The sequence below is a fragment of the Bradyrhizobium sp. AUGA SZCCT0283 genome, assembly GCF_018130385.1.
Classification (GTDB): domain Bacteria; phylum Pseudomonadota; class Alphaproteobacteria; order Rhizobiales; family Xanthobacteraceae; genus Bradyrhizobium.
On record NZ_JAFCLU010000005.1, the window covers coordinates 1 to 55,097 of the forward strand.

Below are 55,097 nucleotides of genomic sequence, written 5' to 3' on the forward strand. Positions count from 1 at the left end.
CCAGCCAGCATGGTGAATCAGAAGCCCGCTGATTTGGGAATCCCAAATCGATTCAACCTAACCCCATCCCGCTTTAGAACGGTCGAACCATCAACGATTCATGAGGGGCCTCGAGATGAAGAGCCAGAAGCAGAGGTGATCGATGCCGCGATGTCGGCAAGAGACCTGAGCAAGATCAGCGGATCATCTTTCGAAGGAATAAAGCCACGCCGCGTCCAAAAATTCGCGGCCTTGACGTCGACGGCATTGGCGATGAGTGCGCGCCCGCCAATCAGGCTGGCCGCAGTTACACAACGTTGCAGTGCGTGCTTAAGCAGTCCGGTGCCAATTCCTTTTCCGCCATAGTTCTGATCTGCCGCAAGCTGGCCCAACAACAGGCAAGGAACGGGATTAGGCGGCTGACCGGTGCGGATCGATCGCGGCCGCGTTCCAGGAAGAACAACCGTAGGTGCGAGGCCGTAATAGCCAAGGACCCGATTGGCTTGATGAACGACCATGACGGCCGTGAAACCCTTCTCCTGATTGGAGAGCGCGCGTGTTTTCAGCCATCGATCCAGAGACGGCTTGCCACAGGAGAACCCAGAGACGTCGTGAGCCGCTGTAAGTGGCTCTGGCTCGGAAATTGCCACCTGTCACTTTTCGGCTTTTGCGTCCCTGGATTCCCATGGAGCGGTGCGTCGAAAGAGTTCGACCATTTCAGGTACCGGGCGCCCGGGTTGCGAAAGCACTTCAATAAAGGCCTTGAAGCCGGCCGGACTCATGCGGATGGGCGCCGTTTCCATCAGAACATCTTCCGCCGCGCGTACCGCAGCCTCGCGCACGAAATCGGTGCGCGAACGGCCGCGCAAGCTGGCCGCACGATCGATAATGGCGATGTCAGTTTCGGGCAGCCGCATCGATAGCGGATGCTCTTTTCGTTTTATGACGCGCGGCATTCGGGATCTCCTGCGGCAGAAATCGACCGATATTTCGGTGTAGTGCATTTTGCAATACGAACCTTTCAAGTTGCCAAACAGATATGTTCATGATCTGTTCTAGTCTACCATGGACAAGTTTGCAAGCCGTAGTAGTGCCCGATTATTCCTCGCGGCCGTTCCCGATGCAGGCACAGCAGAGCGAATTCACCAATTGGCTGGCGTGCTCAAACGCGCGCATCATTTTGACGGCAAGCTCATCGCACCAGAGCGGCTGCACATTTCGTTGTTCGCTCTCAGCGGGCTGCCTGAGGGCCAGCTTTGCGCCGCGTGGGAGGCGGCCATGGATGTGCGAACCGAGCCGTTCGAGGTCTCGTTCGATCGCACGGCAAGCTTTCGGGGGCGGCCGGGCAATCGCCCGTTCGTCCTTGTCGGAGAGAAAGGATTGCGCCTGCTGCAGTCCTTTCGGCAAATGCTCGGCGCGGCAATGACGCGAAGAGGGTTGAGGCAGCTGGCCAACACGAATTTCACGCCACATGTCACGTTGTTGTATGACGCGCGTAGCGTAGACGAGTATCCAATCGAACCGATTGGCTGGACGGTTACGGCGTTCGTACTCGTCCGCAGCTTGAATGGCCACGAACACCTCGTACGGTGGCCTCTGTGGGTATGACGGGTAATTGGCGGAGTTTTCCGGCGGACATTCCGCGACCTATTATTTCGTCATAGTGAGCCGCTGCATCATCTCTTCGATCGAATTGAACAGATGCGTTGGTCCCGCCGCCTGCAGCGCGCTCGGAAGTGCGTAACCCCAGGCGACCGCGCCCGAATCCATGCCGGCGACTTTCGCAGCTTCGATATCGCGGATCTCGTCGCCGATGCAGATCGTCTCCGCGGGCTTCGTTCCGAGCTGTCGCGCGACGCGTCGAAACTTCCAGTGCTTGCCGAACAACGCAGCGCCGCAGTCGAAGCGGGTGATCAGGCTGGTGGCGGGTCCGAGCACTTGCCGGACGGATGCTTCGCTGTCGGAACTGACGATGGCGGTCTTGATGCCGAGGTGTTGCAGGGCGGTCAGCATTGCAGGGATGCCAGAGAACAGCGATATCTCGCTCGCGGCGGCGAGTTTGCGCTTTCGCATGTCGCTGACGATGGTCGGCAGTTGCCACATGGATACGTTGAGCCGCGCCATGATTTCGCGCGCGGGCATTCCGCGCAGCCCTTCCATCTCGTCGTCGCGGACGGGCGCAAGATCGAACCGCGTGATCATGTCCTGGAAGGAGGCACGAAACCAGGGAAGCGAGTCGGCCAGTGTGCCGTCGAAGTCGAAGATGGCGAGGCGATAGCGGGTCACGGGAAATCAGCCTTCAGCGGGTCACGTGTCATCGCCGCCGAAATAGGCCGGCTTGCCCGTGGTCCAGGTTTCGCCCCACAGCTGACCACCGCCGTCGACTGTCAGCGTCTCACCGGTCACGAATTTCGCCGATGGTCCGGCGAGGAAGACGCTGGCCTCGGCGACGTCCCAGGGCGAGCCTGTGCGCATCATCGGGTTCGAGCGCGGGTAGGCCGCGCGTGCCTCGGGCGTATAGACGTTCCAGCCTTCGGTTTCGATCGCGCCGGGCGCCACGCAGTTCACCCGAATGTTAAGCGGCGCCCATTCGACCGCGACGGCGCGCGAGAGCCCGATCACGCCGCTTCGCGCGGCGATGGTGTGGGCAATGCCGTACAGGCCGTGTGTCGTCACGACCACGATGTTGACGATGCTGCCGGGATGCTTGCGGTCGCGCCAGTGCTGCGCGGCAGCCTGCATCATGTACCAGGTGCCGTTCAGGTTGGTGTTGATGACGGCGTTCCAGCCCTTCACCGAAAAATCGATCGCAGCCTGCGGGAACTGTCCGCCGGCGCTGTTGATGAGACTGTCGACGCGGCCATGCGCGGCCCAGATCGTGTCGAACAGGGCGTTGACCGCATCGGGCTCCTTGATGTCGGCTGTATGCGCGGAGGCCTTGAGACCGCGGCCCGCCAATTGGGCCACCAGCGCGTCGAGCTTGCCTCCATCGCGCCCGACCACGGCGACATATGCGCCCAGCCGCGCGAACAGCCAGGTGATCGCCCGCCCGATCCCGCCGGCGCCGCCCGTTACGACGACGACCTGATCCTTACATGCATCGGCCGCGAACATGGTCGGGTGAGCCGCAAGCTCCTCATCAGTGAGGCCGAGCTTCGCCGGAGACGGTTGATCGGTCATGAACGGCGCGGGCCCTTGTTATATGCGGCATCAGCCGTACATTAGCCGCGCAACAATAACCATGCAAAACGAGTTTCGATGCCCGATCTCTCCACCTTCCCGATCACCAAACGCTGGCCCGCCAAACATCCCGACCGCCTTCAGCTTTATTCGCTACCGACGCCGAACGGCGTCAAGGTCTCGATCATGCTGGAAGAGATCGCCTTGCCCTACGAGGTGCATCTCGTCGACTTCAACAAGGACGATCAGAAGACACCGGAATTCCTGTCGCTGAATCCGAACGGCAAGATCCCGGCTATTCTCGATCCGGACGGGCCCGGCGGCAAGCCGCTGCCGCTGTTCGAGTCCGGGGCGATCCTGCAGTACCTCGCCGAGAAGACCGGCAAGCTTCTGTCAGCCGACCCGGCGCGGCGATACCAGACCATCCAGTGGCTGCATTTCCAGATGGGCGGGATCGGACCGATGTTCGGGCAGGTCGGCTTCTTCCACAAATTCGCCGGCAAGGAGTATGCCGACAAGCGGCCGCTCGAGCGCTATGTCGCCGAGTCGAAGCGCCTGCTGGATGTGGTGGAGACGCGGCTTGCCGGACGGCAATGGATCATGGACGAGGAATACACCATCGCCGACATTGCCATGCTCGGTTGGGTGCGCAACCTGATCGGCTTCTACGGTGCGCGCGATCTCGTCGCATTCGATACGCTGAAGCAGGTGCCGGCATGGCTGGAACGCGGGCTCGCCCGGCCGGCGGTGCAGCGCGGGCTCGATATACCGAAGCGGCCCTAGGCGGCGTGCTTGAGCAGCTCGTAAATAAGAGGATTGTCGGCGCAGGCGCCGAAGCCGCATTCGAGCAGCGTCGTCACCACGTTGGCCGCCGTGAGCGCGATCACCAGCCACACCGCGGTTTGCGCGAAGGCGCCGCCGGCGGCCGGCAGCACGTCGCGGTCCTCCTCGAACTGGCGGTCGAACAGCAGGATCGCAGCAAGCAGGACGATGGCGGCAATGAAGCCGAACAGCGCCCACGTGTAATAGTGATAGCCGAGCAGCGCCGAACCATAGCCGGCGTCGCCGGGCATGATATGCAGCAGCACCTGCCGGGTCGACGCGACCGCGCCTGCGACCGCCGCCAGCAGCGACACCGCATAGTGGCTGGGGCGCGGTCCGAAGCGGATATTGAGGATCGGCCCGACGGCCAGCGCCGCGAACAGGATGCGCTGCAGCAGGCAGAGCGGGCAGGGCAGTTCTTGAAGGATGAACTGCGCCGCATAGGCCGCCGCCAGCACCAGCGCCACCGCGTAGAGGCTGAGTGCGTTCAGCGTGATGGCGCGCATCTGGGTCATGCGTCCCTCAGAACGACAGTTTCAGCGTGTCGGTCGCATGGTGCAAATAGGTGGCGACGCACCCGATCAGGACGGCCCCAAATAGCCCCAGCGCCAGTGGACGTTGACCGCGCCAGGCGATCAGCATCACGATGGCCGTGCCCAGAAACAATATGGTGAATTCCATCGGCTGGTTCCGGCGGAGAAGGATGCGCCAGTCTATGATAGATTCGCCGATCTGCTTAACTCTAATCCGGTCCGACGGGACCAATAACGCCATTCCGGAATGCAACGAAATGCCCATCACCATCTACGGCATCAAGAACTGCGACACCATGAAGAAGGCGCGCGCCTGGCTCGACGATCACGGCGTGGCTTACGACTTTCACGACTACAAGCTTGCCGGCATCGCCAAGGACAAGCTCAAGCAATGGTCCGACGAGCTCGGCTGGGAAACGCTGCTCAACCGCGCGGGCACGACATTCAAGAAGCTGCCGGACAGCGACAAGGAAGGCCTCAATGAACGCAAGGCGCTGGCGCTGATGCTGGCGCAGCCCTCGATGATCAAGCGCCCGGTGCTCGATCTCGGCGGCAAGTTGCTGGTCGGATTCAAGCCGGACGTCTACGGCAAGGAAGTGCCGCCCAAATCGCGCGGCCGCAAGGCCTAATCGAGGTCGATAACTTCGCCGGCGGAATGCGGGCCTGCTTGAGCCGGCACGAAAGTGCGATCGATGATCGCCCTGACCTGAATCACGGGCTCGGCTTTCGGCCTCAGGCCCATGAGGTTGCTGATCTTGAAGCCGCCTTCAATGCTGATGCTCTTGAAGGAGCCGACGATCTGCTGGACCGCCTCGCCGCCGCCGAACGGCATCAGCAGCCGTTCATAGGACACCTCCTTGCCGTCGGCGTCCTGCACCGTCGAGATCGAATAGGCTGGCCGCCTGTGCCGAAGGCAGGCGCGATACAGGTCGACAACGTTGGCATATCGCTCGGGCCCGACTTTCTCGTCGAGAAAGCGGGGCCGTTCGGCGGGATCGATGCGTTCGTTGCCGTAGGTGGTAGCCAGCCTGGCGCCTTGATGCGTAATCAGGAAACGTGCGCCGTCGCCCTCGCCGACAGCGTCATATCCCATCATGTCGACCATCTCGTCGTCGATGCGATCGAGGTGAAAATCCCGGAGGAGAGGCATGGGCTCGTGCTTGCCGGCCGCGCGCAGCCATTCGTTCAGGAGATAGCGCTGCCTGATCGACTTGACTACCGAGGGATCGGCACCCGCGAATTCCATTACGGTTTAACCGAATTCCAGGACATCGCCGGACGGAATGCGGCCCGGCGCGCGATGGAAGAGGTCGCGGTCGATGATGGTGCGCAGCTTCGGCACCGGCAGCTTGTCGTTTCCGCGCATCAGGTTCTTGATCTCGAAGCCGCCGTCCTCGCTGATGGTCTTCAGCGAAGCGATGATGTGGGTCACGCTGCCGTCATCGGAGAACGGCAGCAACAGCCGCTCATAGGCGACGATTCGCCCGTAGATGTCATCGATATTGGCGATGGTATAGGCGGGAAGGCGGCGCGCGATGCATTCATAATAGACCGGCATCACGATCGGAGCGAGCCTTGCGCCCAGATACTCGTCGAGATAGCGGCCCTTGCCGGTATTCCCATAAGCGGTCGACATCCGCGTCCCGTCGCTCTGGATGGTCAGGCGCGGCGGCTGCGTGCCGGTATCGACAGTGTAGAACACCAGGTCAGGAAGTTCGTCCTCGAGCCGCGCCGGCTGGTATTCCGGCATGCGCGGGATCGACTGCTCGCGGGCGTATAGCCGCAGCCAGGTGTTCAGCAGGTCGCGCTGTTTGATGGATTTGACGACCGACGGTCCGGCGCTTTGAAATTCCAAGGCGGCAATTCCTGACTATCTAAATCGCGTGATGATGCGCCGGAGGCAGAAATATTGTGTGAAAGCGCTTGATTGCAGCAGAACACCGTTAACGATGGCTTGCCGGCGCGGAGATCGCGCTGGAGCGCGGACGGGCGGGCCAGCCGGGCCGCGCAGTCGGCGCCATTCGACTTATGGCGCAATCCGGAACCGGCACGCGTTTTCCCCGTGGCAGCTTTCCACCTTGCCTAACCCATGCCGTTGACGGCATATTCCGGCCCGGAGGCGGCGGGCTCGGACGGTTTTCCAGGACGTCAGAGCCTGCCCGAGCAGGGAAAAATTGGCCGCGCGCGAGCGGACAGGCTGATGGGGGAAATTTGTTTGGCTGATGAGTTCATTCTCGAAACCCACGGATTAACCAAGGAATTTGCGGGTTTCTTCGCCGTTCGTGATGTCGCCCTCAAGGTGCGCCGCGGCAGCATTCATGCGCTGATCGGGCCAAACGGCGCCGGCAAGACGACATGCTTCAACCTGCTGACCAAGTTCTTGAGGCCGTCGGCGGGCCAGATCCTGTACAAGGGACAGGATATCACCGCGATGGCGCCGGCCGATGTGGCGCGTCTCGGGCTGGTGCGTTCCTTCCAGATTTCGGCGGTATTTCCGCATCTGACGGCGCTGGAGAATGTCCGCGTCGCCCTGCAACGCCAGCACGGTTCTTCGTTCGATTTCTGGCGTTCCAAGAGCGTGCTCGACCGCTTCAATGGCCGGGCGCATGAGCTTCTCAACGATGTGGGCCTGAGCGAGTTTGCCAACACGCCGGCGGTCGAGATGCCCTACGGCCGCAAGCGCGCGCTCGAAATTGCGACGACGCTGGCGCTCGACCCCGAGATGATGCTGCTCGACGAGCCGATGGCCGGCATGGGTCATGAAGACATCGACAAGATCGCTGCGCTGATCAAGCGCATTTCGGCGAAGTACACCATTCTGATGGTCGAGCATAATCTCTCCGTGGTCGCCAACCTGTCCGACATCATCACGGTGCTGACGCGCGGGCAGGTGCTGGCCGAAGGCAATTATGCTGAGCTGTCCAAGGACGAGCGCGTCAAGGAAGCCTATCTGGGGGCCGGTCATGCCTGAGTTGAAAATGGCCGAAGCTGCCGCCAAGCCAGCGGGCGCGGACATTCTTTCCGTTTCCGACCTGCAGGCCTGGTACGGCGAATCTCACATCCTTCACGGCATCAACTTCAATGTGAAGGCCGGCGAGGTGGTTACGCTGCTCGGCCGCAACGGCGCCGGCAAGACCACGACGCTGAAATCGGTGATGGGAATCATCGGCAAGCGCACCGGCTCGATCCGCTTCAACAATGAAGACATCATCCGCGCCTCGTCCGACAGGATCGCGCGGATGGGCGTAGCTTTCTGCCCGGAGGAACGGGGTATTTTCGCAAGCCTCGACGTGCGTGAAAACCTGCTGCTGCCGCCGATCGTGCGCCCCGGCGGGCTGTCGCTCGATCAGATCTTCGAATTGTTTCCGAACCTGAAGGAGCGCCTCAACAGCCAGGGCACCAAGCTTTCGGGCGGCGAGCAGCAGATGCTCGCGATCGCCAGAATCCTGCGCACCGGCGCGCGCTTCCTGATGCTGGACGAGCCGACCGAGGGTCTCGCGCCCGTCATCATCCAGCAGATCGGCCACACCATCGCGCGGCTGAAGTCGGAAGGCTTCACCATCCTGCTGGTCGAGCAGAATTTCCGCTTCGCCTCCACGGTGGCCGACCGTTACTACATCGTCGAGCACGGCAAGGTTATCGACGGTTTTGCGAATTCGGAGCTGTCGGCCAACATGGACAAGCTTCACACCTATCTCGGCGTTTGATCGTTACTGCGACTGCACTCAGGATTAATGGAGACAATATGAAACATCGCATTTCAGCTCTTCTTCTCGGTACCGCCCTGGCGCTTGCCGCAGGCGGCGCTCTGGCACAGGACAAGAACGTCAAGATCGGCGTTCTCACCGACAATTCCGGACTTTACTCCGACCTCGGCGGCGCCGGCTCGACGCTGGCGGCGCAGATGGCGATCGAGGATTCCGGCCTTGCGGCCAAGGGTTGGAAGATCGACCTGGTCTCCGCCGACCACCAGAACAAGCCCGACATCGGCACTACCGTTGCGCGTCAATGGATCGACGTCGAGAAGGTCGATATCTTCGTGGATGTTCTGAACTCCGGCGTTGCGCTTGCGGTGAACAATCTGGTGAAGGAAAAGAACGCCATCATGATCAATACCGGCGCGGCGACGTCGGACCTCACCAATGCCCAGTGCTCGCCGAACACGATTCATTGGGTTTACGACACCTACATGCTGGCGAACAGCACGGGGCAGGCGCTGGTGAAGGCCGGCGGCGACACCTGGTACTTCCTGACAGCGGACTACGCGTTCGGCCACGCGCTGGAACGCGACACCGCCGCAGTCGTGGTCAAATCAGGCGGCAAGGTCATCGGCACCGTCAGGCATCCCCTGAATTCGTCGGACTTCTCCTCGTTCCTGCTGCAGGCGCAGGCGTCCAAGGCCAAGATCATCGGCATGGCGAACGCCGGCGGCGACACCACCAACACCATCAAGCAGGCCGCGGAGTTCGGCATCGTCTCGGGCGGCCAGAAACTCGCTGGACTGCTGCTGTTCATCAACGACGTTCACTCCCTCGGGCTGAAGGTGGCTCAGGGCCTGAATTTCACGGAAACGTTCTACTGGGACTTGAATGACGGAACCCGCGCCTTCTCCAAGCGCTTCTCCGAGCGGATGAAGAACAAGGCGATGCCCTCCATGGTGCAGGCCGGCGTGTATTCGGGCCTGATCCACTATTTCAAGACGATCGATGCGATGGGCGGCAATCCGCATGACGGCGTCAAGGTGGTGGCGAAAATGAAGGAGGCGCCGACCGACGACCCGCTGTTCGGCAAGGGCACGATCCGCGCCGACGGCCGCAAGCTTCATCCGGCCTATCTGTTTGAGGTCAAGAAGCCTTCGGAATCCAAGGGGCCGTGGGACTATTACAAGCTGGTCGGAACGACCCCGGCGGACCAGGCCTTCCGGCCGCTTTCGGAAAGCGCCTGTCCGCTGGTAAAGAAGTAAGAACGATAGCCCGCCGGCATCCGTGCCGGCGGGCGTCCTCTCGCGTCACAACGCGATTTGCGTCATAAACGAGATTGAGTGCGAAACCGATGCAAGCTCTTTATGCCCAGCTTTTGGTGGGATTGATCAACGGATCGTTCTACGCGCTGCTCAGTCTCGGGCTCGCCGTGATCTTCGGCATGCTCAACATCATCAACTTCGCCCATGGCGCGCTCTACATGATGGGCGCGTTCTGCGCGTATTTTCTGTTGAACGTCGCCGGCATCGGCTATTGGCCGGCGCTGATCATCGCGCCCATCGTCGTCGGCATCTTCGGCATGATCCTGGAGCGGACCATGCTGCAATGGCTCGCCGGCCTCGACCATCTCTACGGATTGCTGCTGACCTTCGGCATCGCGCTGATCGTGCAGGGCGTGTTCCAGAATTATTTCGGCTCTTCCGGGTTGCCTTACGCGATCCCCGACGAACTGAAGGGCGGCATGAATCTCGGCTTCATGTTCCTGCCGATCTACCGCGGCTGGGTAGTCGTCTTCTCTCTCGTGGTGTGCATTGCCACCTGGTACCTGATCGAAAAGACGCGGCTCGGCGCCAATCTGCGCGCCGCGACCGAAAATCCGACCCTGGTGCGGGCGTTCGGCATCAACGTGCCCAGGATGATCACGCTGACCTACGGGCTCGGCGTCGGTCTGGCGGCGCTGGCCGGCGTGTTGTCGGCCCCGATCAACCAGGTGCGGCCGCTGATGGGCGCCGATCTGATCATCGTCGTGTTCGCGGTGGTGGTGATCGGCGGCATGGGTTCGATCATGGGATCGATCATCACCGGCTTTGCGCTCGGCGTGATCGAGGGACTGACAAAGTATTTTTATCCCGAGGCCTCCAACACCGTGGTTTTCGTCCTGATGGTGCTGGTGTTGCTGGTGAAGCCAACGGGACTGACGGGACGGGCGGCCTGACATGAGCGCATTGACCGACGATACACTCCCGACATCGCCGCGGGCCATCCGAGACGAAATGATCGTGTTCGCGGCGATGGCGGTGCTGCTGGGCATGGTACCCGCGACCGGCATCTACCCGTTCTTCGTCATGCAGGCGCTGTGCTTTGCGCTGCTCGCCTGCGCGTTCAATCTCCTGATCGGCTATGGCGGCCTGCTGTCGTTCGGCCACGCGATGTTCCTGGGGACCGCGGGTTACATCTCGGCACATGCGCTGAAGGTCTGGGGTGTGACACCCGAGCTTGGAATTCTGGCCGGCGTCGTCGGCGCCGCCGCGCTCTCCGTCGTTACCGGTTTCATTTCCATTCGGCGGCAGGGCATCTATTTTTCGATGATCACGCTGGCGCTGTCGCAGCTGCTGTATTTCATCTATCTGCAGACGCCGTTTACCCATGGCGAAGACGGCATCCAGGGCATCCCGCAAGGCCATCTGTTCGGTGTCTTCAACCTCACCAATCCGACTGTACTTTATTACGTCGTGCTGGCCGGCTTCCTCGGCGGATTCTTGCTGATCTACCGCACCATCAACTCGCCGTTTGGCGAGGTGCTGAAAGCGATCCGGGAGAACGAACCGCGCGCGATCTCGCTGGGCTACAAGACCGACCAGTACAAGCTTCTCGCTTTCATCCTCTCCGGGACCATCGCGGGCTTTGCCGGCTCGCTGAAGGTGTTCGTGGCCCAGAACGCCTCGCTCACCGACGTGCACTGGACGATGTCGGGTGAAATCGTGCTGATGACGCTGGTGGGCGGCCTCGGAACGGTGTTCGGCCCGGTGGTCGGCGCCTTCGTCATCATCGCCATGCAGCAATATCTGGCCGGGTTCGGGCAGTGGGTGACGGTGATCCAGGGCGTCATCTTCGTCGCCTGTGTGCTGACCTTCCGCCGCGGCGTGATCGGCGAGATCGCGCATTATTTCCGGAGAACGCTGTAAAACTGCCGGTTTTGGCGCATTTTCCGGTGCCACAAAGCGGTGGATGACGCGGTTCCCGGGGCCTGCCGTGGCGCGCTTTGCCTTCGAATGCTCTATGACAGTTTCGTGACGGGCCGCCCGGGCGGCCGTTCCTGAACGATGGATAGTACCTATGCTGCGCTGGTTTCGTGCCTTTTTGCCCAAGGAGGAGCGGTTTTTTGACCTGTTTGCCCGGCACGCCCAGACGGTCGTGCAGGGGGCGCTGGCGCTGCAGGACATGCTGCGCGGCGGCGACGAGACCCCGGTGTTCTGCCAGCGCGTCAACCAGTTCGAAAATGACGCCGACGGTATCACCCGCGAGGTACTGACCGCGGTCCGCCGCACCTTCATCACCCCGTTCGACCGCGGCGACATCAAGAACCTGATCACGTCGATGGACGACGCGATCGATCAGATGCAGCAGACCGCCAAGGCGGTGGTGCTGTTCGAGGTCCGCACTTTCGAGCCGCCGATGCGCGAGATCGGGACGCTGCTGGTCGAGTGCGCCAATCTGGTCGGCCGCGCGCTGCCGCTGATGCAGTCGATCGGGAGCAATGTCGCGATGCTGACCGCCATTACCGAGGAGATCGGAAAGCTGGAGGGCCGCATCGACGATCTCCACGATATCGGATTGAAGGAACTGTTTCTCAAGCATCGCAGCGGCAACACGATGGATTTCGTGGTGGGGGCCGAGATCTACAAGCATCTTGAGAAAGTGTCCGATCGTTTCGATGACGTCGCCAATGAGATCAACTCGATCGTGATCGAACAGGTATAGGGCAGGGCCATCACGTGGATGCCACCCTCGGTCTTCCGATTCTGGTCTTCTTGATCGCGGTCGCGCTGCTGTTCGACTTCCTCAACGGGCTGCACGATGCGGCCAATTCGATCGCAACGATCGTGTCGACGCGGGTGCTGCGCCCGCAATATGCGGTGATCTGGGCCGCTTTCTTCAATTTCATCGCCTTCCTGGTGTTCGGGCTCCATGTCGCCAATACGATCGGCACCGGCATCATCGAACCGAGCGTCGTCGATGCCACCGTGATCTTCGCAGCACTGGTGGGCGCCATCGTCTGGAATCTGATCACCTGGGCGCTCGGGATTCCCTCGTCCAGTTCGCACGCGCTGATCGGCGGGCTGGTTGGCGCCGGCATGGCAAAGGCCGGAATTTCGGCGGCGGTCTGGACCGGCCTCTCCAAGACGCTGCTGGCGATCGTGCTGTCGCCGCTGGTCGGGTTCCTGTTGGCGCTGGTACTGGTCGCGATCGTGTCCTGGCTGTCGGTGCGCTCGACGCCGTTCGCGGTCGATCGCGCGTTTCGGATCCTGCAATTCGTGTCGGCATCGCTCTATTCGCTCGGCCATGGCGGCAACGATGCGCAGAAGACCATGGGCATCATCGCGGTGCTGCTGTACTCGCAGGGCCACCTCGGGTCGGATTTTGCAATCCCGTTCTGGGTCGTGATCTCCTGCCAGGCGGCCATGGGGCTCGGCACATTAATGGGCGGCTGGCGGATCGTTCGCACCATGGGATTGCGGATCACCAAGCTGACGCCGATGCAGGGATTTTGCGCGGAAACCGGCGGGGCGGCGACCCTGTTCATGGCGACCTATCTCGGGGTTCCCGTATCCACCACCCACACCATTACCGGCGCCATCGTCGGCGTCGGCGCGGCGCGGCGGGTCTCGGCGGTGCGCTGGAACGTGGCGAGCTCGATCGTCTATGCCTGGGTGATCACCATTCCGGCTTCCGCCATCGTGGCGGCGCTGACCTATTGGGCGGCACTGTTGCTGCGCTGATCAGGTGACAAGCTTGAGCCCGACAATGCCGGCCACGATCAGCCCGATACTGGCGAGGCGGGCTGCGGTAGCAGGCTCGCCGAACAATGCGATGCCCAGGATGGCCGTTCCGACCGCGCCGATGCCGGTCCACACGGCGTAGGCGGTTCCGATCGGAAGCGCTTTCAAGGCGAGGCCGAGCAGGAGGATGCTGCCGGCCATACAGGCGAGCGTCAGGACGGATGGAACGAGCCGTGTGAAACCTTCGGTATATTTGAGGCCGATCGCCCAGCCCACTTCCATGAGGCCGGCGACGAACAACACGATCCAGGCCATCACGACCCTCCGAACTAGGCAGGGTCGTCCCCGCGGATGAGCTGTGAATTGGAAGGCCGTCCTTCCGCTGCCGATATGGGACTGGTGAGCTGCCTCCGCAACTACCAAATGAGGCTTGATTAGCCCGGTTTTCCCTGCCAAACGCTCGAGCCTCATGTCCGACATTGTCGTTTCAGCCGAATCGCCATCCCGCTCGCCGCTTGCAGATGAAGTGGCGCGGCGCCGCACGTTTGCGATCATCTCCCATCCGGACGCCGGCAAGACCACGCTGACCGAAAAACTCCTGCTGTTCGGCGGTGCCATCAATCTGGCGGGGCAGGTCAAGGCCAAGGGCGAGCGGCGCAATACCCGGTCCGACTGGATGAAGATCGAGCGCGAGCGCGGCATCTCGGTCGTGACGTCGGTGATGACGTTCGAATTCGAGGGGCTCGTCTTCAACCTGCTGGACACGCCGGGCCACGAGGACTTTTCTGAAGACACGTACCGGACGCTAACCGCAGTCGATTCCGCCGTGATGGTGATCGACGCCGCCAAGGGCATCGAGGCGCGGACGCGAAAGCTGTTCGAGGTGTGCCGGCTGCGCGACATTCCGATCATCACCTTCATCAACAAGATGGATCGCGAGAGCCGCGACACGTTCGAGCTGCTGGACGAGATCGAAAAAACGCTGGCGCTCGACACCACGCCGATGACCTGGCCGGTCGGCCGGGGGCGCGATTTCCTTGGAACCTATGACGTCGTTAACGGCGGCGTGCGCCTGCTCGAAGGCGGCGGCGCCAAGACCGGCGCCACCGAGCAGATCGACATCGCCGATCTCGCCGGCCGCAACGCCAATCTCGACGTCGCCGAGATCAAGGATGAGCTCGCGCTGGTCTCGGAAGCCTGCAAGCCGTTCGAGCTGGAGGCGTTTCGCGAAGGACACCTGACGCCGGTCTATTTCGGCAGCGCGCTGCGCAATTTCGGCGTCGGCGACCTTCTGGAAGGTCTTGGCAAGTTCGCGCCGCCGCCGCGGGCGCAAGACAGCAACCTGCGCAAGGTCGAGGCCGCTGAGCCGCGCATGAGCGCCTTCGTGTTCAAGATCCAGGCCAACATGGACCCGAACCACCGCGACCGCATCGCATTCGCGCGGTTGTGCTCCGGCAAGCTCAGCCGCGGCATGAAGGCGAAACTGGTGCGGACCGGCAAGAACATGAGCCTGTCCAGCCCGCAATTTTTCTTCGCCCAGGACCGCTCGGTGGCCGACGAGGCGTTCGCCGGCGACGTCGTCGGCATTCCCAACCACGGCACCTTGCGGATCGGCGATACGCTGACCGAAGGCGAGGACATCACCTTCGTCGGCGTTCCCAGTTTCGCGCCGGAAATCGTCCGCCGCGTGCGGCTGACGGATGCGATGAAGGCCAAGAAGCTGAAGGAGGCGCTGCAGCAGATGTCGGAAGAGGGCGTCGTGCAGGTGTTCCGGCCGCGCGACGGCGCGCCCGCGCTGGTCGGCGTCGTCGGCCCGCTGCAGCTCGATGTGTTGAAAGCCCGGCTCGATGCTGAATATTCGCTGCCGGTGGAATTCGAGGTCTCGGAATTCCAGCTCGCGCGCTGGGTCTCGTCCGACGACCGCAAGAAGCTGGAAGCCTTCATCGCCGCCAACGGCTCCGGTATCGCCGATGACGTCGACGGCGATCCGGTGTTCATGGCCAAGAACGAGTTCTATCTCGGCTATACCCGCGAACGGGCCGAGGGAATTACCTTCTCCAACGTCAAGGACGTGAAGAAGAAGGCCTGACGAGTACGCTGGCACTCCGCCCCTTCTGTCGTCCTCCGCGAATGCGGGGGACCCAGTACGCCGCGGCTTATCCGCAAAACATCAATGTCTCTGGAATACTGGATCGTCCGGTCAAGCCGGACGATGACAGGCTGAGATTGGTCGCTTGCCCACGTATGCATCCAGTGGATGCCTGCATGCACCTCGCGAAAACCCAAATCCCTTGCGCCGGACCGGTATCCGTTAAAGTATCCACTGGATGCTTATAGAAAACAGGGAGGCAAACCATGACTGATCTCGCGACCTATTCCCGTTCCGACCGGGTCGGCACCATCGTGATCGACGACGGCAAGGCCAATGTGATGTCGCTTGCGATGCTCAACGCCCTGCACGCGGCGTTCGACCAGGCGGAAAAAGACAAAGCCGTCGTGATCCTGAAAGCGCGGGGCAAGCATTTTTCAGGGGGATTCGACCTCAACGTCTTCGCCAAGGGCAGCGCCGAGGACCAGTATCTGATGTTGAAGGCGGGCGCGGAACTGGCGCTGCGCATCCTCTCGTTCCCGACGCCGGTCGTGACGGCCTGCCAGGGCAACGCCTATCCGATGGGGGCCTTCCTCATCATGTCCAGCGACCACCGCATCGCGGCCGAGGGCGACTACCGGATCGGCATGAATGAGGTCGCGATCGGGCTGACCGTGCCGCGCTTTGCGATCGAAATCGCGCGTCAGCGGCTGACGCCGGCCTATTTCAGCAGGGTGGTGATAACAGCGGAAATGTTCGGCCCCGCCGAAGCCGTCACCGCCGGTTTCTTCGACCGCATCGTCTCGGCGGACGCGCTGGAGCGCAGCGCCGAGGAGGCCGCGCAAAAGCTCGCCACGCTCAACATGGCCGCTCATGCCGCCACCAAGGCGCGGGCGCGCGGGGCGGTGATCAAGATGATCCGCAGCATGATCGACGAGGACATCACGCCACAATATGGCGAAGACCGCGTTGCCCGGCGGGCGTCGGCCTGAGACGAAAACTTCGGCCCGTCCGGTGGTGGCGTTGCGTCCCGTGCCTTTGTATGAAGGAAGCATGACAGTGAAGCCACGCCGGGCGACCTATCGCCATGGCAATCTGAAATCCGCGGCGCTGAAGGCCGCCACGCGCCTCGTGGCGAAGGCCGGCCATGAGCAGTTGAGTCTGCGCGAGGTCGCGGAGGCCGTCGGCGTCGCCCATCGCTCGCTGTACAATCATTTCGCCGACCGCGAGGCGTTGCTGGATGCGGTGGCGACCGAGGCCTATACGCGGCTCGCCGCCATCCTCGTCAAGGCAGAGACGCCACAGGACTACACCGCAAAATATGTCCGTTTCGCCCTGGCCAATCGCGCGCTCTACGCCCTGATGACCAGCCGCCCGCACGCGACCATGAAGCACAACCCGCCGCTGCAAACCGCGGTCCACAAGGTGATCACCCAAGCCATGCGGATATTCTGCCAGGATATCGGGAGCCCGGCCGAACGTCGCCGCGCGGTGATGAAGGTCTATATCACGCTTTATGGCGGCATCTCGCTCTATACGGCCGGCGTCCTCGACCAGCCCAGCGAGAAGGCCCTGATTGCGGAACTGTCGGCCATGAACGCGGGGATGTGAACGCGATCAGCCTTGATGCGGGCCAATACGCGTACCAGCTTGGTTGGGTCGCCCATGAGGACCCTGCTGCATGTTCCGGCGCACCATCGTCTGTCTGATCGGCCTGTTCGCCGGGATCAGCGCCGCCGATGCCCAGTCGCGGCGCCAGATCGACGCGACACCGTTTTCGCATGCACCCTGCAGCGTGCTCGACGGCCAGCCGTGCACGCCGTCGTTCTGCAGCGTCTTCAACGATGGTCCGTGCATTCCCGAGATCGATTATCCCTACGGCCAGAACCTGCAACTCACGATCGAAAGTGTGCCGCCGCAGGATCAGGCCGCGAAATATCGGAAGCCGGACCACGATCTCGACACGATCGGCGACCTGTTTGCGGCGCTGCGGTCCTGCTGGTCGCCGCCGCCTTCCGACATCGCGCGGCCGGGGATGCAGATGTCGGTTCGTTTCAGCTTCAAGCGCTCGGGTGAGATCATCGCCGCCCCGCGCGTGACCTATGCCACGGCCGGCGCCCCGGCAGATACCCGCGCGGCCTATCTGAAAGCGATCAACAGCTCGCTCGCAGGCTGCATGCCGCTCAACTTCACGTCCGGGCTGGGCGGTGCGCTGGCCGGGCGGCCGATCGCGATCCGCTACGTCGACAACCGCGATTTGGCCAAGCAGGCGGAGAAGCCCTGACGACGTCCGCGTGGCGCATTGCGCACCAAGCCCCTAAAATGATACGCGGATATCTTGGAAAACCAGCCGCGTAGCGGGAGGGACATCATGGGACTGCTGGTGTTGATCCTGGGCCTGATCCTGTTCTTCGGCGTTCACACGCTCACCATCCAGCGCAAGCTGCGCGCGCAGGTCATGGCCGCGACGGGCGAGGGCGGCTACAAGATCGGCTATGCGCTGGCCTCGTTCGCAGGCCTTGCGCTGATCATCTGGGGCTTTGCGAAATATCGCGCGACGGGCTGGATCGACGTCTGGAACCCGCCGATAGCGCTCAAGCACATTGCGGTAGCCCTGATGCTGCCTGCGGTCATCATGGTGGTCGCTTCCTACATCCGCGGCCGGATCTATACGACGCTGAAGCATCCGATGCTGACGGGCATCAAGCTGTGGGCTGCGGCGCATCTGCTCGCCAACGGCGATCTCGGCTCGATCATCCTGTTCGGCTCATTTCTCGCATGGGCGGTATATGACCGCATTTCGCTGAAATCTCGTTCCGACGCCGGCGCGCCGCCGATTCCCGTCGGTGGTCCCGGCAACGACCTGATCGCGGTCGCGGTCGGCCTCGTCGCCTATCTGGCGCTGGCATTCGCGTTCCATCCAGTCGTGATCGGCGTGCCCGTGGTTGGAGTCTAGCATGTCGGTTCAGTCTGCCATCAAGCGCAAAACTGCGCCGGAAATCCGCGCGCGCAAGAACGGCGAGCCGATCGTGATGCTGACGTCCTACCATGCGCATACCGCAGCCCTGGTGGATCGCCACTGCGACGTCATTCTGGTCGGCGATTCCCTCGGCAATGTCATGCACGGTTTCGAGACCACCGTGCCGGTGACGCTCGACATGATGATCCTGCAGGGACATGCGGTGATGCGCGGTTCGAAGCACGCCCTGGTCGTGGTGGACATGCCGTTCGGCTCCTATGAGGCCTCGAAGGAGCAGGCATTTCATTCCGCGGTGCGGATCTTGAAGGAAACCCATTGCGGCGCGGTGAAGCTCGAAGGCGGCGTGCGGATGGCGGAAACCGTCGCGTTCCTGTCCGAGCGCGGCGTGCCTGTGATGGGCCATATCGGATTGACGCCGCAATCGATCAACACGCTCGGTTCGTTTCGCGCGCAGGGCCGCGACGAAGGCAGTTGGGACCCGATCCTGAGGGATGCCCAGGCGATCTCGGATGCCGGGGCTTTTTCGGTCGTGGTCGAGGCGGTCGCCGAGCCGCTGGCGCGAAAGATCACGGAGACCATCGCCATTCCGACCATCGGTATTGGCGCCAGCGCGGCCTGCGACGGGCAGGTGCTGGTGCTGGAGGACATGCTGGGCCTGTCGCCGCGGACGCCGAAATTCGTTCGCCGCTATGGGGATCTCGGTCCCGCGATCGAAGCGGCGATCCAGGGCTACGCCAGCGACGTGCGCTCGCGCGCTTTCCCCGGACCCGAACACGTCTACGAGATGAAGAAGAGCTGAAGGAGCGCCATGGACTGGTCGCAGCACTCCATTCCGGCGATGCGGCTTGAACCGCGCTTCGGCGATCGTATCGTTCCGGCTTTTTGCGAGCGGCCCAAAAGTATTCCGGCGATGGTGGCCCAAGCCGTGGCACGAAATGGCGATGGCGAGGCGCTGGTCTGCGGCGCAGCGCGAATGACATGGCGCGAAGTCGCGCAGCAATCGGCGCGGATCGCAGCGGGGTTTCAAAAGCTCGGCCTTGAGCGCGGCGACCGCGTCGCGGTGCTGCTCGGCAACCGGATCGAATTCGTGCTGACGATGCTGGGCGCGGCGCATGCCGGGCTGGTGACGGTGTTGCTTTCGACCCGCCAGCAAAAGCCCGAGATCGCCTATGTGCTGACTGATTGCGGCGCGCGGCTCCTGATCCACGAGGCCGCGCTGGCCGACCGCGTGCCCGATGCGGGCGACATTCCCGATGTGACGCACCGGATCGCGGTCGATGATGATCCGCGGGTCTCGCGTTTTTCGGAGCTGGCCGCTAACGCGCCGCTGGCAGCGCCGGTCGAGGTCGGCGAAGAAGACACCGCGATGATCCTCTATACGTCGGGCACCACGGGCAAGCCGAAGGGCGCGATGCTCGCACATTGCAACATCATTCATTCGGCGATGGTGTTCGTATCGTGCCTCAATTTGACCGAGGCCGATCGATCGATCGCCGCGGTGCCGCTCGGGCATGTCACCGGCGTGGTCGCCAACATCATGACCATGGTCCGCTGCGCCGGCGCCCTGATCATCATGGCGGAGTTCAAGGCTGCGGAATATTTGAAGATGGCGGCGCGCGAGCGCGTCACCTACACCGTGATGGTGCCGGCGATGTATAATCTCTGCCTGCTGCAGCCGGATTTTGACAGCTACGATCTGTCGAGCTGGCGGATCGGGGGCTTTGGCGGTGCGCCGATGCCGATCGCCACGATCGAAAGGCTGGATGCCAAGATTCCCGGGCTGAAGCTGATGAATTGCTACGGCGCGACCGAGACCACGTCGCCGTCGACCATGATGCCCGGCGAGCTGACCGCCAGCCACATCGACAGCGTCGGCTTGCCCTGTCCGGGCGCGCAAATCGTCGTGATGGATGCCGAGGGCCGTGAGCTGCCGCGCGGCGAGATCGGCGAAATCTGGATTCATGGCGGCTCGGTCATCAAGGGCTACTGGAACAACCCGAAGGCAACGGCGGAGAGTTTTACGGCCGGCTTCTGGCATTCCGGCGATCTCGGCTCGATTGATGCCGAGAATTTCGTTCGCGTATTCGATCGCCAGAAGGACATGATCAACCGCGGCGGCTTGAAGATCTATTCGGCGGAGGTCGAATCGGTGCTTTCAGGCCATCCCGACGTGGTCGAGAGCGCGATCATCGCGAGGCCGTGCCCGGTGCTGGGTGAGCGCGTACACGCGGTCGTCGTCACCCGCGGCACGGTCGGGGCCGAGGCGCTGCGCACCTGGTGCGCCGAGCGGCTGTCCGACTACAAGGTGCCGGAAACCTTGGATGTGCGGGCGGACCCATTACCGCGCAATGCCAACGGCAAGGTGATGAAGCGGCAGCTCCGCGAGGCTTTCATGGCGCTGATTTCGGCCGCAGCGCGACAGTAAGCTGAGGCCGGCCGCCGAGTTATCGAGGCGGTTGAGGATAGTGTCGATCGACAACGACAGCGTCGGGATGCGACACGATGGTCATGAACCAGACGAGGCTAACGGCCAACGTCCAAAATGTATTCCAGTAAAGCCACGTCATTTCTGCCCGCCTAACCAACTATTTCAGCCGCTGCTCAAGCCGAGGTTCTGCCTACGAATTCATCCAGGTAGACAGGCACATCGTGCCCCTCGATGTCGCAACGGCAGCGAATTTCTCTCGCGATATCTTTGGACAAATCGTCGGTCCAGTGCTCCAGCGTGTTGAAAGCAACCACCTCGATCGGGTCATTGAATTGTCCCGACAGAAGATCGGCAATAACCGTCTCGATGTCAGCGCGCTCGGTTTTCCGAGCGAAGCCATGCTGCCCTGGACCTTCTACGACCAGATAGACCGTCTGATCGGCGCCATACGGCACACTCGGCGAAAATCCGCGCATTGCCTGATCTCCATGTAACTGAGATTCAATTGCAGCGCGGGGGAAAGGTTCCCTATAGACGCCTACGTTTTAAAAACGTCTGGCAAGTGGCGGCGACGGCCCGTCACCGCAAGATTGCCGCGACAGGGCTAGAGTTTCGGAGCGCTGCCCTTGTTGGGTGCCGAGCCTTCGCTCGGCTCGGCGGCGAGCGCCGCACTGTCGATCGCGGCGGCGCTAACGAGCTGCTTGACGTCCAGCAGGGTGAATTGCGCGATGCCGACACGGTCGGCCGGCGTACCCGGGACGAGCTGCACACTCAACACGCCATCGCAATTCGCGCCCTTGGCTTCGGTGAGCATGGCGCTCGGTTCCTTGGCCTTGGTCTGCGCGCGCTTGACGACCGCCACGCAGCTGCCGCGGACGGTGTCGCCGTTGAGCTTGACGGCGGCCCTCGGGTCGAGCGGCTTGTCGATCGCTTCCAGCGCGGTCGCTTCCTTGTACTTGCCGCCGACGGACATGATCGAGCCCTTGCGGTAGATGTAATACAGGTGTTGATCGCCGACGATGGTGGGCACGCCGTATTTGCCCATGACTTCCTTGATCATGTCCGCTTTCGACGGCTGCTGGTCCTGGGCGAAGGTCAGATTGCGTGCGACGAAATAGGCGCGGTTGGCGCTCGCGGGCGAGGAGAAGCTGGTCGAGAGCATCTCGCCGTTCTGTTTTGAGCTGGCGGGGAGGCTGAAATTCAGCGCGGCGACATAGCTGGCACCCCCGAATTTCTGCTGCTGGATGTCGGTCTTGGTGTCGGTATGGCCCTTGAAGAGGGAATCAAAGGCGGCGCGCGCGGATTCGGCGTTCGATTCAGTCGAGATACCCAAAATATCGGGGCGCAGTTTGCCCGAGAACGCCGTCTCGGGCGCCCTCGGCTTGATATCGTCGGCCAGGGACGCCGCGGGCAGGAATGCCAGTCCCAATACCAAGCTCATGGCAAGCATCGAAACCAGCGCATGGCGAGGCATGAAACACCCAAGAAATCGGGGTAAGATTCGAAATGGAAGCACGCGGGATTACGCCAAACTTTGAACCGCGATGTCAACGCTGTCAGGCGATTTCGCGGTCCGGCCGGGGCCGTTGTTAACGCTTTGATCCGCCTTGCTTTGCCTTGCCACCGCCATATCGATAGGCTACGTCGCGGCGATGCGGGGATCGGGCGCACGATGCTGCCGCCCAAGGCGCGGTTCCTCGGGGATGGGATACCTTTAAGTGTCTGAATTATTTGATGAAGTGGACGAGGAGGTCCGTCGCGATCAGCTCAAGAAGCTGTGGGACCAATACTCGCTTTATATCATTGCCGGCATGATTTTGATCATTGCCGCCGTGGGCGGCTGGCGCGGCTACCAATATCTGGAGGCCAAGAAGGCGGCCGAGGCGGGGGCTGCGTTCGACAAGGCCGTCGAGCTTTCAGAAGCCAACAAGCACGCCGAGGCCGAAACGGCCTTCGCCGATCTCGTCGCGAAGGCGCCGTTTGGTTACCGCGTGCTGGCGCGGTTGCGCATGGCGGCGGAAGTCGCCAACCGCGATCCGCAGGCCGCGGCAAAGATGTTCGATGAGATCGCCGCTGATCGCAGCGTCGGCGTCGCCGAGCAGGATCTGGCGCGGATTCGCGCCGCCCAGTTGCTGCTGGAGAGCACGAGCTATCCCAACATGAAAGAGCGCCTCGAGGCCGCTGCTGCGCCAGGCGCCACCTTTCGCCATACCGCGCGCGAATTGCTGGCGCTGTCGGCCTGGCGCGCCAACGACGCTGCGGCGACGCGGCAATGGCTGGACTTGATCGCCAATGACGGCGAAACGCCGCCGAGCCTGCGCTCGCGTGCCGAAGCGCTGCAGGCCCTACTGCCGCCGGTCGCCAAGAGCTGATACCGGCAGAACGAGTTGGGAAACCCAGTATGCGCCGCCCGCAACATTTGATCGCAGCCGCTGTCCTCATCGCGCTTTCGGGCGCGCTGGCGGGCTGTGGCAGCACTGGCAATTTCGACCCGTCCGATCTGCTCGACTTCCTCGATACCAAGAAGAAGCTGCCCGGTGACCGCAAGCCGGTGTTCCCCGACGGTGTGCCGGGCCTTGAGCAGGGCGTGCCGAAGGACCTCTACAAGGGCGCCCGTCAGCAGGACGACCCGAACACGCAGGCTGCCGCTGCAGCGCCTCCGCCGGCGGAAGAGCCGAAATCGAAGCGTGGCGCGAAATCCAAGGGCAAACAGGCTGCCGCCCCGGCCGCTGCGGACCCCGACGCCGCGCCCGAGGAGGAAGGCAGCACCGCCGCCGCGCCGCCGGCGCCCAAGCCGGCCAAGATCGTGCGCAAGCGCACCACCGCGCCGCCGCCCGATCAATCGGCGGCGCCTGCACAGTCCCCGCAACAATCCGCGTTCCCGGCGCCAATGCCGAGCGGCACTTTCACGCGCTGATTTGTCCTCTTCGTTCGATTGACACGCCCTTCAAAAAAGGGCGTTTGGATTATTTATGTCCTTTACGATCGCCATCATCGGCCGTCCCAATGTCGGCAAGTCGACGCTGTTCAACCGGCTGGTCGGGCAGAAGCTGGCGCTGGTCGATGACGAGCCCGGCGTCACCCGCGACCGCCGCGAGGGCAACGCGCGCCTCGGCGATCTCGAATTTACCGTGATCGACACCGCCGGCCTCGACGAGGGTGCCAAGGGTTCGCTCACGGCACGGATGCAGGAGCAGACCGAAACCGCGATCGAACTGGCTGACGCGCTGATGTTCGTGATCGATGCGCGCGCTGGGCTAACGCCCAACGATCGCGCCTTTGCCGATTTCGCGCGCCGCGCCAACAAGCCGGTGGTGCTGGTCGCCAACAAGAGCGAAGGCAAGCACGGCGAAGTCGGCGCGATGGAATCCTACGCGCTGGGGCTCGGCGATCCCATCCAGATTTCGGCCGAGCACGGCGAAGGCCTGAGCGACCTCTACGATGCACTACGCGTGCTGATGCCGGAGCCGGTTGAGGAGGGTGAAGAGTTCGACGATGACGACGTTATCGTGTCCGACGAGGAGCTCGCGCAGCGTCCGATCCGCGTCGCCATTGTCGGACGTCCCAATGCCGGAAAATCCACGCTGATCAATCATCTGCTCGGCGAGGAGCGGCTGTTGACCAGCGCCGAGGCCGGCACCACGCGGGATTCCATTTCGGTGGAGATCACCTGGCAGGGGCGCGAGTTCCGCGTGTTCGACACCGCAGGCTTAAGGCGGCGCTCGCGGATCGAGGAGAAATTGGAAAAACTGTCGGTGGCGGACGCGCTGCGCGCGGTACGCTTTGCCGAAGTCGTCGTGCTGATGATGGACGCGCAGAACCGGTTCGAGGAGCAGGATCTGCGCATCGCCGATCTGATCGAGCGCGAGGGCCGGGCGATCGTGCTCGCGGTCAACAAATGGGACCTGATGGAGCGGAAGGGAAATCTGATTTCCGCGCTGCGCACCGATGTCGATCATTGGCTGCCGCAGGTCAAGGGCGCGCCGGTGGTGGCGGTGTCCGGGCTGATGGGCGAGGGCATCGACCGGCTGATGACGGCGATTGAGGAAGCCTACGCGGTGTGGAACAAGCGCGTGCCGACGGCCACGCTCAATCGCTGGTTCGAGCAGGCGGTCGATGCCAACCCGCCGCCCGCGGTCTCCGGCCGGCGGCTGAAGCTGAACTACATCACGCAGGCCAAGGCGCGACCGCCGAGTTTTATCTTGTTCTGCTCGCGCGCCGACGCCGTGCCGCAATCCTATCTGCGCTATCTCATCAACTCGATGCGCGAGGCCTTCGACCTGCCTGGCACGCCGATACGGATCACGCTGCGCGAAAAGGCCAATCCGTTCGCCCACAAGCGAAAACGACCGTCATGAGCGAAGCGGCGTCCGTGCAAGCTACCGACACGCCGCCGGTACGCAGCGGCGCGGCGGCCTTTATTTTCGTCACCATCCTGCTCGACATGCTCGCGCTCGGCCTGATCCTGCCGATCCTGCCCAAGCTCGTGGAGAGCTTCGTCGACAACGATACCGCAACCGCGGCGCGGATCTTCGGCCTGTTCGGCACCGCCTGGGCACTGATGCAGTTCCTGTTCTCGCCGATCCTTGGCGCGCTCTCGGACCGCTTCGGCCGGCGGTCGGTGGTGCTGCTATCGAATTTCGGATTGGCGTTGGACTATGTGTTGATGGCGCTGGCGCCGTCGCTGACCTGGCTGTTCGTCGGGCGGGTGATTTCCGGGATCACCTCCGCGAGCATCTCGACGGCCTTTGCCTATATCGCCGATGTGACTCCGCCGGAACGGCGCGCTGCGGTGTTCGGCAAGATCGGCGCGGCCTTCGGCGCCGGGTTCATTCTCGGTCCCGCCATTGGCGGTTTGCTCGGCGGAATGGATCCGCGCCTGCCGTTCTGGATCGCGGCAGGCTTGAGCTTTGCGAACACGCTCTACGGCTGGCTGATCCTCCCCGAGTCGCTGCCGCCGGAACGCCGCGCACCGTTCCGCTGGAAAAGCGCCAGCCCGCTCGGCGCGCTGCATCTCTTGCGCTCGAACCGGATTCTCGCCGGCCTGTCGCTGGCGAATTTCTTCGGACAGGTCGCGCATGTGGTGCTGCCATCCACCTTCGTGCTCTATGCGACGTACCGCTATGGCTGGGATACGACGACGGTAGGGCTCACGCTGGCCTTGGTCGGCGTCTGCGCCATGGTGGTGCAGGGTGCGGGCGTCGGGCCGATCGTCAAGCGCCTCGGCGAGCGCCGGGCGCTGCTGCTGGGGCTTGCTTGCGGCGCGCTGGGATTTTTCATCTATGGCGCGGCCCCGACCGGGCCGCTGTTCTGGCTCGGCATCCCCGTGATGGCGCTGTGGGGCGTGGCGGGCGCGGCGATCCAGGCGCTAACGACGCAGCTCGTCGCGCCGGATCAGCAGGGCCAATTGCAGGGGGCGACCAACAGCGTCAACAGCATCGCCCAGATGGCAGGACCGTTCCTGTTCACGCTGACCTTTGCCTATTTCATCAGCGATCAGGCGCCAGTGAAAATGCCGGGCGCGCCGTTCCTGCTGGCAGCGGCGTTATTGGGATTGGGGCTGGTGATCGCGTGGCGCACGCTGGCGACGACCGCGCACGCTCGCCAAACTGATCACGGCGAATAGGGCGGTTGCTACTGTGGCCAGTTCGCAACAGCGATTCCAATTTCTCGACTTTTGGCCACACGGGACACCACGGGAACTTTCGGCAGGGCGGTTCCCGCATTAAAGTAAATCAGTTGATTCATTTTTCTATTGAAGGCCGGGGCCGCCGACGTCTCGGAAGCAAGCCATTGAAATGACGCGCGTGCCGGTTCGGATATGGTGTTTCCCCCGGCCGCGATTGCCATTTTGGCAAGCCGCCGCCGCTGTTGCGATCGCTGGTTGCGCCACGCTCGCGCTGACGAGCGGGGCATCCGCGGCCTGTTCGCCGACGGCCGACAATAGCCCCAATCCTCCGCCGGGCACGACCATTACATGCTCAGGCGTGACGACCGATGAGAACGGGACCAACGGTTACGGGACGGGCAACCAGACTGGTATTGTCATCAATGTCGACAGCGGTGCCTCTGTCACGGGAAGCGCGAATAGCGGAATCAACATCGGCAGCGCGACGGTCAACAATTCGGGAAGCATCACCGGCGCAACGAACGGTGTTTTCTCTCAAAATGACGTCACCGTCACCAACAACACCGGCGCCACCATCACCGGCACTACCGTATCCGGCGTCGGCTCGAACAATGGCAGTGTGACTGTCGTCAACTCCGGCACGATCACGGGCAACGCAAATATTGGCGTATTCGCCTTCGTCAACGCCACGGTTGCCAACAATGCGGGCGGCACCATCACCGGCGATCTCGGCGTTAATTCCGGCTATTCCGCTGTCGGGACTGTCACCAATGCCGGCAACATCATCGGCACCTCTTACGGCTTCATTGCTTACGGCACGGGCATCGTTTCCAACAGTGCGGGCGGTCTGATTTCCGGCGGGATAAGCGGTGTCCAGGCCAACCAATTGTTGAATGTCACCAATGCCGGCACGATTGCCGGTACCGCCAGCTATGGCCTGGAGGCGACCGGCAATATGGAAGTCGCCAACGCCGCCGCCGGGACGATTACCGGCGCAACGGCTGCGATCCATACCAACAGCGGATCGATTTCGGTAGCGAATTTCGGCACTATCTCGAGCCCCACCGGCTTTGCTGCCTCTGTGAATGCCAATCTGACAATAACGAACGGCGCCAGCGGAAGCATTACCGGCGGCATGGTTGCCAATTTGGGCTTTGCTCACGTTACCAACCAGGGGACCATTACCGGCCTGAACAACACCGCCATCTATGCCTTTACCGACGTCAATGTCACCAACGGCGTTGGCGCGCAGATCACGAGCCTGATCAACAACGGGATCTATGCCAGCAATGGCGTCGCAACCGTCGTCAATTCCGGAAACATAAGCGTCGGCGGTTTTGGCTACGCCATTCGCGCCGAGACGAATGCGGTGGTGACCAACAATGCCGGCGCGCAGATCAGCGGCGGCGACACCGGCGTCCGCGCCAGCCTCGGGTCCGTCTCAGTCACCAACTACGGCTCCATTTCGGGCCTCACGGGCAACGGCATCTATGCGGGCACGGGCGGGTCGACCGTGTTCAATGCGGGCACCATCACTGGAGCAACGGCCGCGATCCAGTTCGCCGGCAGCGGCAACGTTCTCACGCTCGCGCCGGGATCGGTGATATCGGGCAACGTGCTCGGCGGGGGCAGTGATACGTTCCAACTCGGCGGCAGCGGTGCCGCGACCTTCGATGTCAGCGCCCTGGGCGGCGCCGCTCAGTATCAGGGTTTCAGCGCCTTCAATAAAGTTGGCGATTCAGTGTGGACGCTGAGCGGCACCGGCTCCTTCGCCGGCGATGTCAATGTCAATGGCGGCGCGCTGATCGTGAACGGCAATATCGCGTCGGCCGGCAATCTCGTTGTCAATGCCGGTGGCACGCTGGGTGGCAACGGCATCGTCGGCAACACCGTCGTCAACGGCGGCATTCTGTCTCCAGGCAACTCGATCGGGACTATCGCCGTACAGGGCAGCCTCGTCTTCACGGCGGCTTCGACCTACCTGGTGGAGGTGTCGTCATCGGCATCCGACCTCACCAATGTGACGGGGGCGGCGAATTTGGCCGGTACGGTTCGGGTTGCGCTCGCAAACGGCACCCTGCGGTTCAATTCGCCCTATACCATCCTGACTGCGGCGGCGTTGAACGGTTCGCATTTTGATTCTGTTGCGACACCGATCGGAATTTCCGGTTCGTTGACCTATTCCGGCAACACGGTGCAGCTGGTTCTGGGGTCGGGCTTTGCGGAGATTACCGGCCTCAATATCAACCAGCGCGCCGTCGCAAGTGCGCTCGACAAGGCATTCAATTCCTTTGGTAGCGTGCCGGCGCCATTCGGCGGCATTTTCGTCGGCAATGTCCCGGCAAACCTGACGCAGGCCTCAGGCGAGCTGGCGACGGGTTCGCAGCAGACGACGTTCGACGCGATGAACCACTTCGTCAATTTGCTGGCCAATCCGTTTGCCGCAGGCCACGACGGGACCGCACCGGCGGCCGCTTCATTCCAGGAAGAGGGAGCAGCCGATAGCTATGCCGGCGGTCGCCGGCGGCCCGGTGCCGAGCGTGACGCTTACGCCATGGTCACCAAGGCGCCTCGGGCTATCGGTTTCGGCCAACGCTGGAGCGTGTGGGGCGCGGGCTATGGGGGCTCGCAGACCACCGACGGCAATGCAGTACAGGGATCGAACACGGCCACCAGCCGCATCGCCGGAACGGCCGTCGGCGCTGATTATCGGATCTCGCCATTCACGCAGGTCGGGTTCGCCCTGGCTGGCGGTGGCACCAACTTCGTCGTCGCCAACGGTCTCGGTTCGGGCCGCTCCGACCTGTTCCAGGCCGGCGCCTACGTTCGTCATACGGCCGGCGCCGCGTACTTCTCGGGCGCTCTGGCCTATGGCTGGCAGGATGTCACGACGAACCGAACAGTAACGATTGCGGGCAGTGACCAGTTGCGTGCGCAGTTCAACGCCAATGCGTGGGCGGGGCGTCTCGAGGGTGGCTATCGCTTCCTCACCTCGTGGGTCGGCATCGGCATTACACCCTATGCCGCCGCGCAATTCGCAACCTTCGAACTGCCGGGCTATGCCGAACAGGCCATTGTCGGTGCCAACACCTTTGCGCTGGCCTATGCGGCCAAAAGCGTTACCTCGCCGCGCACCGAGTTGGGATTCCGCACCGACCGATCATTCGCATTGCCGGGGGCGATCCTCACCCTGCGCAGCCGCTTCGGCTGGGCACACGACTACAATATCGATCGCAGCATCGCCGCCACCTTCCAGACCTTGCCGGGCGCATCCTTCGTCGTGGGCGGTGCATCGCCTGCACGAGACGCCGCGCTCGCTTCGGCAACTGCCGAGGCGAAATGGCTGAACGGCTTCTCGCTCGCCGCGACCTTCGAGGGTGAGTTCTCGAATGTCACCTCAAGCTACGCCGGAAAGGGCGTGGTGCGCTATGCCTGGTGAGCAGCGCCGATCGGCGGGCGCATCTGCGATGTAGAGGAAGGCGGGCACATGGCGCGCGAGCGGCCTTGCCCGCCCTCTGTTTGATCTACTTCTTCACCAGCGGACACTCGCTGGCTTCGAGCGGCTTGGCGGCGTCCTCCGCCGAGATCGTGGCGATCAGCTTGTAGTAGTCCCACGGACCCTTCGACTCTTCGGGCTTCTTCACCTCGAACAGATAGGCCGGGATGAGACGGCGGCCGTCGGCGCGCAGCGGGCCCTTGCCGAACAGCGGGTCGTCGGTCGGCAATTCCTTCATCTTGGCGACGACCTTGGCGCCGTCATGCGGATTGCCGCCGAGCGCTTCCATCGCCTTCAGATAGTGCAGCACGCCCGCATAGAGGCCTGCCACGGTCATCGAGGGCATTGAGCCCTTCGGCGACACCTTCGCGAAGCGCTTCGACCATGCGCGGGTATTGTCATTCAGGTCCCAGTAGAAGGACTCCGTGAATGTCAGGCCCTGTGCCGTCTTGAGTCCCAGAGCATGCACGTCGTTGATGAACAGCAGCAGTGCTGCGAGCTTCTGACCGCCGGCAACGATGCCGAATTCGGAAGCCTGCTTGATCGAGTTGGTAGTGTCTCCGCCGGCATTGGCAAGCCCAATCACTTTTGCCTTCGACGACTGCGCCTGCAGCAGGAACGAGGAGAAGTCGGAAGTATTGAGCGGATGCTTGACGGCGCCGAGTACCTTGCCGTCATTTGCCTTGACGACGGCCGCGGTGTCTCGCTCGAGCGCATGGCCGAACGCGTAATCTGCGGTCAGGAAGAACCAGCTATCGCCGCCGGCCTTGGTCAGCGCCTTGCCGGTGCCGTTCGCAAGCATGTAGGTGTCGTAAGTGAAGGAGATCGTGTTCGGCGTGCAGGCCTTGCCGGTAAGATCGGCGGTGGCGGCACCCGAGTTGAGATGCACGATATTCTTCTCTTTCACGAGGTTGGTGACCGCCAGCGCGACGCCGGAATTCGGGGTGTCGCTGATGACGTCGACCTTGTCGTTGTCAATCCATTGCCGCGCGATGTTGACGCCGATGTCGGGCTTGTTCTGGTGATCGCCGCTGACCACGTCGATCTTCCAGCCCTTGGCGACGAGGCCGGAATCCTCGACCGCCATCTTGACCGCGGCAACTGAATTGGGGCCGCCGATGTCGGCATAGAGGCTCGACATGTCGTTCAGCACGCCGATCTTGACGGTCTTGTCCTGGGCCAATGCTGGCGTCGCGAGGCCGAGTGCGGCAAGCGCCACGGAGGCGGCGAAGCGCCGCGCAATTCTAGTCGTCATGGTATTCCTCCAGAAATGGTTGTTCGCCGGCTCTCTTTTCGGAACCTGCCAGCGGTCTTGCGATAGTCCTTCTCGCCGGCGCGGGCAATGCACCTATCGTAGCGCGTCCGATGTCAGCCTGAACTTCTGGATCCGCTTACCGGTATCCACTTCGGCGGTATAAACATTACCCTTGGCATCCACCGCCATGGCATGAATCCAGTGGAATTGCCCGGCATTGCGACCGCTGCGGCCAAAACTGCCGACTACGGTACCATCGTCCCGTTTCAGCACCCGGATTTCGTTGTTCTCGCCGTCAGCGCTCAGCAAATAGGTCTGCTTCGGGTCAGGCCAGATCGCGATATCCCACACTGCGCCGTTGCCGCGCGTGTTCTTTTCGTAAAACCATTCCTTAACGAAGGTTCCATCTTTCCTGAACACCTGGATGCGGTTGTTGATGCGATCGCAGACATAGAGCAACCCGTCGTTGGCGAGCTTCACACAATGCACGGGGTTGGCGAATTGCTGCGGGGCCGGTCCGTTGGGATCGTAGGGCGGCTGCTTGTCGTCGCTCGGCGGCTTGCCATAGGCGCCCCAGTGCCGCTTGTAGGCGCCGGTCGTCGCATCGAACACGATGACGCGGCGATTGCCGTAGCCGTCGGCAACGAAGATCTCGTTGGCGTCCTTGTCGACCGCGGTCTCGGCCGGCTTGCCGAGTTGCGTGGTGTCGCTGGAGCCCTTGCTCGGCGCGATCTGTCCGATCTGCATCACGAACTTGCCGTCGCCGGTGAATTTCAGGATCGCGTTGTCGTTGTCGGCGTTGCCGCCGACCCATACGAAACCTTTCTCATCCACTTCGATGCCGTGTTCACGGCCGACCCATTCGTAGCCTTCGCCGGCGCCGCCCCAGGAGCGCAGCAGATTGCCGTCGGCGTCGAACTCCAGCACCGGCGGCGCCGACACGCAGCATTTCGAGCGAGGCGGGGTCAACGCAGCACCCTTCTCATCGTCGGTGAGCGAACGCGGACGATGGATGACCCAGATGTGGCCCTGCGCATCGACGGTGATGCCGCCGACCTGACCGAGGATCCAGTTGTTCGGCAGTGGTTTTGGCCAGGACGCGTCGACGGCGAAGGTCGGGATTTCGCCGGCCAGCGACGAAGCCGGCGCCGCAACAAGCATTGCTACCGTGAAGCAGATGTAAATGGCTTTGCAAAGATTTTGGCGGGCGCGATTACGCATCGGCGTCATTGCCTCCCGATGGTTTTTCTTGGCGGGTTATCCCGCTTGAGAGAGCAGTCAATCGTGGGGAGGCGATCAAGTCAACAATTGTCACCGTCATTGCGAGGAGCGATAGCGACGAAGCAATCCATGCCTTAACACGCGGCAAGCAAGATGGATTGCTTCGCTTCGCTGGCAATGACGGAGAAAGACGGCTCACGCCGGCGGATGAAAACTCATCAGCGTGCGGGTCTTGTAGTCATAGAGTTTGCCGGTCTCGTTCCAGTCGGGCGTGCACATCGGCACGATGAATTCCGCCGCCTGTTCCGGCGTATCCAGCGTCATCGGGTCTTCGCCGGGAAATACGCTGGCGCGCATGCGGGTGCGGATTGGGCCGGGGCTGAACAGGTTGACACGCAGTTTCGTGCTCACGGTCTCGTTGGCCCAGGAACGCACCAGCGTGTCGAGCGCGGCCTTCGAGGCCGCGTAGGGCCCCTGATAGGCGTTCGCCTTGCTGGCGGCGCCCGAGGTCACGAACACGGCGCGTCCGGCGTCCGAGACCCTGAGCAGCGGATCCATGCAGCGGATGAGCTGGAAGTTCGCGGTGACGTTCACCGCCATCACGTCGTTCCACGGCTTCAGTTCGATATGCCCGAGCGGCGAGGAGGGGCCGGCGATACCGGCATTGCCGACGAGAATGTCGATCTTGCCGTGGCGCTCATGCAGCGCCGCGCCGAGCCGCGCGATGCCGTCGAAATCGGTGAGGTTGAGTGGCACCAGCGTGGCGCTGCCGCCGTCTTTGCGGATTTCGTCGTCGAGTTCCTCCAGCCCGCCCTGTGTGCGCGCGACGGCCACGACGTGCGCGCCGGCGCGGGCGAGCGCGCGGGCGGTAGCATAGCCGATGCCGCGCGAGGCGCCGGTGACGAGGGCGATACGGGAGGCGAGGGGTTTGGTCATGATGCTGGTCCGTCCACGTCTTTGCGGCGGGTATTACAGACGTGGATGGCCGGGACAAGCCCGGCCATGACGGAAAATTACTGGATTATTTGCCGTATGCGCGCCGTCAGCTCGCTTCCGCCAGCAGCGACAATTGCCGGGGCTGCGGCTCGACCTGGGTTTGGTCGGTGAGGTGGGTCGGATAGGCGCCGGTGAAGCAGTGGTCGGAGAATTTCGGATTGGCGGGATCGCGGCCCGGCTCACCCATGGCGCGGTACATGCCGTCGATCGACAGGAACGCCAGCGAATCCGCGCCGATGATGTCCTTCATCTCCTCGAGCGAATGGGTGGCGGCGAGAAGTCCGCCGCGGTCCGGCAGGTCGATGCCGTAATAGTCGGGATACAGGATCGGCGGCGAGGCGAGGCGGAAATGCACCTCGCGCGCGCCGGCGTCGCGCATCATGCGCACGATCTTCTTCGAAGTGGTGCCGCGCACCAGCGAGTCGTCGATCAGGATGATGCGCTTGCCCTCGATCGCGGCGCGGTTGGCCGAATGCTTCATGCGCACGCCGAGTTCGCGCACGCTCTGCGTCGGCTGGATGAAGGTGCGGCCGACGTAATGGTTTCGGATGATGCCGAGTTCGAACGGTACGCCGGAATGCTGGCTGTAACCAAGGGCGGCGGGCACGCCGGAATCCGGCACCGGCACCACGACGTCGACTTCGACATGGCTTTCACGCGCGAGCTGCGCGCCGAACGCTTTTCGGACGTCGTAGACCGAGCGGCCGCCGACGATGGAGTCCGGCCTTGAGAAATAGATGTATTCGAAGATGCAGGGCCGCGGCGGCTTCGGCGGGAATGGCTTATGGCTGTGCGCGCCGGCCTCGTCGAACACGATGATCTCGCCGGGCTCGATGTCGCGGACATATTTAGCGCCGATCATGTCGAGCGCACAGGTTTCCGAGGTCAGGATCGGGCGGCCGTCGAGGTCGCCGAGCACCAGCGGGCGAATGCCGAGCGGATCGCGCGCGCCGATCAGCTTCTTGTTGGTCAGCGCGACCAGCGCGTAAGCGCCTTCGATCGCACGCAGTGCCTCGATGAAGCGGTCGATGAAGCGGCCACGCCGGGATTGCGCGACCAGATGCAGGATGACCTCGGTATCGGTGGTCGACTGCATCATCGCGCCGCCCTTGACCAGCTCGCGGCGAAGCGTCAGCCCGTTGGTGAGATTGCCGTTGTGGCCAACGGCGAAACCGCCGGCATTAAGCTCGGCGAACAGCGGCTGGACGTTGCGCAGGATGGTGGCGCCTGTGGTGGAATAGCGGACATGGCCGACGGCCATAATGCCGGGCAGACGCTCGATCACTTCGCGGCGGGAGAACGTATCGCCGACGAGACCGAGGCGGCGCTCGGAATGGAAACGGCTGCCGTCGAAGGAGACGATGCCGGCGGCCTCCTGACCGCGATGCTGAAGGGCATGTAGTCCGAGCGCTGTGATGGCGGCGGCCTCGGGGTGGCCGAAGATGCCGAACACACCGCATTCCTCGCGCAGCGTGTCGCCTTCGAGATCGTCCTGCAACTCAATGCCGAGATTCAGATCGGATTGGTGGGCGGGATCGGAAGGGTTCTGCATCTCGTCCATCGCCTCTCTGTTTGGCCAGAATTAGCGTGCCGCGGGTTTCTCGATCAGCTTTTTAAGGCTGTCGCGGGCAGGCTTACTGTAGCCATCGCCAGACGCAGGAGCTGCCTGGTCGGCGTCAGTTTGATCGTCTTCCGGTTTATTCTTCTTGAATCTCTTTAAGATGGTGTTCTCGGGGTCGTCAGGCAAGAGCGACATTAACCAATCCCCGGTTCCCTGCAGGACCACCCGGGACTTGGCGCCGGTGATCCAGTCCGGCCGCTGCTTGTCCGGGACCAGCCAGCTGAAGAACAGGAACGCGACCACCACGATCAAAAGGCCGCGACCCAACCCAAACAGGAATCCAAGCGTGCGGTCCAGCGCACCGATCCGGGAATCCAGAATCATGTCCGAAATCCGCACGGTGATGACGGAGACCACGATCAAGGTGCCGAGGAAGGTGCCGGCCACCACCACCACTGAAGCCACCGTGTCGTTATTGAAATAGGTCTTGGCGGTCGGCAGCAGCTTCGAGAACGCATACAGCGTCACCAGCGCCGCCGCGCCCCATGCCGCGATCGACAGGATTTCGCGCATGAAGCCGCGCACCATGGCGAGCAGCCCCGAAATCAGCATTACTCCGAGCAGGACGAGATCGAGTATCGTTATCGGCATCGGCTGGTCAGGTCCGCTCGTAAGTTCTCAAGCAGCGAATCGGCGGGTCAGGATCACCCCAAGTGAAGGGCAGACGGCGCATCCCGCAAGGCCGGATATCGCGCCATCCCGCTCGCCTTTCGCGCGCGTTGTATAGCGGCGAGGGCGGTGCGCGTCACGCCGCTTTAACTGTTTTCACGACGGAATCGCGCCGGTGTGGCATTTTTCTCAGGCGTCCCGGCGTCCCGGTTGCCGGAGCCTGCGTTTCTGGGACTGCCGCGTGCCGCGATATCGGCGACCAGGCTGGTCAAGCCGCCGATGCTGTTCAGTGCGAGCCCGCCATCGCCACCGACGTCGCCACGGGCCGATTCGGGCAGAACAGCGCGCCCAAATCCCAGTTTCGCGGCCTCCTTCAATCGGGCGGAGGTCTGCGCCACCGGCCGGACCGCGCCCGAGAGCGAAATCTCGCCGAAATAGACCGCATCTGTCGGTAACGGTGCGTTTACCAAGGACGACACTAGGGCGGCGGCGGCCGCAAGGTCGGCCGCGGGCTCCTGGATCCGCAATCCCCCAGCCACGTTCAGATAGACGTCGTAGCCGGACAGTTTGACCCCGCAATGGGCCTCCAGCACCGCCAGCACCATGGACAGCCGGCTCGGGTCCCAACCCACCACGGCCCGCCTGGGGGTGCCGAGCGTGGTTGGCGCCACCAATGCCTGCAACTCCACCAGCACCGGGCGGGTGCCTTCGATCCCGGCAAAGACCGCCGTGCCCGGGCTACCCAGATCTCGTTCAGAAAGGAACAGCTCGGAGGGGTTGGAGACTTCGCGAAGGCCCAATCCCGTCATCTCGAACACGCCGATTTCATCGGTCGGGCCGAATCGATTTTTGACCGCGCGCAGGATGCGGAACTGCTGCGAGCCTTCGCCTTCGAACGACAGCACCGCGTCGACCATGTGCTCGACCACGCGGGGGCCTGCGATCTGGCCGTCCTTGGTCACATGTCCGACCAGGATGATCGCAGCACCCGATTTCTTGGCGAAGCGAATGAGCGCCTGCGCCGAAGCGCGGACCTGCGTTACCGTTCCCGGCGCCGATTCCACCGTGTCGGTCCACATGGTCTGGATCGAATCGATCACGATCAGGCGCGGCACCGCGCCCTCCGACAGCGTCGAGACGATGTCTTCGACCGAGGTTTCGGCGGCGAGCTGCACCGGCGCGTCCGCCAATCCCAGCCGCTCGGCGCGCAGCCGCACCTGCGCCACGGCTTCTTCGCCCGAAATGTAGACCACGCGATGGCCGGCGCGGGCCATCAGGCTGGTTGCCTGTGTCAGCAGCGTCGACTTGCCGATACCGGGATCGCCGCCGACCAAAAGCACCGAGCCGCGGACAAACCCGCCGCCGGTGACGCGATCGAGCTCGGTCATGCCGGAGGACAGGCGAGGGGCGTCCTGGGTCTTGCCGGTTAGCGATTCCAGCTTGAACGTCCGGCCCTTGCGCCGGGAGCGCACCGAAACCGGCATCGAAGTCGCGCCGGTCGTATCCTCCTCGCTCAGCGTATTCCACTCGCCGCAGGACTCGCACTTGCCCTGCCAGCGATTATACGCCGCGCCGCAGTTCTGGCAGACGAAGGAGAGGGTGGATTTGGCCATGAGGGGAGTGAGTCGTAGTCTCAGTGGAACGGGCGAGACTCATAGCATGAAAAGAAGCCGTGGGGCGCGATGAGTGCCTATGCATCCATCGCGCACTTCAGGGCATCAGGCCACGACGCCGGCACATGTCCAGATGCCCACCGGTTGCTCGAGACCGCGAATGGTCTGTGCCGGCTGCTCGACAAGCAGCGCGAAGTCGGCGCTCGAATGGCTCGATTCCGTCCGCGCTCGCTGCACCAGCGCGTCGCTGACGACGATGGCGCATCCGAATTCGCGGGTCAGCGCCTCGAGGCGGCTCGCCGCATTCACGGTGGTGCCGATCACGGCGAATTCCAGCCGGTTGAGGCCGATATCTCCCAGCACGACCTGACCGTAATGCAGTCCGACGCTGACCTGGATCGGCGGCTCGCTGCGGCCGTTGCGTTCTCTATTCAGCTCGGCGATCGAGCCGATCATGCCCCGCGCGCAACGCAAGGCGTTCACTGCGTCGGAATCGCCGGTGAATGGCGTGCCGAACGTTGCCATCAAACCATCGCCAAGATACTTGTCGAGCGTTCCGCCGTGCCGGAACACTTCTCTTTCCATCCGCTCATGGAACTGCCGCAGCGTGCCGATGACCTCCTTCGGGTCGCGCCCATCGGCATAGGTAGTGAACCCCACGATGTCGGCAAACAACACCGCGACGTCCTGGGTGTGCACCCGCGTGAGCGGCTCGTCATTCCCGGACAATTGGTTGACGACGTTGGGCGAAAAATAGCGCGCCAGATTGGCGCGTTCGCGTTCGATTCCGGCGTGGCTGATCAGAAGCGCATTCGAGCGGCGCACCGCCAGCGCCAGGATCGCAGCCACGATGACGAACACCGTCACTTGCTGGAAGCGGGCGCCGAAACCGATCGACGAGGGATCGAGGATTTCGAACATGCGAATGTCTACGCCGATTGCCTCTCTGACCCGCTCCGACAGCGCAGCGTGGGTTTCAGGTTGCAGATACGCCCAACCGACCGCGACAGCCCACAGGGCCGAGGTCCACCCGCCCATCGCGAGCACTGTTCGCCACGAATAGGCGAGGGTGGCGGTCGCAAGGAAGATGAAGAAATAGATGAAACTGTCGAACCGGAATTGCATTCCGATTGGCCAGTGTACGCTGCTCCAGGGATTCGGTACGACGCTGAGGAAGGTCAACAGCGCGAGGTCGCAAATGATCAGGAAAACCTCGAGCGGCGACCGGCCGACCCTGCCGACCTTGAGCTGGGCCCAGCCGATCAGGGCAAAGAAGCCCAGCATCAGGACGTAGTAGATCACGTCCCAGTTCGGGTTGATGATCGGCAGGGTAACGGCCGTGACCGCCAGCGCGACCCAGCGAGCCCGGACGGCGAGCCGCAGGCCCTCGCGCTTGCTGTCGGTAAGGGCGGCTTCCGCGAATTTCAGGGTGTCTTGCCGGGCTTCGGTTCGTCCGGCTCGCTGGTCGCCCAGATAGGGGACATCAGCCGCTTCCGCCATCACGCTCAAGACACATTCTCCTCAGTCGAGAATCAGGCTGTGCAACTTGCACGATGTCGTCGATCAAGGTGGCACGTCTGAGAAGCTGCGGCCACCGATCGACGGTGTCATATCTGATAAACGCTGCGGCAGTCAGGCCGTCGAGCAAATGTGAACGTCAGTTGCCCGCGCGGTCCGGGATCGGGACGGGGAAAGCCGATACCCCAATGCTTACTGGTTCTTGGGAAGGTCGCTCTTGCGCTTGCAAAGGAAATAGGGCTTGCCGTCGATCCTGAGCGGTCTCGGATGTCGGGCACGTCATGGCGGCGTCCGAGACCATCTCGGGCGCCGCACACGCTAAGCTTTCGGTTCTATTTCACCGACACGAACGGCACCGCCGAGCCCGGCACCATGGTGGTCGGCAGCACGCCGTTCCAGCGTTCGGCCTGCACCAGGGTAACGAGGTTGGGGTTGGTGCCGAGCGCCTTGGCGCGGGCTTCGATGGCGGCGGCTTCGGCTTCGCCGGTGAGCTTGATGTTGGTGGCGCGGGCTTCGCCGTTGAGCCGCAGCGCATCGGCGGCGGCCTGTGCCTCGGCGCGGACGGCATTGGCCTTGGCGGTGGCCTGGGTGACGGTGATCTGCGCCTGTACTTTCTCGCGCTCGGCATTCTGCTGCAGCTTCTGCACCTCGACCTCGGCCAGCATGCGCTGCTCGATCGAGTGCAGGTAATTGGCGCTGAACTCGATGTTTTCGAGCTGGACGCTCTCGATCATGATCATCGGGTCGTCCTTCAGCGATGCCGTGATGGCGTCCTTGATCGCGGCGTTGAGCATTCCGCGCTCCTGGATCGCCTTCACCGCCGTGTAGCGGCCGAACACGATCTTGACCTGCTGATTGACGGCCGGGCTGACCACCTGTTTGACCGCGGTGTCCAGTCCGCCGAACTTGGCGTAGAGATCGGCGACCTTGTCCGGCGAGGCGCGCAAGGTGACGCTGATCTTGAGGTCCGCAGGCTGCTGATCGTAGGAGTAGGAGTTCATCTTGTCCCAGGCATAGGTGAAAGTCTTGACGCTGACCTTCTCGACGCTGTCGATCAGCGGGATCTTGAAGCCCAGGCCGGGCTGCGCCGTGCCGATAACCGCGCCGTAGCGCAGTCTCACCCCGCGCTCGGTCTGATCGACGGTGTACCAGCTTCCTGCCGCGATAATGACGATGACAATGACGGCGACGATGGCGCCGATGATTCCCCTGGGCATTTCTGTCTCTCCAGACGTGGGTGATGCGAATCCATGTCCGGCATTGATCTAGGGTCGCTTGCCGAATGGATGTGACACGCGTCACTTGGTCGGTCAGTCACGCCGAATGGTTCAGGCCGTGTGTCGGGTTTCGCCGAATTCCTACGAAAATGCCGTCCACAGCAGGACGAGACCGGCGGCCAGCATGATGCCATCCATCAACAGCCGAAAGACGTCTGGCTCAAGATGCAGCACGAAGCGTTTGGCGATGAAGGCGCCAAACATCAGGGAGGAGCCCGCAATCAGCCCTTTCAGCGCGATATCCGGCGTCAGCGCGCCGAAGCGTTCGAACGTGACCGACTTGCTCAGATAGAGACCGAGCGAGCTTGCAGCTTCGGTGGCGAGAAAGGCGCCTTTGGTCAACCCGTAAAACAGAAACAGCGGCACGCTGAGCGGACCGGTCGACACCACGATGCCCGTGAGGTAGCCGATCACGGCGCCACCGACCGCAAGGTGCCAAAGGCGCGCTTTGAGCTGATGGCGGGCCAGCCAGTGCCGCACCGGCACCATCGCGATCAGAAACAGGCCGATCGCGATATCGACGGCGTGCGACGGCAGCACCAGCAGCGTCCGTGCGCCAAGTGCTGCCGCCGGAATCCCCGTGACCGAATAGGCGAGGCAGGCCCGCCAGTCGACCTCGCGCCACCAGGCGAGAATGCGCGACAAGTTCGCCATCACGGCCGCGACCGCCATGATCGGAACAGCTTCCTTCGGCCCGTATTGATAGACCAATACCGGCATCAGCATGATCGACGAGCCGGTGCCGACAATGCCTGAGATCGTGCCGGCGAGCAGGCCGACAATGAGGACGAAGATGAAGCCCAATCTGCAGTCTTTCGCGATTCTCCGATGCTGACATCATGGTGGCAGCAGGCTCAGGTTACGAGGTCCAAATATTACTCGGAAAGGAGCCGATCGTGCCAATCAGGGGAAGCTGCCATTGCGGTAACAGACAATTCGAGGTGAGCGAGGCGCCGTCTGAGGTGACACGCTGCACCTGCTCGCTCTGTTCCAAGCGCGGCGCGCTATGGGCCTATTACACGCCGGCGCAATTTCGCCTGACATCGCCGCCGGAAAACGTCGCGACGTATCTCTGGGGCAGCCGCACCGTCAAACATCATTTTTGCGCCGGTTGCGGCTGCGGCACCTATTCGGAATCGCCGGATTGGTCGACCGGCAAGCCGGACTTCGACAACCCCAAAGTCGGCGTTAACTCGCGGCTGTTCGACGATTTCGACCTCGATGCCGTGCCGGTCACCGTCATCGACGGCAAGAATTTGTGGTGACAGCAGGACCGCCAGCTCACGCTAGGCGGCGTAAAGCTCGATCGGGGTATCGAACCCCTTGAGCTGGAATGCCTTTGATTGGCTGTCCTTCAAATCTGCTTGGGCGCGGTCAAACACGGCCTTCGTCACGAGGATCTGGTCCGCTTCGGCAACCGACTGGGCGCGAGAGGCGGTGTTGACCACGGTGCCGATCGCTGTCAGGTCCCGATGGGTATGGCCGAACTCGCCAAAGCTGAGTTCGCCGGAGTGAATGCCGATGCCGATCCCTAGCTCACTCGCGGTGAGGCCATGGGCTGCAACGAGAACCTCGCGCCGTTCGCGCCAGCCTTTCTGAATGTCGCGCGCTGCCCGCACGGCGTTCCCGGGATGCTCGGCCCGCACCAGGGGAAAGTTGAAGACCGCCATGACGGCGTCTCCGATCGTCTTGTTGAGCAGCCCGTCATACGCCCAGATCGCGTTCGCGCATTCGTCGTAGAATGCGTCGAGCAGGCCTGAGACGGCATCCGGCGACTGCGATTGCGACAGGCTGGTATAGCCCCGCAGATCGGCAAACATGATGGTCGCGTCGATCGTGATCTTGCGGGCCCGCATCACCTTCGTGAACATCAGCTCGCAGATGGTGCAGGTGTTGGGGTTCATTCGGCTCGGACGGACGCCGAACGCGCGAAATGGCGCCGAGATCACACCGCGAAGCGGCACCGGGACATGCATCTGCTCCCAGCACCCTTTGCAGATTCTCGATTGTTCCAACTCGGCCATTGTCGGTAATGATCCGCGAGAGCGGAAGACGTCGTGATCCTACTCGCGGGTGGCGGTGCGGGCAAGGCGACGACATCACCGCAGCGCACACCTGCCGGCTGGCGGAGAGAGGCAAAGCTGCTAGGATCGCGCCAAAACAAGCAGAATGGAGGACGCCATGGACGCCGTGACGCCGAAGGGCGCGCAAACCGCAGACACGCATTCCCATCTCGTCCGCCCCGACAGCATGGAATGGCAGAAGACCCGTTTCCCCGGCTGCGAAGCCAAGACGCTGCTGTTCGATCGCAAGACCGGCCTGATGACCGCGCTGATGCGGTTCGCGCCGGGTGCGGTGCTGCCCGACCACGAGCACGTCAATATCGAGCAGACCTACGTGCTTGAAGGCTCGCTCGTCGACAAGGAAGGCCCGGCGCAGGGCATCGAATGCAAGGCCGGCGAATTCATCTGGCGCGAGGAGGGCAGCCGCCATGTCGCCTGGTGTCCGGAAGGTGGGCTGATGCTCGCGATCTTCCAGGTGCCTAACAAGTTCTTCGAGGCCGACGGCCGCGTCATCGACGCCGCCGGCGAGGATTGGGACGCAGCCTGGGGACATACCCGCAAGGGATGATTGATATCCGTTATTCGCGTGATCAAGGGAGCGTTTACCATGGCCCATGTCGGCCGTTCCCGGTGATTATATTAAGCCTTGCTTAGGTGTCGCTGGCTACCGTGCAACCCAAAATTGACGGTGCTGGGGATATCGATGTCGCTCTTCAATGCTTTGGATCGGATCTCGCCTGTCGTTGATCGGCAGGCTGCGACAACTCGACTGACGTCATGGCTCTATGCTGCGACGTTATTCGTCTCGGCGCTGCTTCTGTTCTCGATCCAGCCGATGTTTGCGAAGATGGTGCTTCCGAAACTCGGAGGCGCGCCGGCGGTCTGGTCGGTCGCAATGGTGTTTTTTCAGACGGTGCTGCTGGGAGGTTACGCCTACGCCCATCTGTTGAACCGTCTGTTGCTGCCCGGGCGGGCGGTCATGTTCCATCTTCTGCTGGTCGGTGTAACCGCGATGATGCTTCCGATCGCGATTGCGCCCGAATGGGGTGCTCCGCCGCTGGATGGAACGGCGCTTTGGCTGTTCGGCCTGTTCGCGGCTTCCATCGGCCTTCCGTTCTTTACCTTGTCAGCCAGTGCGCCGCTGCTGCAAAGCTGGTTTGCCGCGAGCGGACATCGACAGGCGAGCAATCCATATGTGCTCTACGCTGCATCCAATCTTGGCTCGTTCGCCGCGCTGTTCGCCTATCCCGTCGTCATCGAACCGTTCCTGACGCTGAAAACGCAGACGGCGGCCTGGTCCATCGGGTTTGCGCTGCTGGCCGTGCTCTTGAGTGTCGTCGGATTGTTTGCCACACGCGCGGTGCCTGCCGCGGCCCAGGCCGAAGTTGCGGATGATGTTCGCACGAGTGCAGGGGAGCGGATGCGCTGGATTGCGCTGGCCGCCATTCCGTCGGGTCTAGTCATCGCCGTTACGGCGTACATAACGACCGATATTGCTGCCGCTCCATTCCTCTGGGTGGTTCCGCTTGCGATCTACCTGCTGACTTTCGTCGCCGTGTTTAGCGAGCGGCCATGGATCGCACATGCCAGCGTGGTCAGGTTTGTTCCGTTCGCGGTGGCGCCGCTTGCGGTGAGCCTGATCGGCGGGGAGAAGGTCTTTTGGCTGACCACGATTGCCCTCAATCTCGTCGTCTTCGCGCTGCTGACGCTGATGTGCCACGGCGAACTCTATGCCCGGCGTCCAAACCCTCGACGATTGACCGAATTCTACCTCTGCACCTCGTTTGGCGGGGTGATCGGTGGCGCCTTCGCGGGCTTGGTGGCGCCGCTGATTTTCAACGGCAATTACGAATATCCGATCCTGATCGCGCTGGCGCTGTTGTGCACGCCCGGCCTCTTCGCCGGCGGGCTACGCACGGCGCTGACAGACGCGACGCCGTGGCTTCTGCTCAGTGCGGTGCTCGCGGTGATCTGGTACGCCACCCTCTTGCAGCCGCCAGCGACGCTGGAGCTGCCGTTTCAAGTGCTGCTCGCGCTGCTGGCGACCGCGATGCTGTTTCAACGGCAGCGGCCGATGCGCTTCTTCGGCCTGGTCGTCCTGAGTTTTACAGTGACGGCCCTGTGGCGACCTGGGTTAGCGCCGATCGAAACGGCTCGCAGTTTCTTTGGCGTCCATAAGGTCGCCGAGGTCGGCGACGGCAAAGCCCGCGTCCTTTATCACGGCACCACGATTCATGGTGCCCAGCGCTTGCGGAACGACGACGGCACGCCGGTCAGCGGTCCACTGTTGCCGCAGACGTATTACTATCCGGGAGGTCCGTACTCGGAGGCCATCGGTGCCGCGCGCGCTGTTCGCGGCAATCTGGACCACGTTGCCGTCGTAGGCCTGGGCACCGGTACGCTTGCCTGCCATCGCAAGGGCGGCGAGCTCTGGACGTTCTTCGAGATCGATCCGGAAGTAATTCGCATTGCACGTGATCCGCGTCGGTTCGAGTTCCTGTCACACTGCGCGCCCGATGCGCCCATTGTGGTCGGAGACGCGCGCCTGACATTGGAAGCATCGCATGACCGTTACGACCTGATCGTGCTGGATGCCTTCTCGTCCGATTCGATTCCGGTGCATCTGCTCACGCGTGACGCGCTTGCAGGTTATCTTTCGAGGCTTTCGCCGCACGGTGTTATCATCGCGCACATCTCCAATCGCTACCTCGATCTGGCGCCGGTGGTGGCGAACGTCGCTCATTCCCACGGGCTGGTCGCCTTCATCCGCGAAGACAACAGTGCCGGTGATCTCATGGTGACATTGAAGGCGAATGCCCGCCTTGTGGTAATGGCGCGCGAGGCGGGCGATATCGGAAGCGTCGCGGCAAGCTGGACGCCGTTGCGTTCCGATCCGTCAAGCGCGCTGTGGACGGACGACTATTCCAACATTCTGGGCGTCATGCTGCGCAAGAAATTCGGCGGGTAGAGGCTGCTGGCAGCTACTTCAGCACGATCCACGCCGGCGCATGGTCGCTTGCGCCTTCCTCGCCGCGAACCTTGCGATCGACGCCGGCCTTGAGCAGTCGCGGCGCGATCGCCGGGCTCAGCAGCAGATGATCGAGCCGCAATCCGGCGTCGCGCGGCCAGCGGTTGCGCTTGTAGTCCCAGAACGTGAACATCGGTTTCGACGGATGGAGCGTCCGGATCGCGTCGGTCCAGCCCTGGTCCACCAGCGCCTTGAACGCAGCGCGGCTCTTCGGCTGGATCAGCGCGTCCTTGTCCCAGGATTTCGTCGGATAGATATCTGACGCGGTCGGCGCGACATTGTAGTCGCCGGCCAGCACCACCGGGATGTCCTGCTTGAGCAATTTTGCGGCATGCGACCGTAGCCGCTTGAACCAGTCGAGCTTGTAGTCGAATTTCGGTCCGGGCTGCGGGTTGCCGTTCGGCAGATAGAGGCTGGTGACGATGACGCCGTTGACGGCGGCTTCGATATAGCGCGCCTCGTCATCATTGCGATCGCCGGGCAGCGCGGTCCGGGTCAATACCGGCTCGGCGTTGCGCGCCAGGATAGCGACGCCGTTCCAGGTCTTCTGTCCGCGCCACACCGCGCCGTAGCCGGCTTTCTCGATCGCCAGAATCGGGAACTCGGCATCGGTCGATTTCAGCTCCTGCAGACAAACGACGTCGGGTTTGGCCACGCGCAGCCAGCGCAACAGGTTCGGCAGCCGGCGGTTGACATTATTAATGTTGAAGGTCGCGATCTTCATGTAGAGCTAGCCGGCATCACCATGCTTCGCCTGACACTTCGCTGCCATTTGGAGATTCCATGTCGAAACTACGCTTCGCCGTTCTCGCGCTCGCCATCGGATGCTCCGGATCCGCGCTTGCTCAAACCGAGCAGCGCGGCGCCTGCAAGGCGGACTATGACAAATATTGCGCCGGCACGCGGCCCGGCGGCGGTCGTGTCGTCGCATGTCTGAACAAGCAGCAGCACCAACTCAGCGACACCTGCAAGAAAGTGTTGGCTAGCCGGAAGGCACAGTGAGACACAAACTCGACATGAGGCGCCGCGAACGAACCCTGGAAACGAAGAACTAGGTGGAAGCGGCAGCGAGCTCTGCTGGAGGCGGAGCAGGCGGCTCTGCAGTGGCATTGCCACCCTTGTAAATGCGCGCGTAACGCTTGCCGAGGCTGGTCAGCACTTCGTACCCGATGGTGCCGAAATGGTGGGCGAGCTCGTCGACCGTAATGCCTTCGCCGATCAGCGTCACCATATGGCCGCGCCGCACAGCATTCTTGTCGAGATCGGTGACGTCGACGGCCGTCAGGTCCATCGAAATCCGCCCCGCGATCGGGCAGCGTCTGCCGGCGACCACCACCTCGGCGCCGCGGGTGCCGTCATTGGCGCTGGCGGCACGAAAATAGCCATCGGCGTAGCCCGCGGAAACGACCGCTATTCTGGTCGGACGCCGCGCCGTCCAGGTGCCGCCATAGCCGACGGTATCGCCGCGCTCGACGTTACGGATCTGCACGATGCGCGCCTTCAATTCGACGACCGGCTGCATCGGATTGTCGGCTTCCGGCGTCGGATTGACGCCGTAAATCGCACAGCCCGGGCGCACCATGTCGAACTGGAATTGAGACCCTAAGAAAATGCCGGATGAATTCGCCAGCGAGGCCGGCACGCCGGAAAACAGGCTCGCGATCTCGCGAAAGGCGGTGAGCTGCCTGGCGTTGGCGGGATTGTTGAGCAGTTCCGCGGAGGCGAGGTGGCTCATCACGAGCGTAATGCCGTGATCGCCGGCGTTGATCCGCGGGATGATGCCCTGCGCCTCGGTGACTGTCAGTCCGAGCCGGTTCATGCCGGTATCGATGTGGATCGCAGCGCCGCCCGACCAACCCGAGCGGCGGCAGAATACGTCCCATTCGGCGAGTTCGTTGAGGTCGCCGATCACAGGCTTGCAGTCGATCCTGGCGTAGGCCTCGCCGGTATTCTGGAAAAAGCCGTTGAGTACGTAGATCGCGGCCCCGGGCGCCGCGGCGCGAACCACGCGGGCCTCATCGAGGGTGGCGACGAAGAACGTCTTGCAACCGGCGGCGGCAAGCGCCCGTGCGACCTGTTCGGCGCCGCAGCCATAGGCGTTCGCCTTGACGACGCCTGCGCATTCGGCCGGCACCGCGGTCTTCTCGAGCTTGCGCCAGTTGGCGACGATGGCATCGAGATCGACCGTCAGCACGCCGGTGGCTGTCACGAGCGCAGCCGCCTGGTTCGCCTCCGGCGAGAGCAGGGTGCCTTGCGGAATGGATTTGGGATCGGGGGCAATGTTCATGCCCCATTTTACGCGGTGGAACGCGGCGGTTCAACCGCAGTTCGCCTCAATAGCCGCGGTCGGGCAAGTGGCTATCCTGTGCGAGATCGCTGAAGCGCGTGAACTGGCCCTCGAACTGCACCTCGACCGTTCCGGTGGGGCCGTGGCGCTGTTTGCCGATGATGATTTCGGCCTTGCCGTGCACCAGCGACATGTCGAGCTGCCATTTTTCGTATTCGGGCGTGCCGATACGCGGCTCCTTGTTGGCGAGGTAATATTCCTCGCGATACACGAAGATCACGACGTCGGCGTCCTGTTCGATCGAGCCGGATTCACGCAGGTCGGCCAGTTGCGGCCGCTTGTCGTCGCGATTTTCAACCTGACGCGAGAGCTGCGACAAGGCGATGATCGGAACGTTCAGTTCTTTTGCCAGCGCCTTGAGGCTGGTGGTGATCTCGGTCACTTCCTGGACGCGGTTGTCCGAGCGCTTGCCCGATCCCTGCAGCAGCTGGATGTAGTCGATCACGATCATGTCGAGGCCCTTTTGCCGCTTCAGCCGGCGGGCGCGCGCGGTGAGCTGCGAGATCGACAGGCCGCCGGTTTCGTCGACGTAGAGCGGCAGCGACTGCAGCTCGATGGAATAGTCGCGGATCTTCTCGAAATCGGCCTCGCTGATGCCGCCGCGGCGGATCATGCTCGACGCGATGCTGGTTTGTTCGGCCAGAATACGTGTGGCGAGCTGTTCGGCGGACATTTCGCAGGAGAAGAAGCCGACGATGCCGCCATTGACGGATTTCATCGTGCCGTCGGCCTGCACCTCGGCGCGATGCGCCTTGGCGATGTTGTAGGCGATGTTGGTGGCGAGCGCCGTCTTGCCCATGCCGGGGCGGCCGGCGACGATGATCAAGTCGGACGCCTGCAGCCCGCCCATCTTGGTGTCGAGATCGCGCAAACCCGTAGCAATGCCGGAAAGACTTCCGTCGCGCTGGAAGGCCTTGGCCGCCATGTCGACCGCAGTGGTCAGCGCCTGCGAAAAGCGCTGGAAGCCGCCGTCGTAACGGCCGGACTCGGCAAGTTCGTAAAGCTGGCGCTCGGCGTCCTCGATCTGGGTGCGCGGGGTAAAATCCACCGGCGCATCGAAGGCGACATTGACCATGTCCTCGCCGATCCGGATCAGGTCGCGGCGCAGCGACATGTCATAGACCGTGCGGCCGTAGTCCTGCGCGTTGATGATCGTGGTGGCCTCGGCCGCGAGACGCGCAAGGTACTGGCCAACCGTCATGCCGCCGATATCGGTATCGGCGGGCAGGAAGGTTTTCAACGTGACGGGGGTAGCGACTTTGCCCATCCGGATCAGGCTGCCGGCGGTCTCGAAGATGGTCTGGTGGAGCGGCTCGAAGAAGTGCTTCGGCTCCAGGAAGTCGGAAACCCGGTAGAACGCGTCGTTGTTGACCAGGATCGCGCCCAGCAGACTCTGCTCCGCCTCGATATTGTGCGGCGCGCTCCGGTAGACCGGAGTTCCCGCGTCGGGAGCAAGCTTGAGGACGTTCGAATCAGTCAGAGCCATGGCGTCAGGTTATGCTTTTGGTTTTTGGCCGTTGCTAGGATTTCCGCAAGGGGGGCGGCGATAAAGCGCCTGTCCCGGGCAAAGCGGAAGCAAAAGCTCGCCGCTATGCACCGTTCATCAAAAATGTGGATGAATCCGGCTCGCACACAGGGTGAAGCTTGACGGGCTTTCGGCCAAAACGGGGCGGTACGGGCGCGTTTTCCGCAAAATGCCGGGTAAAATCTTAGGAGGGCCTGAACCTTACCGTGACTTGGACTGACATAGCTGAATGCGGGGAGACGTTTTCGACCCGCGTCTTAAGCGTTGATCAAACCAGGACCAGGTAGATGAACGCGAACACAGCGGCACCCACTCCGAATGCGATCAAGGCGTAGTCGATCCTGATGTCGGAATCGAACGGGGCTGGGTAGGTCTGCTGGGTCATGGCGGAGATGTACGATGGGCCGCCGATGGCTTCTGTGAAGTAGATCACATCGGGTGTGATTTTCTTAGCCGCAGAATGAATTGGTTACGAAATCGGGAACGGGCCGGCGATTTTCGAGTTGCTAGCTGTAACGGACCGGAAGGACAGACGATGGGCCGGCAAATCCAGGGATGGCGATCGGCAAGCGGGCAGCGCTTGTGGCTGTCGATGCTGATCGACACGATGGAAGAGATTTCGCGCCCGGAGCTGCGTGCCGTCCCCTGCGATGATCGATTGCTCGCAGCGTTGCGAGCCCAACTCGCACGTCCGGCGTTGGCTCGTACGCCTTATGCCTCGGCGTACAGCCTGCGGAACTGACGCGACCCGTGATGGGGGCGGACTATTCGCCCGCCAATTGCAGCCGCGGCTGCCTTCCGAGTTCCATTCCACGCAGCCTCGCTTCTTCTCCGGCTATGTAATCCCGCGTCATCGGCACGATCCCCTGGCGCCGGGTGAGCTGGATCTGGAAATTCATCAGGTTTTGCTTCCGGAACGACATTTCCGACGCCGCCAGGTAAAATTCCCACATCCGGGCAAAACGCTCGTCATAGACGCGCACCGCCTCTTCGCGCCGCGCCATGAAGCGGTCGCGCCAGGCCTTCAGCGTTTCCGCATAATGCAGCCGCAGGATTTCGACGTCGCAGACCAGAAGGCCCGCCTTCTCGATCGCGGGAATGACCTCGGAAAGGGCGGGGATATAGCCGCCCGGGAAGATGTATTTCGTGATCCATGGGCTGGTCACATCGGGCCCGGTAGAGCGGCCGATCGAGTGCAGCACCATGACGCCGTCGTCGCTGAGAAGTTCGGCGCAGCGCCGGAAAAAGGTTTCATAGAAGTCGATGCCGACATGTTCGAACATGCCGACCGACACGATGCGGTCGAACGGGCCGGCAATATCGCGGTAATCGCTCGGCAGGAATCTTGCCGAACCCGTCAGGTTCCTTTCGGCGGCGCGGGCGTTCGAGGCCAGCAATTGCTCCGACGACAGCGTGATGCCGGTGACATCCGCGCCGGTCATTTCGGCCAGATAGAGGCCAAGGCCGCCCCAGCCGGAGCCGATGTCGAGCACGCGGTTGCCGCGCTTGATCAGGAGCTTGGCGGCAAGGTGGCGTTTCTTGGCGAGCTGGGCATCGTCGAGCGTCGTGTCCGGCGTTTCGAAATAGGCGCAACTATATTGCTTGTCGGCGTCGAGGAAGAGGGAATAGAGCCGCCCGTCGAGGTCGTAGTGATGGGCGACGTTGTTTCTTGCCCGGCCGCGCCAATTGAATTGCCTGGCGTGCCGGCTGAAATAGCGCAGCCACCATTGCAGCTTGGCCCAACGTGGGAGCATTTCGGGCTGGCCGAGCAGGATCTCCAGCGCGTCCGCGATCGAGCCATCCTCGACCACGAACGTGCCGTCCATGTAGGCTTCGCCGAGCGCCAATTCGGGATTGAGGAGAATCCGGCGCTGCGTCCGTTCGGTCAGGAACCGCGCCGACACCGGGCGGCCGGTTCCGTCGCCGCAGGTAAACCTTGTCCCACTCGCGGCCGTGAATGTCATCGTGCCGCGGCGAATGAACTGACCCAAGAAATAACGCAACAACCGATCCATGGAAGCACCAATGGAACGAGCGACCGCTACACTACTGACGCACCCCGGAACCGCTGGTTCCAACGATGGATCAATAAAATGATAAGTACGATGATGCCGGTCCGCTAGTGCCTTGGAGTCAAAGCGGATATTCCCGAATGCGGCAATCACGCAGATGCGTAATAAGCACGCTTCCATTCGCGTCATAATCGGCTAAAAGGTGACCCCGCCGCTGGCAACCTTATGCGACGCCGGGAGCGATTCCACGTCTGGAGAAGCAGGGAATGTTGAGCCGAGCGCTCAGTTTAGCGACGGTGACGCTCCTGATCGGCTGCCTCACAGCAGGCGCGGCGCGGGCGGTCGAAAATCTCGACGCCGGCAAGAGCCCCGCCCAGATATTCTCGAACACTTGCAGCGCCTGCCACAAGAGCCCGCGTGGCCTGTTGAAGAACGTATCGGCTTCGTCGTTGCCGGGCTTTCTGCGCCAGCACTATACGACCGGCACCGACATGGCCTCGGTGCTCTCGTCCTATCTGATGTCCAACGGGGCGGCCGACCCCCGGTATCAGGGCAAGGATCAGCCGAAGCAGAAGGACGCCAAGCAGGACGGAAGGCCGGATCAGCCCGACCGGCTCGGTCGCCGGCAGCCAGCGGCCGCACCTGCACAGGAGGCTTCCCGGCCGAACGCCGACGGAGCCCCACCGCAAGGCGAGGGCGCGCGTCCGGGCCGCGACGCGAAGCGGTTCGCACGTCCGCAAGCGGCACCCGATGCCGCCAAGCCTGCAGATGGACAGGTCCCGGTGCAGGCCGCGATCGACAGCAAGTCAGGCGTCAGGCAGAAACAGGGCAGACGCAGCAAGCCCCCCGCCGCCGAAGAACCGCCGAAAGCCGAGCAGGCAGCCCCGGGCGATGCCGCGAAGGAACAAGATGCCTCGCGGGATGCCGCCAAGGCTGAAACCGCCGCGACCGATCCTGCCAAGACCGATTCTGCCAAGACCGATCCGGCCAAGATCGACGCGATCAAGGGCGAGAGCGACAAGCCGGCCGGCGACGCAGCGAAGCCCGTCGGCGAGTCGGAAAAGCCGGCACGCGAGGGCAGATCCGAGACCGCCAAAGTCGATGCTCCCAAGGAGAACGCCGGTAGCGAGCCGACGCCGCTCAGGCCAGATCCGGTGCCGCCGGTCACGCCGGCATCGCCAGCTTCCGCAGCGACCGCGCCTGAGCCGGCCGCAGATTCTCCGGCAGCGGCACCTCCACCGGTAACGGCTGCGGCGCCCGCATTGCCGCCGGTAGCGCCCGCCGGCCCGCCCGTACCGCCGATCTCGCGCTAGGATTTTCAGAGTTCCGAATGCCGATAGACGGTGGGATGTCGCTTGACCAGCTCTAGAGCAGCGCTCTAGAGTAAGTATCTAAGCCTCGAAAGACGGACGCGAATGACCACGGCACGCGAGGATCTGCTGGCGGCGGGATTGGCGGTATTCGACCGCGACGGTTTCGAGGGCGCTACCGTGGCCGCCATCAGAACCCGCGCGCGGGCCTCCAATGGCAGCTTCTTCCATTTCTTCGGGTCGAAGAAGGAGCTGGCCGGCACGCTGTTCCTGGAAATTCTCGCCCGTTACCACGCTGCCGTCATCGCGGCGGTCAGTGAATCCTGCGGGGCGCCGGAAGGCGTGGCGCGGCTGATCCGCGCGCATCTCGAATGGGTCGTCAATTCCAGGCGCGAGGCGCGCTATCTGTTCGAAATTTCCCGCAGCGAATGGACCGAGGAGATCCGCGGCGCGCAGCGCGCGCAAAACTCGCGCCTGGCGGAAGCCGTCGAGCGATGGCGCGCGCCGCTGGTTGAGCGCGGCGAATTGCTGCCGATGACATCGTCGCTGTTCTTCAGCCAGATCATCGGACCGGCGCAGATTTTCTGCCGCGCATGGCTGTCGGGCCGCGACCGCGCCGATCCAAGAGAGCAGGCCGACATCCTGATCGCCTGTGCCATCCGCGCGGTGGTCGCGCTTGATGCGATCCACAAACCGGGAGAAACCGTATGAATGCGAATAACGATCCCGACTTCGCGCTGATCGCGACCCGTATCCGCGACAATGTCGGCCGCCAGGGCTTCATGGCCCATATCGGGGCGGAGGTGTCTGAGCTGACGCGCGGGACGTGCACGCTTGCGGTCGACCGCCGGCCGGAACTGTTGCAGCAGCACGGCCTGTTCCATGGCGGCGTCACCGCCTTCCTGGTCGACAACGCCACCACGATTGCGGCCGCGACATCGCGCGGGCAATCGGCGCTGACGGCGGAATACAAATTGAACCTGCTGTCGCCGGCTGTAGGCGAGCGCCTGATCTGCCGGGCGCGCGTGATCAAGCCCGGGCGTCAGGTCGCCGTGGTTGCGGCCGACGTGTTCTGCGTGACCGATGGTGTCGAGAAGCACACTGCGACCGCGCTGGCCTCGATCGCGATGCTCGACGAAAAGGCGGCGGCCAGAATCCCAAGCCCGGCCTGAAGGGCCGGGCTTGAGGTCGTCATAGGGAGTTTTGAGCCAGAAGCGCGTTACTTCTCGGTTGAAGCGGGCGCCGGCGCCTCGTCGTCGTGCTGGGCTTCCGGATCGAAGAACTCGCCGGCGGCGGCGAGCGCTTCGGCGGCGGCGTCCTGGTCTTCCTGACGGGTCGAGATGTCCTCGCCGCGGTTGATGCGCTCGGCTTCATCGGCGCTGCGCGCCACGGTGACGCTGACGCTGACTTCGACTTCCGGATGCACGGCGATGGCGATCGCGTGCTTGCCGATGGTCTTGATCGGCGCGTCGAGCAGGACCTGGCTGCGGCTGATGGTGACGCCGTCGGCCTCGAACGAAGTGATGATGTCGCGCACGCTTACCGAGCCGAACAACTGGCCGGTTTCGGAAGCCTGGCGCAGCACGATCACGTTGCGGCCGTTGATCTTCTCCGCGACCTTGGTGGCTTCGCCCTTGGCCTTGAGGTTGTTGGCTTCAAGTTCGGCCTTCATGCCGTCGAACTTGGCGCGGTTGTCGGCGGTGGCGCGCAGCGCCTTGCCGCGCTTGAGCAGAAAGTTGCGGGCAAACCCGTCCTTGACGCGGACGACTTCGCCCATCTGGCCCAGCTTGGCGACGCGTTCCAGCAAGATGACTTCCATTTTCGTTCTCCTTTTGAGTGTTCGGTATGCGGTTGAAGTGAATGGTTGCAGGTTCAGGATGCGGGCAAAGGCGGAGGCTTGCCGCGCAGATAGCGTTGGCGAAGGCCGAATACCGCGTCCGCAAGACCGAGCGCGATCATCGCCAGCATCGGCCAGCCGAAGGTGATGACAATTGCGTAGGCGCAGCAGAGCCAGAAGATCCGGCTCTTGAGTGCCAGCGTCAGCGTGTGGAGCACGGCAAAGCCGATGAGGCCAAAGGCCATCATCAGCGCGGTCGTCGCGATTTGTGCGAACATCGCGGCGAGCCCGCCGATGAAGCAAAAGGCCAGCGCGACCGACAGCGCCACCAGCGTCATCGGCGGCAATTCCGCGCTCCGCAGATCGGGCCATGGCCGGTGCAGCCGGCCGGACGTCGCCGTGATCTTGCCGGCGAGCCAGAGGTTCAGCGTCAACGTCATCATGGCGACGATCGTTGCGGCCGCTGGCGCGATGATGGCAAGCGCCGCGACCCAGCGTTCGATATCGCCCGGCGACGCAGCATCGCGCGCCCCCAGAATTCGCGACAGGCCGCGGCGCAGCGAATTGGTGATGGTCTCGGCATCGGTACCAAGCGTCAGCATGGCCGCGATCGTGGTCAATGCGGCAAAGCCGGCGATCCAGAGCAGGATGCGGCCGATCGGATACCATTCGAGCTGCGGCGCGGCCGGTGCCGAGCCATTGCCGGCGGCCGCTGCACCGGGCAGCGGCCGTCCCAGCAGCGAGAGGTGGCCGAGCCACCAGGCAGGCACCGCAACGGTGATGGCAAAGGCGATGCAGTAGGGCAGGCCGAAGATCGCCCCGAGGCCGGAGGCGGCGGCGATGCCGCCGATCGTCGCTGCGATCGGTCCCCATCCCAGGGCCGCCACCATCAGCGGCAGCGGCGCCAGATAGAACAGCAGCAACGAGATCAGCGCGCCCGAGATGATCGAGGCGAACATCAGCGCCGACGCGCAGCCGGCTGCAAGACCAATGAGGACAATCGCGATCATCAGCTGTCCCGCTCCTTT

At 62.9% G+C, this 55,097-nt stretch carries 57 protein-coding genes; 29 read left to right on the plus strand and 28 right to left on the minus strand.

Annotated features, from left to right (window positions below; all coding sequences use genetic code 11):
• Positions 1–98: 98 nt before the first annotated feature.
• Positions 99–629: a GNAT family N-acetyltransferase gene (locus JQ624_RS09020; protein WP_212418523.1), complete on the minus strand. Its 531-nt coding sequence runs from the start codon at positions 627–629 to the stop codon at positions 99–101.
• Positions 630–632: 3 nt separating this feature from the next.
• Complete coding sequence (locus tag JQ624_RS09025; protein ID WP_212418524.1) at positions 633–935, minus strand: DUF1778 domain-containing protein; 303 nt, start codon at positions 933–935, stop codon at positions 633–635.
• A gap of 109 nt (positions 936–1,044) precedes the next feature.
• Between JQ624_RS09025 and JQ624_RS39695 the strand changes: the two genes are divergently transcribed.
• Entirely contained in the window at positions 1,045–1,587 is a 543-nt protein-coding gene (locus JQ624_RS39695; protein WP_212418525.1) for a 2'-5' RNA ligase family protein, read from the plus strand.
• 42 nt (positions 1,588–1,629) lie between these two features.
• Here the strand turns inward: JQ624_RS39695 and JQ624_RS09035 are convergent, their stop codons facing one another.
• Complete coding sequence (locus JQ624_RS09035; protein ID WP_212418526.1) at positions 1,630–2,265, minus strand: HAD hydrolase-like protein; 636 nt, start codon at positions 2,263–2,265, stop codon at positions 1,630–1,632.
• Positions 2,266–2,286: 21 nt separating this feature from the next.
• Positions 2,287–3,159, minus strand: coding sequence for an SDR family oxidoreductase (locus JQ624_RS09040; RefSeq protein WP_212418527.1), 873 nt, complete (start codon positions 3,157–3,159; stop codon positions 2,287–2,289).
• Between the two features lie 78 nt (positions 3,160–3,237).
• Between JQ624_RS09040 and JQ624_RS09045 the strand changes: the two genes are divergently transcribed.
• Positions 3,238–3,942, plus strand: a complete 705-nt coding sequence (locus tag JQ624_RS09045; protein WP_212418528.1) for a glutathione S-transferase N-terminal domain-containing protein — start codon at positions 3,238–3,240, stop codon at positions 3,940–3,942.
• On the opposite strand, the gene JQ624_RS09050 is transcribed toward JQ624_RS09045, so the two are convergent.
• Complete coding sequence (locus JQ624_RS09050) at positions 3,939–4,496, minus strand: disulfide bond formation protein B (protein WP_212418529.1); 558 nt, start codon at positions 4,494–4,496, stop codon at positions 3,939–3,941. The genes JQ624_RS09045 and JQ624_RS09050 overlap by 4 nt on opposite strands.
• A 7-nt stretch (positions 4,497–4,503) precedes the next feature.
• Complete coding sequence (locus JQ624_RS09055) at positions 4,504–4,662, minus strand: DUF5993 family protein (protein ID WP_212418530.1); 159 nt, start codon at positions 4,660–4,662, stop codon at positions 4,504–4,506.
• 109 nt (positions 4,663–4,771) lie between these two features.
• Here JQ624_RS09055 and JQ624_RS09060 point away from each other — a divergent pair, with 109 nt between their 5' ends.
• A complete protein-coding gene (locus tag JQ624_RS09060; RefSeq protein ID WP_212418531.1) occupies positions 4,772–5,143 on the plus strand; it encodes an ArsC family reductase in 372 nt (123 codons plus the stop codon).
• Here JQ624_RS09060 and JQ624_RS09065 read toward each other — a convergent pair.
• Both JQ624_RS09065 and JQ624_RS09070 read right to left on the minus strand, forming a co-directional pair.
• Positions 5,140–5,760 carry a hypothetical protein gene (locus tag JQ624_RS09065; protein WP_212418532.1) on the minus strand — a complete coding sequence of 207 codons (621 nt, stop codon included), beginning with the start codon at positions 5,758–5,760 and terminating at the stop codon, positions 5,140–5,142. The genes JQ624_RS09060 and JQ624_RS09065 overlap by 4 nt on opposite strands.
• 6 nt (positions 5,761–5,766) lie before the next feature.
• Positions 5,767–6,369, minus strand: a complete 603-nt coding sequence (locus tag JQ624_RS09070) for a PAS domain-containing protein (RefSeq protein WP_212418533.1) — start codon at positions 6,367–6,369, stop codon at positions 5,767–5,769.
• A gap of 360 nt (positions 6,370–6,729) precedes the next feature.
• Here JQ624_RS09070 and JQ624_RS09075 point away from each other — a divergent pair, with 360 nt between their 5' ends.
• The 7 genes from JQ624_RS09075 (at position 6,730) to JQ624_RS09105 (ending at position 13,215) form a co-directional block, all read left to right on the plus strand.
• Positions 6,730–7,485, plus strand: a complete 756-nt coding sequence (locus JQ624_RS09075) for an ABC transporter ATP-binding protein (protein WP_212418534.1) — start codon at positions 6,730–6,732, stop codon at positions 7,483–7,485.
• Positions 7,478–8,221, plus strand: a complete 744-nt coding sequence (locus JQ624_RS09080; RefSeq protein ID WP_212418535.1) for an ABC transporter ATP-binding protein — start codon at positions 7,478–7,480, stop codon at positions 8,219–8,221. Before JQ624_RS09075 ends, JQ624_RS09080 begins: the two co-directional genes overlap by 8 nt.
• 38 nt (positions 8,222–8,259) lie before the next feature.
• Positions 8,260–9,477, plus strand: coding sequence for an ABC transporter substrate-binding protein (locus JQ624_RS09085; protein WP_212418536.1), 1,218 nt, complete (start codon positions 8,260–8,262; stop codon positions 9,475–9,477).
• Positions 9,478–9,566: 89 nt separating this feature from the next.
• Positions 9,567–10,430: a branched-chain amino acid ABC transporter permease gene (locus tag JQ624_RS09090; protein ID WP_212418537.1), complete on the plus strand. Its 864-nt coding sequence runs from the start codon at positions 9,567–9,569 to the stop codon at positions 10,428–10,430.
• Between the two features lies 1 nt (position 10,431).
• Entirely contained in the window at positions 10,432–11,400 is a 969-nt protein-coding gene (locus JQ624_RS09095) for a branched-chain amino acid ABC transporter permease (RefSeq protein WP_212418538.1), read from the plus strand.
• A 151-nt stretch (positions 11,401–11,551) separates the two neighbouring features.
• Positions 11,552–12,196 (plus strand): DUF47 domain-containing protein, encoded by a 645-nt coding sequence (locus JQ624_RS09100; RefSeq protein WP_212418539.1) that lies wholly within the window; start codon positions 11,552–11,554, stop codon positions 12,194–12,196.
• Between the two features lie 14 nt (positions 12,197–12,210).
• Positions 12,211–13,215, plus strand: coding sequence for an inorganic phosphate transporter (locus JQ624_RS09105; RefSeq protein ID WP_212418540.1), 1,005 nt, complete (start codon positions 12,211–12,213; stop codon positions 13,213–13,215).
• Here JQ624_RS09105 and sugE read toward each other — a convergent pair whose 3' ends face one another.
• Positions 13,216–13,530, minus strand: a complete 315-nt coding sequence (sugE, locus tag JQ624_RS09110; protein ID WP_212418541.1) for a quaternary ammonium compound efflux SMR transporter SugE — start codon at positions 13,528–13,530, stop codon at positions 13,216–13,218.
• A 154-nt stretch (positions 13,531–13,684) separates the two neighbouring features.
• Between sugE and JQ624_RS09115 the strand changes: the two genes are divergently transcribed.
• The 7 genes from JQ624_RS09115 to JQ624_RS09145 all read left to right on the plus strand — a co-directional run bounded on the left by JQ624_RS09115 (position 13,685) and on the right by JQ624_RS09145 (position 20,709).
• Positions 13,685–15,304 (plus strand): peptide chain release factor 3, encoded by a 1,620-nt coding sequence (locus JQ624_RS09115; protein WP_212418542.1) that lies wholly within the window; start codon positions 13,685–13,687, stop codon positions 15,302–15,304.
• 266 nt (positions 15,305–15,570) lie between these two features.
• Positions 15,571–16,296, plus strand: coding sequence for a crotonase/enoyl-CoA hydratase family protein (locus JQ624_RS09120; protein ID WP_212418543.1), 726 nt, complete (start codon positions 15,571–15,573; stop codon positions 16,294–16,296).
• A gap of 61 nt (positions 16,297–16,357) precedes the next feature.
• Positions 16,358–16,915 carry a TetR/AcrR family transcriptional regulator gene (locus JQ624_RS09125; RefSeq protein ID WP_212418544.1) on the plus strand — a complete coding sequence of 186 codons (558 nt, stop codon included), beginning with the start codon at positions 16,358–16,360 and terminating at the stop codon, positions 16,913–16,915.
• A 70-nt stretch (positions 16,916–16,985) separates the two neighbouring features.
• Positions 16,986–17,588 (plus strand): hypothetical protein, encoded by a 603-nt coding sequence (locus JQ624_RS09130; RefSeq protein ID WP_212418545.1) that lies wholly within the window; start codon positions 16,986–16,988, stop codon positions 17,586–17,588.
• An 87-nt stretch (positions 17,589–17,675) separates the two neighbouring features.
• Positions 17,676–18,260, plus strand: coding sequence for an NnrU family protein (locus JQ624_RS09135; RefSeq protein ID WP_212418546.1), 585 nt, complete (start codon positions 17,676–17,678; stop codon positions 18,258–18,260).
• Position 18,261: 1 nt separating this feature from the next.
• Positions 18,262–19,083 carry a 3-methyl-2-oxobutanoate hydroxymethyltransferase gene (gene panB / locus JQ624_RS09140; RefSeq protein WP_212418547.1) on the plus strand — a complete coding sequence of 274 codons (822 nt, stop codon included), beginning with the start codon at positions 18,262–18,264 and terminating at the stop codon, positions 19,081–19,083.
• A 9-nt stretch (positions 19,084–19,092) separates the two neighbouring features.
• On the plus strand, positions 19,093–20,709 hold the full coding sequence (locus JQ624_RS09145; RefSeq protein WP_212418548.1) for a class I adenylate-forming enzyme family protein: 1,617 nt from the start codon (positions 19,093–19,095) through the stop codon (positions 20,707–20,709).
• A 176-nt stretch (positions 20,710–20,885) separates the two neighbouring features.
• Here JQ624_RS09145 and JQ624_RS09150 read toward each other — a convergent pair whose 3' ends face one another.
• Complete coding sequence (locus JQ624_RS09150) at positions 20,886–21,188, minus strand: hypothetical protein (protein WP_212418549.1); 303 nt, start codon at positions 21,186–21,188, stop codon at positions 20,886–20,888.
• Positions 21,189–21,316: 128 nt separating this feature from the next.
• The gene (locus tag JQ624_RS09155) at positions 21,317–22,153 is read right to left on the minus strand and encodes a hypothetical protein (protein ID WP_249129615.1); all 837 of its coding nucleotides are present in this window, start codon (positions 22,151–22,153) and stop codon (positions 21,317–21,319) included.
• A gap of 277 nt (positions 22,154–22,430) precedes the next feature.
• Here JQ624_RS09155 and JQ624_RS09160 point away from each other — a divergent pair, with 277 nt between their 5' ends.
• The 5 genes from JQ624_RS09160 (at position 22,431) to JQ624_RS39500 (ending at position 29,780) form a co-directional block, all read left to right on the plus strand.
• The gene (locus tag JQ624_RS09160) at positions 22,431–23,084 is read left to right on the plus strand and encodes a tetratricopeptide repeat protein (RefSeq protein WP_212418551.1); all 654 of its coding nucleotides are present in this window, start codon (positions 22,431–22,433) and stop codon (positions 23,082–23,084) included.
• Positions 23,085–23,113: 29 nt separating this feature from the next.
• A complete protein-coding gene (locus JQ624_RS09165) occupies positions 23,114–23,629 on the plus strand; it encodes a hypothetical protein (protein WP_212418552.1) in 516 nt (171 codons plus the stop codon).
• A gap of 55 nt (positions 23,630–23,684) precedes the next feature.
• The gene (gene der, locus JQ624_RS09170) at positions 23,685–25,070 is read left to right on the plus strand and encodes a ribosome biogenesis GTPase Der (protein WP_212418553.1); all 1,386 of its coding nucleotides are present in this window, start codon (positions 23,685–23,687) and stop codon (positions 25,068–25,070) included.
• Entirely contained in the window at positions 25,067–26,338 is a 1,272-nt protein-coding gene (locus JQ624_RS09175) for a TCR/Tet family MFS transporter (protein ID WP_212418554.1), read from the plus strand. The genes der and JQ624_RS09175 overlap by 4 nt, the downstream gene beginning before the upstream one ends.
• Positions 26,339–26,699: 361 nt before the next feature.
• Positions 26,700–29,780 (plus strand): autotransporter domain-containing protein, encoded by a 3,081-nt coding sequence (locus JQ624_RS39500; protein WP_312014400.1) that lies wholly within the window; start codon positions 26,700–26,702, stop codon positions 29,778–29,780.
• An 85-nt stretch (positions 29,781–29,865) separates the two neighbouring features.
• Here JQ624_RS39500 and JQ624_RS09185 read toward each other — a convergent pair whose 3' ends face one another.
• From JQ624_RS09185 to JQ624_RS09225, 9 genes are all read right to left on the minus strand, one after another.
• Complete coding sequence (locus JQ624_RS09185; RefSeq protein ID WP_212418555.1) at positions 29,866–31,092, minus strand: ABC transporter substrate-binding protein; 1,227 nt, start codon at positions 31,090–31,092, stop codon at positions 29,866–29,868.
• A 93-nt stretch (positions 31,093–31,185) separates the two neighbouring features.
• A complete protein-coding gene (locus JQ624_RS09190; protein WP_249129644.1) occupies positions 31,186–32,253 on the minus strand; it encodes a hypothetical protein in 1,068 nt (355 codons plus the stop codon).
• A gap of 255 nt (positions 32,254–32,508) precedes the next feature.
• Positions 32,509–33,249, minus strand: a complete 741-nt coding sequence (locus tag JQ624_RS09195) for an SDR family NAD(P)-dependent oxidoreductase (protein WP_212418557.1) — start codon at positions 33,247–33,249, stop codon at positions 32,509–32,511.
• A gap of 106 nt (positions 33,250–33,355) precedes the next feature.
• Entirely contained in the window at positions 33,356–34,861 is a 1,506-nt protein-coding gene (purF, locus tag JQ624_RS09200) for an amidophosphoribosyltransferase (protein ID WP_409334311.1), read from the minus strand.
• Between the two features lie 30 nt (positions 34,862–34,891).
• A complete protein-coding gene (locus JQ624_RS09205) occupies positions 34,892–35,521 on the minus strand; it encodes a CvpA family protein (RefSeq protein ID WP_212418559.1) in 630 nt (209 codons plus the stop codon).
• A gap of 164 nt (positions 35,522–35,685) precedes the next feature.
• Positions 35,686–37,152: a DNA repair protein RadA gene (gene radA, locus JQ624_RS09210; RefSeq protein ID WP_212418560.1), complete on the minus strand. Its 1,467-nt coding sequence runs from the start codon at positions 37,150–37,152 to the stop codon at positions 35,686–35,688.
• A 105-nt stretch (positions 37,153–37,257) separates the two neighbouring features.
• Positions 37,258–38,652 (minus strand): adenylate/guanylate cyclase domain-containing protein, encoded by a 1,395-nt coding sequence (locus tag JQ624_RS09215; protein ID WP_249129646.1) that lies wholly within the window; start codon positions 38,650–38,652, stop codon positions 37,258–37,260.
• Between the two features lie 350 nt (positions 38,653–39,002).
• Positions 39,003–39,887, minus strand: coding sequence for a prohibitin family protein (locus JQ624_RS09220; RefSeq protein ID WP_212418562.1), 885 nt, complete (start codon positions 39,885–39,887; stop codon positions 39,003–39,005).
• Between the two features lie 141 nt (positions 39,888–40,028).
• Positions 40,029–40,751, minus strand: coding sequence for a sulfite exporter TauE/SafE family protein (locus JQ624_RS09225; protein WP_212418563.1), 723 nt, complete (start codon positions 40,749–40,751; stop codon positions 40,029–40,031).
• Between the two features lie 92 nt (positions 40,752–40,843).
• On the opposite strand from JQ624_RS09225, the gene JQ624_RS09230 reads away from it, so the two are divergent.
• The gene (locus JQ624_RS09230) at positions 40,844–41,212 is read left to right on the plus strand and encodes a GFA family protein (protein WP_212418564.1); all 369 of its coding nucleotides are present in this window, start codon (positions 40,844–40,846) and stop codon (positions 41,210–41,212) included.
• Between the two features lie 21 nt (positions 41,213–41,233).
• On the opposite strand, the gene JQ624_RS09235 is transcribed toward JQ624_RS09230, so the two are convergent.
• Complete coding sequence (locus JQ624_RS09235; protein ID WP_212418786.1) at positions 41,234–41,962, minus strand: adenylate/guanylate cyclase domain-containing protein; 729 nt, start codon at positions 41,960–41,962, stop codon at positions 41,234–41,236.
• Positions 41,963–42,128: 166 nt separating this feature from the next.
• Here JQ624_RS09235 and JQ624_RS09240 point away from each other — a divergent pair, with 166 nt between their 5' ends.
• Together JQ624_RS09240 and JQ624_RS09245 are read left to right on the plus strand one after the other, a co-directional pair.
• Positions 42,129–42,578, plus strand: a complete 450-nt coding sequence (locus tag JQ624_RS09240; RefSeq protein ID WP_212418565.1) for a cupin domain-containing protein — start codon at positions 42,129–42,131, stop codon at positions 42,576–42,578.
• 135 nt (positions 42,579–42,713) lie between these two features.
• Positions 42,714–44,978: a fused MFS/spermidine synthase gene (locus JQ624_RS09245; protein WP_212418566.1), complete on the plus strand. Its 2,265-nt coding sequence runs from the start codon at positions 42,714–42,716 to the stop codon at positions 44,976–44,978.
• Between the two features lie 13 nt (positions 44,979–44,991).
• Here the strand turns inward: JQ624_RS09245 and JQ624_RS09250 are convergent, their stop codons facing one another.
• A complete protein-coding gene (locus tag JQ624_RS09250) occupies positions 44,992–45,762 on the minus strand; it encodes an exodeoxyribonuclease III (protein ID WP_212418567.1) in 771 nt (256 codons plus the stop codon).
• Between the two features lie 59 nt (positions 45,763–45,821).
• On the opposite strand from JQ624_RS09250, the gene JQ624_RS09255 reads away from it, so the two are divergent.
• Positions 45,822–46,040, plus strand: coding sequence for a cysteine rich repeat-containing protein (locus JQ624_RS09255; RefSeq protein ID WP_212418568.1), 219 nt, complete (start codon positions 45,822–45,824; stop codon positions 46,038–46,040).
• 49 nt (positions 46,041–46,089) lie between these two features.
• Here the strand turns inward: JQ624_RS09255 and alr are convergent, their stop codons facing one another.
• The 4 genes from alr to JQ624_RS09275 all read right to left on the minus strand — a co-directional run bounded on the left by alr (position 46,090) and on the right by JQ624_RS09275 (position 50,925).
• Positions 46,090–47,325 carry an alanine racemase gene (gene alr, locus JQ624_RS09260; protein ID WP_212418569.1) on the minus strand — a complete coding sequence of 412 codons (1,236 nt, stop codon included), beginning with the start codon at positions 47,323–47,325 and terminating at the stop codon, positions 46,090–46,092.
• A gap of 46 nt (positions 47,326–47,371) precedes the next feature.
• Positions 47,372–48,871, minus strand: coding sequence for a replicative DNA helicase (locus tag JQ624_RS09265; protein ID WP_212418570.1), 1,500 nt, complete (start codon positions 48,869–48,871; stop codon positions 47,372–47,374).
• Positions 48,872–49,178: 307 nt separating this feature from the next.
• Complete coding sequence (locus JQ624_RS09270; RefSeq protein ID WP_212418801.1) at positions 49,179–49,343, minus strand: hypothetical protein; 165 nt, start codon at positions 49,341–49,343, stop codon at positions 49,179–49,181.
• 331 nt (positions 49,344–49,674) lie between these two features.
• Complete coding sequence (locus JQ624_RS09275) at positions 49,675–50,925, minus strand: cyclopropane-fatty-acyl-phospholipid synthase family protein (RefSeq protein WP_212418571.1); 1,251 nt, start codon at positions 50,923–50,925, stop codon at positions 49,675–49,677.
• 263 nt (positions 50,926–51,188) lie between these two features.
• Here JQ624_RS09275 and JQ624_RS09280 point away from each other — a divergent pair, with 263 nt between their 5' ends.
• The 3 genes from JQ624_RS09280 to JQ624_RS09290 all read left to right on the plus strand — a co-directional run bounded on the left by JQ624_RS09280 (position 51,189) and on the right by JQ624_RS09290 (position 53,404).
• Positions 51,189–52,235 carry a hypothetical protein gene (locus JQ624_RS09280; RefSeq protein ID WP_212418572.1) on the plus strand — a complete coding sequence of 349 codons (1,047 nt, stop codon included), beginning with the start codon at positions 51,189–51,191 and terminating at the stop codon, positions 52,233–52,235.
• Between the two features lie 102 nt (positions 52,236–52,337).
• A complete protein-coding gene (locus JQ624_RS09285) occupies positions 52,338–52,943 on the plus strand; it encodes a TetR/AcrR family transcriptional regulator (RefSeq protein ID WP_212418573.1) in 606 nt (201 codons plus the stop codon).
• On the plus strand, positions 52,940–53,404 hold the full coding sequence (locus tag JQ624_RS09290) for a PaaI family thioesterase (protein WP_212418574.1): 465 nt from the start codon (positions 52,940–52,942) through the stop codon (positions 53,402–53,404). Before JQ624_RS09285 ends, JQ624_RS09290 begins: the two co-directional genes overlap by 4 nt.
• Before the next feature lie 47 nt (positions 53,405–53,451).
• Here the strand turns inward: JQ624_RS09290 and rplI are convergent, their stop codons facing one another.
• Both rplI and JQ624_RS09300 read right to left on the minus strand, forming a co-directional pair.
• The gene (gene rplI / locus JQ624_RS09295; RefSeq protein WP_212418575.1) at positions 53,452–54,051 is read right to left on the minus strand and encodes a 50S ribosomal protein L9; all 600 of its coding nucleotides are present in this window, start codon (positions 54,049–54,051) and stop codon (positions 53,452–53,454) included.
• A 53-nt stretch (positions 54,052–54,104) separates the two neighbouring features.
• A complete protein-coding gene (locus tag JQ624_RS09300; protein WP_212418576.1) occupies positions 54,105–55,079 on the minus strand; it encodes a hypothetical protein in 975 nt (324 codons plus the stop codon).
• Between the last annotated feature and the right edge of the window lie 18 nt (positions 55,080–55,097).

Excerpts from the sequence above, each read along its gene's own strand:
- JQ624_RS09025 (WP_212418524.1), bottom strand. The coding sequence starts at position 935 with ATGCCGCGCGTCATAAAACGAAAAGAGCATCCGCTATCGATGCGGCTG.
- JQ624_RS39695 (WP_212418525.1), top strand. The coding sequence starts at position 1,045 with ATGGACAAGTTTGCAAGCCGTAGTAGTGCCCGATTATTCCTCGCGGCC.
- JQ624_RS09040 (WP_212418527.1), bottom strand. The coding sequence starts at position 3,159 with ATGACCGATCAACCGTCTCCGGCGAAGCTCGGCCTCACTGATGAGGAG.
- JQ624_RS09045 (WP_212418528.1), top strand. The coding sequence starts at position 3,238 with ATGCCCGATCTCTCCACCTTCCCGATCACCAAACGCTGGCCCGCCAAA.
- JQ624_RS09050 (WP_212418529.1), bottom strand. The coding sequence starts at position 4,496 with ATGACCCAGATGCGCGCCATCACGCTGAACGCACTCAGCCTCTACGCG.
- JQ624_RS09055 (WP_212418530.1), bottom strand. The coding sequence starts at position 4,662 with ATGGAATTCACCATATTGTTTCTGGGCACGGCCATCGTGATGCTGATC.
- JQ624_RS09060 (WP_212418531.1), top strand. The coding sequence starts at position 4,772 with ATGCCCATCACCATCTACGGCATCAAGAACTGCGACACCATGAAGAAG.
- JQ624_RS09065 (WP_212418532.1), bottom strand. The coding sequence starts at position 5,760 with ATGGAATTCGCGGGTGCCGATCCCTCGGTAGTCAAGTCGATCAGGCAG.
- JQ624_RS09080 (WP_212418535.1), top strand. The coding sequence starts at position 7,478 with ATGCCTGAGTTGAAAATGGCCGAAGCTGCCGCCAAGCCAGCGGGCGCG.
- JQ624_RS09085 (WP_212418536.1), top strand. The coding sequence starts at position 8,260 with ATGAAACATCGCATTTCAGCTCTTCTTCTCGGTACCGCCCTGGCGCTT.
- JQ624_RS09090 (WP_212418537.1), top strand. The coding sequence starts at position 9,567 with ATGCAAGCTCTTTATGCCCAGCTTTTGGTGGGATTGATCAACGGATCG.
- JQ624_RS09095 (WP_212418538.1), top strand. The coding sequence starts at position 10,432 with ATGAGCGCATTGACCGACGATACACTCCCGACATCGCCGCGGGCCATC.
- JQ624_RS09100 (WP_212418539.1), top strand. The coding sequence starts at position 11,552 with ATGCTGCGCTGGTTTCGTGCCTTTTTGCCCAAGGAGGAGCGGTTTTTT.
- sugE (WP_212418541.1), bottom strand. The coding sequence starts at position 13,530 with ATGGCCTGGATCGTGTTGTTCGTCGCCGGCCTCATGGAAGTGGGCTGG.
- JQ624_RS09115 (WP_212418542.1), top strand. The coding sequence starts at position 13,685 with ATGTCCGACATTGTCGTTTCAGCCGAATCGCCATCCCGCTCGCCGCTT.
- JQ624_RS09120 (WP_212418543.1), top strand. The coding sequence starts at position 15,571 with ATGACTGATCTCGCGACCTATTCCCGTTCCGACCGGGTCGGCACCATC.
- JQ624_RS09125 (WP_212418544.1), top strand. The coding sequence starts at position 16,358 with ATGACAGTGAAGCCACGCCGGGCGACCTATCGCCATGGCAATCTGAAA.
- JQ624_RS09130 (WP_212418545.1), top strand. The coding sequence starts at position 16,986 with ATGTTCCGGCGCACCATCGTCTGTCTGATCGGCCTGTTCGCCGGGATC.
- JQ624_RS09135 (WP_212418546.1), top strand. The coding sequence starts at position 17,676 with ATGGGACTGCTGGTGTTGATCCTGGGCCTGATCCTGTTCTTCGGCGTT.
- panB (WP_212418547.1), top strand. The coding sequence starts at position 18,262 with ATGTCGGTTCAGTCTGCCATCAAGCGCAAAACTGCGCCGGAAATCCGC.
- JQ624_RS09145 (WP_212418548.1), top strand. The coding sequence starts at position 19,093 with ATGGACTGGTCGCAGCACTCCATTCCGGCGATGCGGCTTGAACCGCGC.
- JQ624_RS09150 (WP_212418549.1), bottom strand. The coding sequence starts at position 21,188 with ATGCGCGGATTTTCGCCGAGTGTGCCGTATGGCGCCGATCAGACGGTC.
- JQ624_RS09155 (WP_249129615.1), bottom strand. The coding sequence starts at position 22,153 with ATGAGCTTGGTATTGGGACTGGCATTCCTGCCCGCGGCGTCCCTGGCC.
- JQ624_RS09165 (WP_212418552.1), top strand. The coding sequence starts at position 23,114 with ATGCGCCGCCCGCAACATTTGATCGCAGCCGCTGTCCTCATCGCGCTT.
- der (WP_212418553.1), top strand. The coding sequence starts at position 23,685 with ATGTCCTTTACGATCGCCATCATCGGCCGTCCCAATGTCGGCAAGTCG.
- JQ624_RS09175 (WP_212418554.1), top strand. The coding sequence starts at position 25,067 with ATGAGCGAAGCGGCGTCCGTGCAAGCTACCGACACGCCGCCGGTACGC.
- JQ624_RS09185 (WP_212418555.1), bottom strand. The coding sequence starts at position 31,092 with ATGACGACTAGAATTGCGCGGCGCTTCGCCGCCTCCGTGGCGCTTGCC.
- JQ624_RS09190 (WP_249129644.1), bottom strand. The coding sequence starts at position 32,253 with ATGCTTGTTGCGGCGCCGGCTTCGTCGCTGGCCGGCGAAATCCCGACC.
- JQ624_RS09195 (WP_212418557.1), bottom strand. The coding sequence starts at position 33,249 with ATGACCAAACCCCTCGCCTCCCGTATCGCCCTCGTCACCGGCGCCTCG.
- purF (WP_409334311.1), bottom strand. The coding sequence starts at position 34,861 with ATGCAGAACCCTTCCGATCCCGCCCACCAATCCGATCTGAATCTCGGC.
- JQ624_RS09205 (WP_212418559.1), bottom strand. The coding sequence starts at position 35,521 with ATGCCGATAACGATACTCGATCTCGTCCTGCTCGGAGTAATGCTGATT.
- radA (WP_212418560.1), bottom strand. The coding sequence starts at position 37,152 with ATGGCCAAATCCACCCTCTCCTTCGTCTGCCAGAACTGCGGCGCGGCG.
- JQ624_RS09215 (WP_249129646.1), bottom strand. The coding sequence starts at position 38,652 with ATGGCGGAAGCGGCTGATGTCCCCTATCTGGGCGACCAGCGAGCCGGA.
- JQ624_RS09220 (WP_212418562.1), bottom strand. The coding sequence starts at position 39,887 with ATGCCCAGGGGAATCATCGGCGCCATCGTCGCCGTCATTGTCATCGTC.
- JQ624_RS09240 (WP_212418565.1), top strand. The coding sequence starts at position 42,129 with ATGGACGCCGTGACGCCGAAGGGCGCGCAAACCGCAGACACGCATTCC.
- JQ624_RS09245 (WP_212418566.1), top strand. The coding sequence starts at position 42,714 with ATGTCGCTCTTCAATGCTTTGGATCGGATCTCGCCTGTCGTTGATCGG.
- JQ624_RS09250 (WP_212418567.1), bottom strand. The coding sequence starts at position 45,762 with ATGAAGATCGCGACCTTCAACATTAATAATGTCAACCGCCGGCTGCCG.
- JQ624_RS09255 (WP_212418568.1), top strand. The coding sequence starts at position 45,822 with ATGTCGAAACTACGCTTCGCCGTTCTCGCGCTCGCCATCGGATGCTCC.
- alr (WP_212418569.1), bottom strand. The coding sequence starts at position 47,325 with ATGAACATTGCCCCCGATCCCAAATCCATTCCGCAAGGCACCCTGCTC.
- JQ624_RS09265 (WP_212418570.1), bottom strand. The coding sequence starts at position 48,871 with ATGGCTCTGACTGATTCGAACGTCCTCAAGCTTGCTCCCGACGCGGGA.
- JQ624_RS09275 (WP_212418571.1), bottom strand. The coding sequence starts at position 50,925 with ATGGATCGGTTGTTGCGTTATTTCTTGGGTCAGTTCATTCGCCGCGGC.
- JQ624_RS09280 (WP_212418572.1), top strand. The coding sequence starts at position 51,189 with ATGTTGAGCCGAGCGCTCAGTTTAGCGACGGTGACGCTCCTGATCGGC.
- JQ624_RS09285 (WP_212418573.1), top strand. The coding sequence starts at position 52,338 with ATGACCACGGCACGCGAGGATCTGCTGGCGGCGGGATTGGCGGTATTC.
- JQ624_RS09290 (WP_212418574.1), top strand. The coding sequence starts at position 52,940 with ATGAATGCGAATAACGATCCCGACTTCGCGCTGATCGCGACCCGTATC.
- rplI (WP_212418575.1), bottom strand. The coding sequence starts at position 54,051 with ATGGAAGTCATCTTGCTGGAACGCGTCGCCAAGCTGGGCCAGATGGGC.
- JQ624_RS09300 (WP_212418576.1), bottom strand. The coding sequence starts at position 55,079 with ATGATCGCGATTGTCCTCATTGGTCTTGCAGCCGGCTGCGCGTCGGCG.